Here is a 57671-nt window from a genome sequence, read left to right on the forward strand (position 1 = left end):
GCTGACGCCGCGTCCAGTCCGGTGAAGAGCATGTCGGGGCCCAGATGGAGGGGAAGGCCTGCGACGAGGCGCAGTCCCTGGATCGGATCGTGTCGTACCACGGATATGGCCGTTCCAATGGCGGGGTGGGCTGAGATGCTCGCGAGCAGGACCGCGGCCGCGGGCTTGATCACGGGCAGGGCGTGCTGGACGATGAGACCGCCGAGCGAATGTCCGATGAGGACGCCCTTCCCGTCCGCGATCGACGTCGCGGCGCGGACCGTGTCAGCGACATAATCGCGCAGCCGCGCCCCGGCGACGCTGCCTTCGCTACCACCGTGGCCTCGGAAGGAGAGCGCGTAGGCCTGGTGACCGGCGGCGGCTGCTGCTTCCAGCCAGTTGTGCCAGCACCATGCGCCGTGTCCGAGGCCATGCACGAAGAGCAGCGGTGAACGGTCGGCGACACCGGTCGCGGGGGCGTGCACGATTTCGAGCGCGGGTTCCATGCCGGTCGCGGGAAGCATCATCGTCTTCATGGGCTGGTCTCTATTCGATCCGGCACTGCGGTGGTGTGTCACACCGCGGGCGTGTGGGAGGCCGGGCGACGTGCGTCGGCCTCGATGTTGTCTGGCTCAGCCGCCGTCGAGTGCGGTCCGGGTGAGCGGGGAGCCGAACTGGCTGAGCTCAGTGTCCGGACATGCCACCGTGCACGGAGCGTGGTGCCGGTGCTGTAGGAGGAGGAGGCGGGGCTGGCAAGGAACACCACGGCGGCGTCGAGTTCATGTTGCATGCGCGAGGCGTCCCGATGGGCTGTGCCGGCTGATGAACGGCAGCAGTACTTTTCGCGGCGCGCTGCAGCTGCGCTCGTACGGCCTCCGAGTTCGCTACACCGCGGTGCTCGTCCTCGACGGCGAGCACTATGGCGCGGATGAATTCTGCGGTCCGGTTGGCGAGTTGAGCCGCGACCGGATCGGGGCTGAGTTCAATGGGCATTGGTTTCTTCCGTTGTGCGGGTCAGTCTCGAATGGAACCCGACGCGGACCACGAGCTGGTGTCGATCGGCGAGAAGTCGGTGTCCTTGTCATCGAGTCGCCTCATGCGCGCTTCTCGGCGGGCTTCAAGGATGTGGTCCTCGAGTGGCGTAGTGAACACGTTCTCGACCAGGGTGTACTCCGCCGCCAACCGTCCGACGGGGTTGAGGGCCGCCGTATCGATGCGCCCGCGGTCGAGGTACAGATCGTCACGGATGTGGAATCGTTCGACGACACCGAAGACGATGTGATCGTCGAGGTCGCCGATGGGAATGATCCGTTCGAGGGTGCACTCGAAGGAGATCGGGGCGCCCGCGACCCGGGGAGGCTTCACCAGTTGGGATGGCGCCTTCTCCAGTCCGACCGCGTCGAATTCATCTACGTTGCTGGGGAATTCCGCCGCGGTGCGATGCATCTGGTGTGCATTCGGCAAGGACACCAGGTTCGTGCAGAACTCGCCGGTGTCGCGAATGTTCACGAAGGTGTCCTTGAGATGGCCATCGGAGCGGGCCTGCATGGACAGCGATACCATCGGTGGCTTGCGGCCGACGGCGGTGAAGAACGAGATGGGTGCCAGATTCGCGACGCCATCGGTGGAAACCGTGCTCACCCAGCCGATCGCGCGGGGCAGGATGCTGCCGATCAAGAGCTTGTAGGCGGCTGTGGGGTCCAAAGTGGACCCGTCGATGATCATCAATAATTCCTATCGTCGGATTCGCTGTACCTAGGGCTGTGACCTGTCCAGGGGTCCGGGCATTTCCCGGCTCACCCTTTTGCTGAGCGTGCCGATCCCCACGCGGCTCCGGGGTTCACCCGGTCCGGATACTTCTCGAGCAAGAGTTGGTAGAGCTCCGGCGTGGTCGAGGCGATTGCGGCCAGTTCCTCGAAATCCCGGATGTATCGTTTCGTCTGCTCGATGATCTCCGGGCCGTCGCCGCGAGCGGGATTCTTGTGGCCGGCCACGACGGAGACGGGTTCCAAGGCGGCTAGGGCGTCCAGCGCGGAAATCCACGCTTTTCGCCCTTCGGCCGGCGACTCGGCGAGGTAGAGATGCACGTCGTTGTATGCGGCGTCGCCGGCCACCACCAATCCGATCGACGGCACGTACAACGCGGTCGTGTCGTCGGTGTCGGTGTGGCCGAGTTCGATGATTTGGATCTCGCCCTCGAGCTCGAAGGTGGTCCCGGCTACGGGCTCGGGCAAGACGAATCGATCCGGGATCTGCCCCGGGAACCGGGACCTCCAGAACGACTCGACGAACTCCGGCGCGCACTGTTGCCGAGCGTGCGCCACGACGGCGGGGGTGGCGATCGCGCGAGCTCGGGGGAAGCGCTCGAGGAGGGTGGACAGTCCGAACCAGTGGTCACCGTGGCCGTGGGTGACGTAGATCGTCGTGAGGTTCTTGCCGCTGGCCGCCACCCAGTCCGCCAGGTGGCGTGCCTGCTCGACGGTCATCAAGGGGTCGACGAGGACGGCGTCGGATTCGCCGCTGATGAGTGTCGAGGTGATCGGTGACCACCACCGGCGGTCGAGGCCGGGGGGAAGATCGGGGATCGCGGTCGGGATGGACGGGGCGACGTGGACGTCGTAGGACAGTGTCGGCATGGTGGAGTCCTCTCAGCGGCCCTGGAACGGCATCGCGGGGCGTGGCGCGCCGGATCGCAACGCGTTGATCGCGGCGGGAATCGCCACGCGGGTGTCGTCGGTTCGGAACAGGGGCAGTGCGATGTCGAACATGGTTTCGTCGGCCGCTGCGACGCCGCCGATCGCCCAGGTGCGCAGCAGCGCCTTGTGCGCCGCGTGTGCCTTCGTCGGTCCCTGCGCGAGCTTGCGTGCGAAAGAGGTTGCGGCGTGGTCGAGTTCGTCGTCCGGCACGATTTTGTTGACCACCCCGAAGCGCTCCATCTCCGCGGCCGGAACCTGTTCAGAGGTCATCGCCCACTCCATGGCACGGGATCGCCCTGCGCGCTCCGCGACCCGGTAGACGCCGCCCAGTAGGGTGACGATGGCGATGGATTGTTCCGAATGGCCGAACCGGGCACTCTCGCCCGCGAAGATGACGTCGCTGCGGAGGGCCAACTCGAAGCCGCCGCCGAAGCACAGGCCCTGTACCGCGGTCACGGTCGGCACCGGCAATCGCTCGAACTGGTTGAACGTCCACATGAAGGTCTCGAACCGGGTGCGCATTTCGCGCTCTGTCCACTCGGGCCACGGCTCGATGTCACCTCCGTAGCTGAAGTCGGGACCGTTCGCTCGGAGTAGGACTGCACGGGCGTCGCTGATTTCGATCGTGTGCAGCGCCTGCCGCATTTCGTCGATCATCTCGACACCGATGCGGTTCTGGGATGGGTTGTGCAGGCACATGATCGCGAGGTCGCCGTCGATCGTGCAGCTGAGGTGGGCCACTTCTGTATCCCTTTCTCGAGGGGTGGATGGTGGTTCGGTCACCACTGTCGGTCACCGGCAAGGTCTGTCGCGATGGCGAGAGGTGGCTCGGTCGCGGCGCGGACGTCATCGGCTGTCACCCCGGGGGCCAGTTCGACCAGGCGCAGGCCCTCTTCTTCGACGTCGATCACGGCGAGATCGGTGATGATCCGGTGCACGACGCGGCGACCGGTCAGGGGGAGCGTGCAGCGCCGAACGATCTTGCGTGAGCCATCCTTGGCGACGTGATCCATCAGCACGATGACCTGCCGCGCGCCATGCACCAGATCCATGGCCCCGCCCATTCCCTCGACCATCTTCCCGGGAACGATCCAGTTGGCGAGGTCACCCGACTCGGAGACCTGCATGCCGCCGAGGATGGCGGCGTCGATCTTCCCGCTGCGGATCATCCCGAAGCTCGTGGCGGAATCGCAGAAGGAGGCGCCAGGTCGCAGGGTGACGGTCTCCTTACTGGCATTGACCAAGTCGGGGTCAGCCTCCCCAGGCTCGGGGTAGTCACCGGTGCCGAGTACTCCGTTTTCCGATTGGAGTGCCACCTCGATATCCGCCGGGATATGCGCGGGAACACGGGCCGGTGCCCCGATGCCCAGATTGACGTAGTCGCCGTCCGAGAGTTCCCGTGCTGCCCGGGCCGCCATCTGATCTCGCGTCCAGCTCATTCGGGGGCCTTCCGTGTGACAAGTTTCTCGATGCGCTTGTCCGCTGCTTCCTCGGCGGACAAAGGCACGACGCGCTGGACGAAGGCGCCGGGCAGATGGACGTCGTCCGGGTCGATTTCGCCCGGCTCGCACAATTGCTCCACTTCGGCGATCGTGACCTGGCCCGCCATGGCGCACAGCGGGTTGAAGTTGCGGGCCGATGCCCGAAAGACCAGATTGCCGTGCCGATCTCCGCGCCAGGCGCGGACGAGCCCGAAGTCGCTGCGTATGCCGGTTTCGAGGACGAATTCGCCCTCGAAACCGTGCTCATCCGAGCCGAAATTCCTCGTTTCCTTGGCGGGGGAGGCAATCGCTACGCCGCCCGCCGAGTCATATCGCCACGCGAGCCCACCCTCGGCGACCGAGGTGCCGACACCGGTTCGGGTGTAGAACGCGGCGATGCCGGAACCCCCGGCACGCAACCGCTCGGCGAGAGTGCCCTGCGGCGTCAGCTCGACTTCGAGCTCGCCGGCGAGGTACTGGCGCGCGAACTCCTTGTTCTCCCCGACGTAGGACGAGGTCATCCGGCGGATGCGGTGTTCGCGCAGGAGAAGGCCGAGACCCCAGTCGTCCACGCCGCAGTTGTTGGAGACCACCTCGAGGTCGGTCACCCCTCGCCGCAACAGCGCCGCGATCAACACGCTCGGAATGCCGCACAGTCCGAAGCCGCCTACCGCGAGGGACGCTCCATCGCCGACATCGCGAACGGCCTCCTCGGCCGATTCGACAACTTTGTCCACAGCAGTTCAATCCTTCTTGTTTGGGCGGGGCACGACGGGAAGCACGATTCGGGAGGGGTGCCGGCTGTCGTGCAGGACGGTTTGCTCGGCGATGCGCAAGGTGGTGTCGGTGCCGATCGGGGCGCCGGTACCGGCATTGCGGTCCCACCGGGGGAAGTCGCTGGAGGTGATGTGGAGCCGGATGCGATGGCCGGCATGGAATACGTGGCTGATGTTCCAGAGCTGGATCGTGAACTCGTAGGGTGTGCCGGGCTCCAATGGCGTTGGATTGATGAAGGATTCGCGGAATTGGCCGCGCGCGATGCCTTCGGCGAGATTCTGGGCATAGCCGTCGGGACGGACATCGGAGAGCACCGCGACGAAGTCTGCGTCCTGGGCGGTCGTCATCGCGTGCAGGCAGACGGTGATGGGACCCGTGATTTCGAGCTCCTCGGTCAGTTCCGCTCCGGTGTAGACCAGCACGTCGGCGCGGGACTGGTTCTTCCGCTGGTCGGCCACTCCGCCACCGACGAACCGGCCGCCCGCCGTCGGAACGGGGTCGTCTGGGTCGTACCGGTAGCGATCCGCGGGCTCGTCCGCGGGTAGGTCGGTGGACACGATCCCATCGCCGTTCAGCGTGTTCGCCGAGCCGTCGCTGTGGAGGTAGTACGGCGTGTACGCGGTGCGCGCGAGCGGCCACTCCTGTTCGTCGCGCCATCGGTTCTCGCCCATGACGAAGATCCGGACGGGCGGGCTCGGCAGTTCGGTGGTGTCGTCCTTGAGGTAGCGGTCGAACCAACGGCGCTCGATGTCGACGAGGGAGATGGCGGCTTCGGGCCCGAAGTCGATGTCACCGGTGCCCCCGGAGGTCGGCTGGTTGAACGGCAGCTGGTGCGCCCACGGGCCCATGATCAGTGCATGACCGTTCCGCGCGTCCAGCGCGGACTCACGTAGGCCGGTGAAGAATTTCGGCGTGTCCCGGTTGGCGATGTCGTACCAGGAACCGACGTGCAGCATCGGCACGTCGATGTTGAACAACTGCCGGCTGAGGTCCGTCGCCCACCAGTACGGGCCGTCGGCCGGGTGCGCGAGGATATCGTTCAGGAACGGCGCACCCCGGCCGAGGCGGTCCGCCCAATCGCTCAGCGGCAGGTGTCGCAGCGTGTCCTCGGTCAGCGCGGAGAACCGCACTGCCGGATCGACCTTCAGCTTCGTCAGCTCGTCGATCGCCTCGTCGTCACCCCCAGCGGCGAGCACGGCCTCCGCCATGTTCACGAAATAGCTGAGCATCCAGCCGAGTTCGAGCGCGCCGCCGTTGTACCAGTAGTTCTCGAACGCGAGTTGATACGCCGAGACCGGGATGCAGGTCCGTAGGTGTGGTGGTCGCTGGGTAGCCGCGAGGTATTGGCTGATCGCGCCGTAGGACTGGCCGAAGGTCCCGGCAGCCCCCGTCGTACCGGGCAGGGCTGCGGCCCATTCGATCGTGTCGTAGCCGTCCTGTGCCTCGTAGATGAACGGGTACCAGGCACCTTCGGAGGCGAAGCGCCCACGGGTGTCCTGGACAACCACCACATAACCGTGTGATGCGAAGTAGTGGGCCTCGCTGAAGTCTGCGGCGAGGTCGTTCACGCGTTTCCCGTAGGGCGTGCGGCGCACCAGCACTGGATATCGGCCCGGCTTCTCGGGACGGTACACGTCGGCCCGAAGCACGACTCCGTCCCTGGTGGTCATCGCCAGGTCGTCCTCGCGTTCGACCCCGAACGGGCCTCGCTGTTGTTCCAATGAGGAGCCGTACACCACGATGTACCGTCCAATCGTTCGGTTGACCTCCGCCGCGGCATCAACGCTCGCGGAGGGGGCTGTGACATAAGCATCAGGAAGATGCACCTGACACCCATGACATAACCATAATCCGTACACCCTTGTCTAGTAGGTGGGCATCGATTCGTTTCCGGGTATCCGTAGACAGAACCGTAGTGACAACGGTTACAGCGAAGGAGGGCGTGAATCCGGGTAGGGTAGCGACTATGACATGGCCAGCAACAGAGCGTTACGAGCTGATGGGCGCTCCCGGCGGTCTCGGTTTCGTCCAAGACCTGCTCAACACGAGGCCGATCGGCCGCCCACGGCAGGCCGACCTGCTGGGTGATCTCGACAGCGCTCAGAGGTGGCTGGACGCAGCCCTGGAGTCATGGTCCGCGATGAACGACGCCGCGAAAGATCGGATCGTCATCCGGGAACGCGATCTCGAACCCCTGCGTGACCTGCGAGCCGACCTTCATGCCCTCCTCGCCACGCGCGCCGATCCGAGCCTCGCCGCGGCGCGGATGCACTCGGCCACGATGGGCGCCCGGGTGGATCCGGACGGCACGGTGAAATTGGAGCCGCGTGCAGAAGGGTGGCGGCGGGTTGCCGCGATCGTCCTGATCGAGGCGTTCGTTGCCCAGCAACAGGACATCTGGCGCAGGTTCAAAATCTGCCGCAACGAGCGGTGCGGTGGGGCGTTCTACGACCGTTCGCGCAACACCAGTGCCGTGTGGCATGACGCGCGCTTGTGCGGCAACGCGGTCAATTTGCGTGCCTCCCGCGCGCGCAGGCGCAAGCCCGAGTCGGTGCCGGCGCGCGGCGAGGACTGAACCGAGCTCGTCGCGCGCCGGTGGTAGAGCCGGTCAGTCGCCGTGGAAGTAGCTCGAATCGACCGTGCCGTCGAGTCGCTGACGTAGCTCACCGGAGAACTTCTGCAGGGCGCCGAGCGGCCGATGGTGAATCGCCGCGCGCGCGATCTTGCCGTCCTCGTTCTTGCTCAGAACCGTGATTCCGAACAGCTTCAGCCCGCCGAACGCAGTCGCTTCCCATTCGAGGTAGGTGCGCGAGCCGTGGCTGGCTTCGTGGGTGAACGTCAATGACTCGTAGATCCCGCTGGCTGTTGCCAGAATGACCTTCACCAGGTCGCGGCCCTCCGCCGGCCGTTGCAATGCGCTAGCCTCGAGCACGACGTCTTCGGTGAACTTCTCGGCGAAGCTGGACTCGGTCTTGTCCGCGAAGGCTTGCGTCCATCCCTGCTCCCGGGCTTCGGCCAGGAACTCGGCGGCGGTTCGTTCGAGGAATTCACTGGTCTGAGCGGCGACCGCGGAGGCTTGTTCCATGTGCGGCCAGTGCCCGGCGCCCTCGACCACGGCCGTGGTGGCCTGCGGCAACCGCGACGTCACGCCCGCCGATACGACGTCGGCGGTGACGAACGGGTCCGCGGCACCCGTCAGAACGAGCCCCGCGCCCGCGTAGCGAGACGGGCTGACACCGTCCGGGTGCCCACCGTTCCAGCAATCTGCCAACGCCGCAACGACATCGGGCCGTAGTTGCGCGCCGGCGGTGACAATCCGTTCGAGTTCCGGGCCAGGCATCCCGGCGGAGAGCTGCTTGCGCAAGGCGCATTGCCCCTCCTTGTCCCCGCCGAGCCCGCGGAACGACTCGATGGCCTCGGCGGGCATGCCGACTCCCGCCAGCGGCACCGGAGCCAGCAGGAGGAGACCCATGGCGCGGTTCGGGCGGGCGGCGGCGACCAGCTCTGCGATGGCCGATCCCATGCTGTGCCCGATCATGACGAAGGGCTTGCCGATGTGGTCCACGACCGCTCCGACGTCGGCCGCGAAGTGGTCGTAGTCGAACGGCCCCTCGGCATCGGCCCGTGCGCCGCTGCCGGCGAGATCGATTTGGACGAACTCGAATTGCGGTGCGTCCAGTTGCGAGACGACGTTATCCCAGACGTGCCGGTCGTCGAGGAAGCCGTGGACGAAGACCGCCATGAACTGACCGTCACCGCGCCTGGTAACCGCAGTGTCGATGACTTGCACAACCGCCGCGTCGGCCATGAAAACTCCCTATGGATATGTCTTGATGCGGCGGGTGGGACCGTTTCCGAGCACACGCCATCGTGCATCTGGATCGATTGACAACATAACCGTAATAAGTTTGGCTATGTACCACAAGGGGTGCTGGCCGTGCCGCTCCCTGCCGAGGAGACGGTGAAGGCGCCGATCAAGCAACATATATGTAAGATTAATGCATATGTCGATGCGAAGTGGCGAGTCGAGCTCGCGTACCTCATGACAGTCAAACAGACCGCCGTCCGAAGAGGAGAACAACGATGAGCCACCAGCCGCCCAGCGATGCCGAGGGCCTGAACTACGCCGTCCTCGTCAACCGCCGCCCCTCCCTGACTCGTGACCTCCCATACGGGCCGGCCGACCTCCAGTGGGTGACGAACACGTCAACCCTCGTCTATGGGCCCCGCGACGCGATCTTGATCGACACCTTCACGACGGCGGCGCAGAACGAGGAACTGGTCGAGTGGGTCGCCTCCTTCGATCGCAATCTGACTCAGATCTATTCCACCCACGGACATGGGGACCACTTCTTCGGCATCGGACAACTGCTCAACCGGTTCGAGGGCGCCACTGCCGTCGCAACCGCCGGCACCGTCGCACAAGCCGAGAAGCATGCCTCGCCTGAGATGGTGGACGCGTTCTGGAACAGGCTGTTCCCCGGTGAGATCCCGTCACCACTGCACGTGCCCGACGTCATCGAGTCGGTGGCGCTGGAGCTCGACGGTCATGAGCTCCAGATCCTCCCAACGGGCTTCACGGACACCGAGGGTACGACGGTCGTGTGGGTGCCTGACCTGAGCTTGATCGTCGGCGGCGACGTCGTCTACAACCACACGCATCCCTACCTCGCCGAGACCACTCCGCAATCGCGGGACAACTGGCGATCCGCCCTCGAGCGACTGTCACAGCTCGATGCCCGAGTTGCGGTGGCAGGACATAAGCACAGCGACTATCCCGACGACCCGTCTGACATTGTCGAGACGTTGTCCTACCTTGAAGACTTCGACGCGCTGCGCGAGGCGACGACAACTCCCGAGGAGCTCTACGCCGCGCTCCTCGACAAGCACCCGAACCGCGCCAATCCCGGATCCGCCTGGGCCGCAGCGAAGGCGGCTCACTGCGCTTGATGCCGGAGTCATGCCTGCACCAGGTCTGGCTCCGTCTTCGCCCGCACCTCGTCGGAAGGACGCCGGGTGCGAGATCGACCAGCGTGAGGTCCGTCGCAGTGATGTCGATGACGGCGAGGTTCGTGATGATCCGCTCGACCACCCGCCGGCCGGTTAGCGGCAAAGAGCACTCGTTGACGATCTTCAACGCCCCGTCCTTCGCGACGTGCTCCATGAGCACGATGACGCGCTTGGCCCCGTGGACAAGGTCCATGGCACCACCCATTCCCTTGACCATCTTGCCGGGGATCATTCAGTTGGCGATGTCCCCGACCAGGGACACCTGCATCGCGCCAAGGATGGCAGCGTCGATCTTGCCGCCGCGGAACCATCCCGAAGGATGTGGCGGAGTCGAAGAAGGACGCACCACGACGCACGGTCACGGATAGGGTCCGACGCCCAGGATCCACCCGACGGAGTGCCCACCTCGATCCGGTGGCCGTCGCCGGCGATGCCGCCGCCACCGGGTATCCGAGTTCGCGACAGACGTGGGCCCGGGCCCGTTGTGCGGCGACCGGTGCACAGCACCGCCAGGGGCGGTGGTGATCGCGGACACGACCGAGTTGAGCCGGATGGTGGCCTTCGCATTGCGGTGGTGCGCCCACGGCGGCGGCCCGGCCGAGGCCATCAGGGCCGATTTCGGGATGGACACCGCGGCGTTCTTCCGGACACCGGGTACCTCCGACGTTGCTGCGCCGGCACCGCTGCGGCCGGTGCTGATCGAGCGGGTGACCACGGTCGCTCGTCGACGGCTCTGGCTGGGCACCTGATCACCCAACAGCTGCACGGTGGTTCATGTTGGTGGCCAATCGAGTTCAGTACGATGGGCATGTACGCCTTGCGGAATCCTCACCTGCGATGAGGGGTACCGACGCGCCGCGCCGGTAGTAGGTGTGGTTGAGGTTGTTGCCCCGCCCGTGGCCCCCTACGACTTTGTGGTGAGACCAAAGCCGGAGGACTGACGGAAGATCTCCGGCGTGCAGGATTCGAAGACTCGGTGTTCACCTCCTTTGTCCATGCGGCCGGGAATTTCCGAGACCGGTCACCCTCGTGCACGGTGAGATGAATATGCAGACACGGGACTCTCGGATTTCCGATGTTGGCAAAACTTGTGTAGACATGAGACCCACATTCTCGAACCACGCTTCGCGCAAGGCTATTCCGTGTTCGACCGGCCCGATTTCGGGGAGGTAATGTCGACTCGACTGCGCGGTCGCCCGCCGACCGAGCACCTCCGTAGACCGAGCCTCACCTCACGGCCGAGGATGGCGGTCGGGGCAGGGGGACCTGGCCGGTGATCGTGCTGATCAGGGCGGTGGCCCGGCTGCCCCCAGGTGAGCCGGGCCACCGCGGCCTGATAACTCGGTCCGATGCCACCGTCGAAGGCGGCGCTCAGCCACTACCTCGAACGCGACGGGTGAATCGATTCCTACAAACCCATCAGAATCCACGCCTTTCCTGGTGTTGAATCCACGGGATCGTCGATCCTTGCGTGCGATGCCTATCGCGCTCGGGGACGAGGAGCGTTTCGCGAAAGCGAATTTCTCGCACTATGAAATTGCCAACCGCCCATGATGTTGCTGGGCAATCGATTTAGGAAATGGGGGTGACGTCAAAGTCGGCGCATGTGCTTCTCGTGTGTATTTGCGTGATCCACGACGTGAGAGGGTCGGGGTCGCGCGCGGCCGAGGTCGGGGTGGGCGAGCACTCGACCTCGGTCCGCTCGCGGCGGGGCGCCCCGCCGGCCGAAGGGGTTCGGCGGCCGGAGCGGGGCTGGCTGCCCGGTCCGTCTTCGCGGCGCGGGCAGCGTGTTCACTGGGTACCCACAGACAACTGCGTTACGTGGGTATTCCGAGGGCTGGCAGACCCCGCGGTCATTCGGTGCGGTCCTGTCTGATCGTGACGCATGACGAAACGAACTGCTCGCCGACTATGACGGCGAGTTCGCCTGCGCGAAGCCCTCCCGGAACTCGAGGGCTTCGCGCAGATTGAGCGTCGCCGACGCGGGGTAGTCGGCGGGAACGAAGGCACTTCGCTGCGGCCGTCCGGGGACGACGCCGCCGCGGCTAGGAGGAGTCGGAGGACGAGACCGCCGAGGACGAGGACGAACCCGAGCCGGAGGACGAGGACGAACCCGAGTGCGGGTGAGATCGGGAGTCACCTCGTGGAACGTCACGGTGTCGCGCTCGGCGCAGTTCCTCGGACATTCGTGCGCGGCGGCGCTGGCGGCGGTAGGCGCTCAGCTGGTCGGTGATGGAATCTGCGGACATAGACGTGTGGTTTCGGGTGGGTGTGTTGCGTTCGGGATTTTCCGAACGGCTGTTCAATTCCGGTTGTTTGGACATTATCGTTTCTTTTATCCTCACAGGACGGGCTGCTTCGTGATGATGATCGTGAGGCGCAGATTTGAGCTGAGCGTCCTAGTCGATCGTCTGCCAACGCTTGTTTCCGGCGGTGTGTCGCATTGGGGTTGTCGGCAGCGAGAATTGATGCTCGCTCTGCTTAATCGGGGATTGCTGGCCCTGAACGTCCCCGATACCGAACCGGGGGTCCGCGCGGTCGGGATCGCCCTCCACAACGAGCGGGGCGAGGCGGTCGGGGCGCTCTCGATCGCGGCACCGGTCACCCGGATGCCCGGCTCCGCGGTCGAAAGTCTGGGAGCGGACTTGATCGCCACCGCCCGGCGCGCAGCGCCCGACCTTGCCGGCTACCGGGAACGCTAGGCTCGGGCGGCGCACCCCGGTTTGATGCGATGTGCACCGGGCAGTGAGAACCAGAACAGTGCGCCACAGTTCTCACGGCACGGTGGGTACCGACGCGACGATCCGCCCCGTTCCCACCGTGCCTACCGTCGTCGCGATAGCTTCCGCGTCGCCACCGAGTCCGGGTGACCGACATGCGTGGGGCCGCGGCACCCGCACTCGCATGGCATGGGCGCCACCCCGACATGCTGATCAGATGTTCGAGCGATCCGGGATAGGACCTCGACATCGCTAATTCACCCCGCCGGTTCCGCGTCAGTCCGTGAGCCGACGACGACGACTGTCGCGCCGGATCGAACACCGACAGCGTCGTCGATGACGCGCAACCACGCAGTGGTCACCCGCCGGGATCTCGTCGACGAATCGACCGGTGCGCCCATCACAACACCGTGGCCCCCACGTCGATCAGGTGCTCGAACCACCACTCATGAGGATCTCCGCACCGATGAGTAAGAAGACCGTTCTCCGGCAAAGAATCCCGCCACCTCAGCGCCGTCGCAAGCCTGCCCATCGGTACGGTGTCGAGCAGACGCTTCTGGTAGGAATCGTCGTCAGCGCTGTCGGCGAGGACTACCGCGCCAACGATCGGTCCAGGGACCGGGGAATCGACGGTGACCTTACGATGGCCGATCTCCTGGGCGAGTACCCGAACGAGGTACTTCGTGCGGACTTGCCGGTCCCCCTCCAGCCCCGGCCCGGGCCGGGGCTGGAGGCCGCACTCGACGAGGGTATCGAGGATCCGCTCCCATCGGATTTGCGGCAGCCTGCCGCACAAAGTAGGGCTCTCTTGGAGAGCCTCAGCGAAGAGGGAGTCGATCTCCTGCGCGACGGACACTGCGGCTCGAACCCGTCGCTCGAGCCGCCGTGCCGACGCCACCTGCGGCGGCGGTGTCTCTGGAGTAATTGACGACAACGTTCCCGCCGTGGGGCGCGAAGCGAAGCACAATGGCCCGTCCTACTCTTGTGGGCGCCAACTCGCTGCCTACCTTCTGTTCGGCGCACCCGCTCATTCCCGGATCGTCATCCGCTGAATCTTGTTTCCACTGAGGAGGAACGAGAATGTGCTGGGCCCGTTGAATCCGTTGCCACCGACCTGCGCCACGACAATGGCTCCGGTCGGTGTGTTCTGAACCGACGTAACCTCGAGTGTGACCTGCTTGCCGAGGTATTCGTTGTCGCTCCAGTGCCGTATTTCTGGGCGCCCGAGGAAGGTGCGTCCCCAGTCGTCGACTACTCCGTCGCTGGTGAACGTGTCCAGGAATGTCTCCAGGTCAGGGGAATTGGTGGCAGCGATCAGTTGCGCGACCGGTTCTGGGACTGTGTCGGTCATCGTGTTCTCCGATGTTCGATCGGTCGGGTCAACGAGTGGTGTAACCGCCGTTGGCGAAGATGGTCTGGCCGGTGATCCACCAACCGTCCCCGGCAAGGAAGGACACGATCGGCGCGATGTCTTCGATCTTGGTGAGCTGGTTCTTCATGGCCTGCGACTTGTGGAACGCCACCCGCTCGTCGGTTTCCTGCCCATAAAAGAACGGCGTGTCCATCGGCCCGGGAGCGATGTTGTTCACCGAAATGCCCCGCGGTGCAGGTTCCTTCGCCGCCGCACGGGCGAAGTGCTCGACCGGGCTCTTGCCACCGGCGTAGGTGGAGTAGCCGTCGGTGAACGCAGCCAACAGCGACGTGACGATGGAGATGAGCTTGCCGTCGTCGTTGAGTCGCTTGCCCGCTTCCTTGATGAAGAAATACGCAGCCTTAGAATTGATGTCGAACATCGAGTCGTACTCGTCTTCGGAGGTCTCGATGATCGGCTTCCGCAAGACCTTGCCCACCGTATTGACGGCGATGTCAACACCGCCGAACGCATCGATCGCGGTGTCGAACAGGCGCTCGATGTTCTGCGGCTTCGTCAGATCGCCCTGGAACTTCACCGCCTTGACACCGGCGGCCTCCACCGCTGCCACCGTCTTGTCGGCATCCGACTCGGTGCCGTCGCTGTTGTAATGGACGGCGATGTTCACCTGTTCGGCGAGCGTGGTGCTGATCAGTCCGCCGAGATTCTTCGCGCCGGCGGCGACGACTGCAGACTTGCCCTGTAGCGATACGGTCATTGGTTGCTCCCTGAGTTTGGGGAATTGCTCTGTGCGCATTCGACGCTAGACCCGCCTTCTACAATTGGAAAACGCACATTGGTGGTGAATCTACAAGCGAACGTTGTACATGGAGGTGATGGCGATGGCGATGGCGAAGTCGGAACCGGGTGGGGCATCGTCCACGAGCGAACAGAGCGTGTCACCCCTCGACCTGCGGCGGCTGACACAGTTCATGGCGGTGGCCGAGCATCAGAACCTCACCCAAGCAGCGGCGCAGATGTTCTTGACCCAGCAAGCTCTCAGCAGCGCCATGCGCCAACTCGAACGAGATCTGGGAGTCGTGCTCTTCGACCGGCGTGGTCGCCATCTGGCGTTGGCCCCGGCCGGGAAGGCACTGAAGGACGGCGCCGGTCCCCTTCTCGCCGCAGCCCGGGCGTTGACTGCCGAAACACGTCGCGTCGCCGCGGGCGCGGCGGAGGAATTCGTAGTCGCGCATACCCCGGCGGTCACGTCCGAGGAGGTCTTCACCCTCGTCGGACCCGTGCGTGCGGCCCTGCCGCAGATGTCGATTACCGCCCGGCAGATGTATCCCGATGCCCTGCATCAAGCATTGATCGACGGAACAATCGATGTGGGACTTCGCCGCGGGGCCACCACCCCGGACGATCTGGCGGCGGCCACGATTTCCTACGATCCGTTACGGATCGCGGTTCGAACCGGCCATCCGCTCGCTGAACGCGTCCAGATCGACCTCGGCGACATCGCCGACCAAACGCTCGTGGTGTGGGCGCCCCCAGGAGTCTCGTTCTACACGGACTTTCTCGTGTCCGCTTGCCGCCGAGCAGGTTTCGAACCCACCCTGGCCGTCAACAAGACACAGGGGACACCCCCGGTGACCGCGGTGGTCGATAACGACTACGTCGCCTTCGTTACCGCCCCCCGGGGAACTGCGCTGGCGGGACAAGTGCAGGTGCTCGACCTCAAGGACCCCCGCTGGTACCGGTACAGGCTCTTTGGCTGCCCCACACCATTTCTGCGCCTCGCACCGTCATGCTCAGCGGGACAAGTGGAAACACCCCACCCGCGGTATCGGGGGCAGATCCCTAGCGGGGTCTGCACGCCTACCGCTGCGTCGAACTGGACGATATGTCGATTCAGGAGTTCGCCCGCCTGTAGCGCGCGGAAGGGCAGTTGTTGTGTTTTCTACGGCTCTCTGGTGAGCACGGTGCGGTGACGTCCCAGTGAGTGTCAGGGTGGGCGTGGCTCCGGCATGTCTGCCGACCCGGTGGCTTGGGTCGGGGAGGTGAGCGGTACCGAGCGCGTGGTGATTTCGACGTCGATGGTGGTTTGGCGGACCTGTCGGCATTCGCTCACCACTTGACCGTCGGTGACTCGGGTGGGAACCGCCGGCAGGCGTGGCAGCGATTCTTCGAGCATCTCGGGCAGGTGGCGGTCATCGAGCCGGGACGGGATGTGGTTGAGGCGGTGGCCGGTCTGGGGTTCGTTGTGGTGTATTTGGCGACCCGGCCGGTCTCGTGCGCGGGGCAGAGCCGGTTGGGGCTGGGGGAGAACGAGTTTCCGCCGGGGCGGGCGTTGCTGTGCCGTGCTCATGGCGATCATCGTGCGGCTGCCGAGGACAAGGCCGGGCATTGTCGGGCGGTCGGGCGGTGGTTGTCGGCGCTCGTCGACGATGAATCCGGGACATTGCAGGGTCTGCGGTCCGGCGGGGTGCGGGCGCATCTGTTCGACGAGATGTCCGGTCTCCGGGTGCGGGAGCTGCGAGCCATACTGACCGCGGAAACAGGCGCCACGCTGACCGATCGTGGGGTGCGCCGGCCACGGGGCCACGGTCGCCGTGGTGCGCCGCATTGCGGACGGGGCGTGGTGGCAGACTGAGGTGGTCCCAGCCGCAGGCAATTTCCTACAATTCTGCCGCTCCTGACATCCGCCGCGTAGCGCATCTCCCGCCGGACTCACTCGGCCTGTGGGTAATCGTCGAGGCCCAGTGCGTGCTGGTGCAACAGTCGGAGAGTGCGACGACATCTGGCGGCACCGCGCCATAGGGCGCTCGTTCCCCGTCGGCCGACAGGCCGTCGAAGAATGAGCGAGAGGCACCCGTGTCGAGTCGTTCCACACCCCTCTACCCTGACACGTATGGTACGCGGTACACTATCGGCACAAGCGGAGGTGATGGACATGCTCGTCGACCGAGATCGGGCACGCGACTCGATCCATGCCCTGTCGGACCCGGACCTCGTCGAGCTGCTGGTCGAGGAGTTCTCCCGCCGACCGGCCCTGCGTCCCGTCCGTGACGACGTGACGGCGCTGCTGTCGATGAGCCCCGCGCTGGCACGTCAACAGGAGCGTGCGGTCGCCAACCCGGCCGCCGCGGCGGTGGCCCGCACGCGGATCGTCGCGTCCGTGCTGAACTCGATCGTCGACCAGCACGAGATGCTCGACTCCACCGCCGTCAGCCGTGTCCTGGGGAGGGCGGCTACCAGCCGCAACACCGCCAGCCGGCTGTCGACGGCCGGCACGGTGATCGCACTGCCGGTATCGGGGCACAAGCTCTACCCCGCCTTCCAGTTCGACGCCGACCGCCGGCAGGTCCGCCCGATCGTCGCCGAGATCAACCGGGCCCTCGGCGCGAAGGACGACCCGTGGGGTGTGGCGTCCTGGTGGCTCAGCCCGACCGACTTCGCCGACGACCCACGATCCCCGGCGGCCCTGGCCGTCGACGGTGGGCACGAGCAGGATCTGCGGGACATGGCCGACGACCTGACGCAGGACTGAACCCGCGTGACCTACCCGGATCCACCCACACCGTTGCCCGCTGCCCTGATCACCACGATCCCCGCCGATACCTCGCTGTGGCGCATTCACAGCGCCACCCGCGGCGCCGCGGAGTTGAACCCCACCGCCCGGCCCCGCGTCAGGGTTGGGGGCCGGTTCGACAGTCTCGACGGCTCCTACGGATACCTGTACCTCGGTGACAGTCCGGCCGCGGCGGTCGCCGAGACGCTCTGCCGCAACCTTCCTGTCGACCAGTCCCCGCGGCTGATCCCGCGGGCGAATATCGCCGGCCGGGTCCTGAGTGAAGTGCGGACCACCCGCACGGTAAAGGTCGTGGATCTGACCGGGACCGGGGCGTCCCGGATCAACGCCGGCGCCTGGTTGTCCAAGTGCGACCCCTCCGGGTATCTGCACACCCGCCGATGGGTCGCCGCGATCCTCGCCGCGAACCCCGATGTCGATGGCGTGCAATACCGGCCGCGGCACGACGAGAACACTCTCGCCTGGATGCTGGCCGATGACCCGGCCGCGCACACTCACCCCGCCGTCACCGCCGTCGGAGGCGTGATCGCGCTCGACTCCGCCGACGGGCACTACCTGTTGGGTGCGATCCTCACCCCGCACAACGCGGCGCTCGGACCCTGAGCCAGCCGCGTTAGCCGCGGCGGGCGCATGTCCTCGGGGTGCTGTTCGGCGGGCGTGCTGCGAGTCTGAGCGCAAGGGTTTCGGTTCGTCGCCGTCGCGGACTCACTTCTGCTGGTTTGCAGTGTCATTCACGTAGAGGACACCGGTCGGCTCGGGAGAATCGACCCTACGACGCCGTGCGGTTCACGGTGACACGATGTTTGCCGGGTGATGCAGCATCCTCGATCGTCGACGCAATCTCGGCGCAGACGGAACGGTCATGCTTGATGCTCAGCCAGCGCAGCAGCATCATTGAGGAGAGGATCGTCGCGATCGGGTTCGCAATACCGAGCCCGGCGGTATCGGGTGCGGCGCCATGCGCGGCTTGGGCCATGGCCCGCGTTTCCGAGGAGTTCAGTGAGGGAGCGATCCCGATCGAGCCGGCCAGTTCCCCGGTCAGGTCGGACAGGAGGTCGCCAAACATGTTCTCGGCAACGATCACATCGAAACTGTCTCCGCGCCGGACGAGGTGGGCGGCGAGCGCGTCGATGTGCTGATGGTCGACGGAAACCTCGGGGTACTGTTCTGCGACCTCGAGGCAGACGTCGCGGAACAGTCCCGTGGTCATGGTCAGCACGTTGGCCTTGTGCGCGATCGTCACCGAACGCCGGCGGCTGCGGGCGATGCGGAACGCCTCGTGGGCGATCCGCTCGCACGCACGGCGAGTGACGACACCGACCGCCATCGCGACATCTGGGGTGGGCATGAACTCACCGGACCCGACGTGCATGTTCCGGTCGGCGTAAAGACCCTCGGTGTTCTCGCGCACCACGACCAGGTCCATCGTCGGTGACACCGCGGTGGTTCCGGTCAGGGCCCGAGCCGGGCGGATGTTGGCGAACATGTCGAACCGTTTGCGGATGGTGCCACCGGGGGTGAGCTGGCTGCGCCACGGCTGCGGGTAGGAGGCGCTGTCGTGTGGACCGAGGATCCATGCATCGAGGTCGTCGAGGGCGGCCAGTGTCGTCGGGGGTATCGGTTCCCCATATGTGGCGATGGCCTCGTGGCCGATCGGCAACCGCTGCCAGGTAATCGCCACCTCGGGGTGCACCGCCACCGCCGCATCGATGACGCTCGCAGCCGCGGGCACGACCTCGGGCCCGATCCCATCGCCGAGCAGAACACCGATGCTCAGCAAAACGGGCTCGCTCATGCAGCGGTGTCCTCGGCCCCGCCGACACCGGTGCTCCGGACCAGCAGCTTCAGCTCGGCGCTGGCGGTGCAGGCGCGGGAGACGTCCACCACGCCGTCGCGTCGGAGTTCGGCGGTCATTCGGGAGAAGCGGCTGATGGCGTCGGCCGCCCGGGCCTGCCACACGCGGATCTGGTCCTCGCCGCCCGTGTCGAGGTCGAGGATTGCCCCGACCAGCTCGTGGTGCCGCTCGGCCAGGTCGTCGCGCACGGTGGCGGCGGCCATCGCATCCCACCAGTTTGTGGTGACGTGATCGTCGAGCCGGCCGGTCAACCAGGTCAGTCCGAGTTCGGAATCCGACCGGGTGTGAATGGCCGCAGCCGTCTCGACAGGGCAGCCGCGATGCTGGGCAGTCTCGATCAGGTCGAAGACCTCGCCGAGGAACCGCAGCCGCTCGGTGGTCTCGGCGATCGTGGTCGGGCGGGGACGACCGGCCAACAACTCGCGAACGCTGGGACGGTACCGGGCGATCTCCGACTCGACATCCAACGGTGCGGGCCGGCGGCGCAGAATCCACGAGGCGGTGTGCTCGATGAAGTGCTGAAGGGTGTGCAGAAGATTCCAACGCTCGACGGCGGTGACGTCGGTGCGCTGTTCGGCGTCCGTCCAGAGCTCGTCGACGTCGAACACGGCACGGACCACAGCGTAGGCCCGTGCGACGGCCGGGGTCTTGACGCCCAGGCGTTCGTCGAGCTGGTAGATCAGGCCGGGGCCGACGTGGTTGATCAGGTCGTCGGCGATCTTCGTCGCCACGATCTCCCGGGCCAACCGATGGTCACGGATTTCCTGGGAGAGCTGCTCCCGGATCTGGGGTGGGAAATAAGCCGACAAGGCCGATGCGAAGACCGGTTCGTCGGGAACCGAGGAATTGAGCAGGTCCTGTTGCACGACGTTCTTCGACTGGGCGAGCAGGACCGCGATCTCGGGGCGGGTGAGCCCGAGCCCGGCCTGCGTCCGCGATACCAACTCTTTCTTCGTCGGTAGTACCTCGGTGGCACGGTTGATGCCGTTGTTGTGTTCGAGATTGTCGATGAGCCGCTCGTGACGGTTCAACAGTTGCGGTGCCTGCGAGGCGGCGAGACTGATGGCCAACGTCTGGCTTTCGCTGTTGCAGAGCACCGCATCGGCGACATCCGGGCGGGAGGCGGACAGGACGGCGTTGCGTTCGGAGTGGTTGATTCGTCCGCTGTGTACGGCGACATCGAGTGCGATCTTGAGGTTGACCTCGAGGTCTGAAGTGGCGACACCGGCAGCGTTATCGATGAAGTCGGCATTGATGCGGCCGCCTCCGAGCGCGTACTCGATGCGTGCCCGCTGGGTGAGACCGAGGTTGCCGCCCTCCCCGATTACCGAGGCGTGCAGCTGCGCGGCATCCACACGCACCGAATCGTTGACCGGATCGGCGGCGTCGGAGTGGGTTTCGGTGGACCCTTTGACGTATGTGCCGATTCCGCCGTTCCACAACAGGTCGACACGGGCGGTCAGGATTGCCTTGATCAGGTCGTTCGGCGAGATCATATTCTGCTGCACACCGAGTAATTCCTGGGCTTGGGGCGAGAGCGAGATCCGCTTGGCGGTGCGCGGCCAGATGCCGGCGCCGGGAGACAGGGCGCCGCGGTCGTAGTGATCCCACGTGGTTCCGGGAAGGGCGAACAGGCGTTGGCGCTCGGCGAACGAGCGTGCCGGATCCGGGTCAGGGTCGATGAAAATGTGCCGATGGTCGAACGCTGCAACCAGCTTGAGAGAGCCCGACAACAGCATCCCGTTGCCGAACACATCACCGGACATGTCGCCGATCCCGACGACAGAGATGGGATCGGCGTCCACATCCACGCCGATCTCGTCGAAGTGCCGGCGCACCGAGACCCAGGCTCCGCGCGCGGTGATGCCCATCGCCTTGTGGTCGTACCCACTCGAGCCGCCGGAGGCGAACGCGTCACCGAGCCAGTACCCGGCGTCGAGGGCAATGTTGTTGGCTAGGTCCGAAAACGACGCGGTTCCCTTATCGGCGGCCACCACGAGGTAGGTGTCGGGGCCGTCGTAGGTGACAGTGCGCTGCGGTGCGACGGTGCGACCATCGACGATGTTGTCGGTGACATCCAACAGGCCGCGGATGAACGTCGTATACGCCTCTGCGGGGCTGATATCCGGGTTCTTGCGAACGAAGGCCCCCTTGGCCCCGACCGGGACGATCGGGGAGTTCTTCACCGTCTGGGTCTTCATCAATCCCAGCACTTCGGTGCGGTAGTCCTCGGGGCGGTCGGAGAACCGCAGCCCACCGCGCGCGACGGCCCCGCTGCGCAGATGGATGCCCTCGACATCGTTGGCGTAGACGTAGATCTCCCGGTAGGGAACGACCGGTCCGGTCAGCGCGAGTTTGCTCGAGTCCAGCTTGAACGAGGAATACGGCTTCGGGGTGCCGGCACCGTCGAGTTGGTACCAGTTGGTGCGCAGGCATGCGGTGACAAACGACTCCAGCGACCGCATGATCCGGTCTTCGTCCAAGGTCGTTGCCGCATCGAGGTGTTCGTGCACGTCGGCAGCGGCATCGGCGATCACCGCATCCCGGTCGTCCAGCTCGGGATCGAACCGTGCCCCGAAATAGCGCACGAGGGACTCGACGAACTCGGTGTGCCGCAGCAGGGTGTCGGTGACATAGTGCTCGGACAACCCCAGCCCGGCCTGGCGGACGAACCGGCTGGCCGCCCGGACGAGCACGATGTCGCGCCAGGACAACCCGGCCGTGAGGATCAGCTTCGCGTAGTCGTCGATCTCGAACCCGTGCAGCGCATGCGCTTCGAATGCCTCCGACACCAGGCTCAGTGACCGGCTCTGCCACACCTGCGGCGCCCGAAAAGTGAACTTGTGCAACGCCGCACTGCCGGACAGATCCGCAGGAAGCGGCAATGTCTCCCGGTCGGCGACACGGAGCCCGAAGTGCTCGAACATCGTGGCGACGTCGGCCAGCAGCGGCGTCGTCCCGGGCCAGAGGATCACCGCTTCGACGGTGCCATCGCGAGCGAGGTCGCACAGGAAGACCATTCGCGGTGTGTCGGAGCGGTCGCTGCTGGTGAGCAACAGCCGTCCGATCGCTTCGTTGACGTCCACAGCCAGTGGTGAGGTCAGTTGATCTGCCGTTGAGGCGCCATTGCCCATTGCAGCTTCCTTCCAACTCGGTCGATGCTGCAAGTGTGCGGCGAGCGGCGCCGAAACCGAGTTAGCCCACTGGGACAATCGCTCGCTCCGATTTGTACAACTCGGCCATGTTCGTCGGTGTGGTGTCGCTCATACAGTCCTCGGTAACCCGACTGAAGGACACGACATGACTGCTGTGCACACACCCGTCGGCGGACCGCAGCTCGAGCAGGTACGCCGCATCGTCACCGAGGTACCCGGACCCCGCTCCGAGGAACTCGCTGCCCGCCGATCCGCCGCCCTTCCGGCGGGGTTGACCAGCGGCGCGGGCATCTACACCGAGGCCGCCGGCGGGGGAGTGCTCGTCGACGTCGACGGCAACTCGTTCATCGACTTCGGCAGCGGTATCGCCGTGACCACCGTCGGCAACGCCGCCCCGCGGGTGGTCGAGCGGGCTTCCCGGCAGCTGGCGAAGTACACGCACACCTGTTTCCTCGCCATCCCGTACGAGCCGTACATCGCGGTGGCCGAGGCGCTCAACCGGCTCACCCCCGGTGATCACGAGAAGCGCACCGCGTTGTTCAACACCGGCAGCGAGGCGGTGGAGAACGCCGTCAAGTACGCGCGGGCGGCCACCGGCCGGCCCGCGGTGGTCACCTTCGATCACGCGTTCCACGGCCGCACCCTGATGACGATGACGATGACGGCGAAGAACCAGCCGTACAAGAGCACCTTCGGCCCGTTCGCGCCCGAGGTGTACCGCGCACCGATGGCCTACCCGTACCGGTGGCCGAGCGGCGCCGAGAACGCGGCCGACGAGGCGTTCACCCAGTTCGAGATGCTCGTCGATTCGCAGATCGGCGCCGACGCGGTGGCCTGCGTCGTGGTCGAACCGATCCAGGGCGAGGGCGGATTCATCGTCCCCGCCGAGGGCTTCCTGCGGCGGATCGCGGACTTCTGCCGGGACCGCGGGATCCTGTTCGTCGCGGACGAGGTGCAGGCCGGCATCGCCCGCACCGGTACCTGGTTCGCCTCCGAGCACGAGGGCGTCGTGCCCGACCTGGTCGTGACCGCGAAGGGCCTGGCCGGCGGGATGCCGCTCGCCGCGGTCACCGGTCGCGCCGACATCATGGACACCGCGCACGCCGGCGGGATCGGCGGCACCTACAGCGGCAACCCCGCCGCCTGCGAAGCCGCGCTCGGCGTCTTCGAGACCATCGAGGAAGACCACCTGCTCGAGCGGGCGCAGACCATCGGCGACCTCATGTTCCGCGAACTGCGCGACATCGCCGCCACCACCGACATCATCGGAGACATCCGCGGCCGCGGCGCCATGGTGGCGATCGAGCTCGTCCAGCCCGGCACCAAGACCCCCAACCGTGAGGCCGTCGCCGCGATCAACCGGTACTGCCTCGCCCACGGCCTGCTCACCCTGACCGCGGGCACCTTCGGCAACGTCCTGCGCTTCCTTCCCCCGCTGTCGATCTCGGACGAACTCCTCCTCGAAGGCTTCTCGGTTCTCCGCGACGCGTTCGCCGCTTTGTAGTACCCCGCACCCGAAGAAGGAACACCATCCCATGACCACCTTGACCGCGCCCCGGAAGACCGGCCCGCTGCGCCCCCTCGAGCTGTTCGGCACCGACCACCTCCTCGACAAGGAGGAACGCGACATCGCCGCCACAGTGCGCAAGTTCGTCGACACCCGTCTGAAGCCGAATGTCGAAGACTGGTTCGAATCCGCCACGCTTCCGAAGGAACTGGCCAAGGAGTTCGGGCAGCTCGGTGTGCTGGGTATGCACCTGGACGGATACGGCTGCGCCGGAACCAATGCCGTCAGCTACGGCCTCGCCTGCCTCGAGCTCGAAGCCGGGGACAGCGGCTTCCGCAGCTTCGTCTCGGTACAGGGCTCGCTATCGATGTTCTCGATCTACCGCTACGGCTCGGAAGAGCAGAAGCAGGAGTGGCTGCCGCGACTGGCCGCCGGCGAGGCGATCGGCTGCTTCGGTCTGACCGAGCCCGACTTCGGCTCCAACCCCGCCGGCATGCGCACCCGGGCCCGCCGCGACGGCAGCGACTGGGTGCTCAACGGCACCAAGATGTGGATCACCAACGGCGGCCTCGCGGACGTCGCCACGATCTGGGCGCAGACCGATGAGGGTGTCCGCGGATTCCTGGTGCCGACCGACACGAAGGGATTCACCGCCAACAACATCCACAAGAAGCTGTCGCTGCGCGCCTCGGTGACCTCCGAGCTCGTGCTCGACAACGTGCGGCTCCCCGAGTCCGCACAGCTGCCCGAGGCCCGCGGCCTGAGCGCACCGCTGTCGTGCCTGAACGAGGCCCGCTTCGGCATCGTGTTCGGGGCCCTGGGCGCAGCCCGGGACAGCCTCGAAGCCGCGATCGACTACGCCGGCTCCCGCGAGGTGTTCGACAAGCCGCTCTCGAGCTTCCAGCTCACCCAGGAGAAGTTCGCCAACATGACCCTCGAGCTCGGTAAGGGCCTGTTGCTGGCACTGCACCTGGGCCGGATGAAGGACAACGGCGGAGTACTGCCGGAGCAGATCAGCCTCGGCAAGCTCAACAACGTCCGCGAGTCCATCGCCATCGCCCGCGAGTGCCGCACGGTGCTCGGCGGCAGCGGCATCACCCTCGAATACCCGCCGCTGCGGCACGCCAACAACCTCGAGTCTGTCCTCACCTACGAGGGCACCAGCGAGATGCACATGCTCTCGATCGGCAAGGCACTGACCGGGCAAGCAGCCTTCCGCTGACCGACCGCGCCCACTCTCGCAAACCAATCCCGCACCAGAGGTGAATCCGACATGACCACACCCGCGCAACTGCGCCATCTCGTCGACGGACAGTGGCTCGACGGCGGCGGCGACACCGTCGCCAGCACCAACCCGGCCGAGCCGAACGTCGTCGTCGCCCAGGGACGACTGGCCGAGACCACGGAACTCGACGGCGCCGTGGCGGCAGCCCAACGGGTCAAGCGAGAGTGGGCGCGCACCCCCGCGCACGAGCGGGGCGCGATCCTCGTCCGTGCCGCGGCCATCGTGGAGAACGCCGCCCAGGACTGGGGCACCGAACTCGCCCGCGAAGAAGGCAAGACCAAACCCGAAGGCATCGGCGAGGTACTGCGCGCGGCCCAGATCCTGCGCTACTACGGCAACGACGCCGACCGCGACGCCGGCGAGGTCTTCTCCTCGCCGCGACGGGGCGAGCGCATCCTGGTCACCCGCAAACCCATCGGCGTGGTCGGTGTCATCACCCCCTTCAACTTCCCGATCGCCATCCCGACCTGGAAGATCGCCCCGGCCCTGACCTACGGCAACACCGTGGTCTGGAAACCGGCCAGCACCGTGCCGCTGCTGGCGATGCGCCTGGCCCAGGCCCTCACCGACGCCGGCCTGCCCGGCGGTGTGTTGAACCTGGTGATCGGGAACGGCGCCGTCGGCAACGGCATCGTCGAACACCCCGGCATCGACGCGATCACCTTCACCGGCTCCACCGGGGTCGGCCGCAAGATCGCCGCCGCCGGCGCCGCCCGCGGGGCCCCGGTGCAGGCGGAGATGGGCGGCAAGAACGCCGCCGTCGTCCTCGGCGACGCCGATCTCGAACTGGCCGCCGAACAGGTGATGTTCGGGGCCTTCCGCTCGACCGGACAGAAATGCACCGCCACCTCCCGGCTGATCGTCACCGACGACATCGCCGAGGACTTCCTCGCCGAACTCGGCAAACGCGCCGACGCGATGAACGTCGGCAACCCCGTTCAGGACGGCACCGAGATGGGACCGGTGGTGAACGCCGCCGCCCGCACCTCGATCCAAGCGGGCATCGATCGCGCCTTCGAACAGGGCGCGCGGCGCATCGCCGGCGGCCACGCATACGCCGAGGGCACCTTGGCAACAGGGTATTTCGTTCCCCCGACCATCCTCGAGCTGCCTTCGCAGTCGCCCGACGTCTGGCGGGAGGAACTGTTCGGCCCCGTACTGGCGGTCCGGCGAGTACGCACCGACGACGAGGCCTTCGCCCTGGCGAACGACAGCGAATTCGGTCTCTCCGCGGCCATCTTCACCCAGGACCTCACCCGCACACTGGACGCCATCGACGACATCGATGTCGGCATCTTGCACATCAACTCCGAATCCGCCGGCGCGGACCCCCACGTCCCGTTCGGCGGCGCGAAGAAGAGCGGATACGGTCCGAAGGAGCAGGGCCGCTCGGCCCGGGAATTCTTCACCCACACCACTACGGTGTACCTGCGCGGCGGGCAGGCGACGATATGAGCCCGGGCGCACTCGACGGCATCGTCGTCGCCGACTTCAGCCGGGTCCTCGCCGGCCCCTACGCCACGATGCTCCTCGGTGACCTCGGTGCCGAGATCATCAAGATCGAACGCCCGGGTACCGGCGATGACACCCGAGCGTGGGGCCCGCCCTTCGACCACGAAGGCAACGCCACCTACTTCAACTCGGTCAACCGCAACAAGACCTCGCTGGTGCTGGATCTGGGCAACGATGACGACCGCGCCCGCGCCCGCGATGTGGTCCGCCGCGCCGATGTCGTGGTCGAAAACTTCCGGGCCGGGACCATGGAGCGGCTCGGCCTCGGCTATGACGACCTGCGAGAGGTCAAGCCGGACCTGATCTATTGCTCGATCACCGGGTTCGGCAATCAGGGCGGCGCCGCGCTGTCCGGCTACGACCTGCTCGTCCAGGCGGTCGGCGGCCTGATGAGCATGACCGGCCCAGAACCGGGCGCCCCGACCAAGGTCGGTGTCGCTCTGGTCGACGTGCTCACCGGGCTGCATGCCTCAACCGGCATTCTCGCTGCCCTGCATCACCGCACCGCGACCGGTGAAGGCCAGCGCGTCGACACCAACCTGCTCTCAGTGCTGCTGTCGTCGCTGGTCAACCAGGCGTCCGGCTACCTCGGTGCCGACAAGATCCCCACGATTCTGGGCAATCGGCATCCCAGCATCGCCCCGTACGAGGTCTTCCCGACCGCCGACCGCCCGATCGCGCTCGCCGTCGGCAACGACAAACAATTCACCCAGCTCTGCGCCGCCCTCGGTGTCCCGGAACTGGCGACCGACGAGAGATTCGAGACCAACACCGCACGGGTGGCCCACCGAGCGCAACTGTTCGACGTCGTCAGCGCCCGCTTCGCGGCCCATGGCGCCGACCATTGGTTCCACACCCTGAGCACCCTGGGAGTGCCCGCCGGGCCGATCAACGACATCGCCGAAGCATTCGACTTCGCCAAGCACCTCGGCCTCGACACCGGCGTCGACGTCCCCGGCAGCAGCACCCCCCAGGTTGCCAACCCGATCTCCCTGTCCCGCACGCCGGTGCAATACCGCAGTGCACCAACACGTCTCGGAAGCGGTCAGGAGGTTCGCGCATGAACATCGATCCGGTCACGCTCACCGATGTGCTCCCCGACGGGGCCCAGCAGGGGATGGGCCCACTGATCACCGTTGTGGTGCCCCTGAACTTTCCCGGCCTGACGACCGAGACCCGTGACCTGATCGTGCGTTTCACCAGCTCTGCGCTGACCACGCTGGTGGAGCTGGGAGCTCGGGTCACCGTCATCGACATCTCCCGCGACGCACCCTTCTCCATCGACGAGGAGACCGCCGGGGTGATGCTGCTCGGTGGGGGAGATGTCGATCCCACCCTCTACGGGCACACCGAGTACGTCGACAACCTCTACGGCGTCGACCGCGGAACCGATGAACGCACCCTGTCCGCGATCGACCTCGGATTCAAGCTCGAGGCACCGATGCTCGGCATCTGCCGCGGCTCCCAGATGATCAACCTCGCCTGCGGTGGAACACTGATCCCGGATCTGGGGGAGGACAATCCGCACCGGGGCGGGGAGGGGGAGCCGATGTTCCTCGACGACACGGTGATCGTCGCCGAAGGCTCTCGGCTCGAACAGATCCTGTCCCGATCCCAGGTGATCGTCCGCAACGGACACCACCAGGCGGTCGGCGCCGTCGGCGAGGGCCTGCGAGTGACCGCCCGGGGCCTCGACGGTGTCGTCGAGGCCGTCGAACACGAGAGCAAATGGATCGTGGGTGTGCAATGGCACCCCGAGGACACCGACGGATCGGCCGAGGACCGCACAGCCCTGTTCCGCGCGTTCGTCCAGCGTTCAACGGCGCACGTTGAGACCAAAAGGCGAAACCGAGCCGAATCCGCGGTGTAAGGAAGTCCAGCACAACTGGATCCCTGGTTGAGGCCGGGCGACGCTCGATCAGCGCGCCCGGCCTCACTCGTGCGCACCTGGACCGAAGAATCTGCGGGGTTGACGGTTTCGCCGCGCCTGGCTGTCCGCCATCGCAGTGGGGGACTGCTGTCGCTACCTGGCGGGATCACCACGGTCGGTGTCCGATGCCCCGGGGCGCCCACCCCGCATTGCGATTGGCGTGTCGGGTCTAGTCCGCCCGGTGAAGCGGTACCAGCGCCCAGGGAGTGGCCCGCACCGGCACTGCCACGCCCGACCGGGCACGGGAGGGGACTTTGGATCCGGTGATGTATTCCGGGTCGTTTCCCACGATGACCCGGCCGTCGGCATTGACCAGGACCAGACCGGACCCCGCGCGGCGCAGCTGCGGCCACAGGGTCGATTCGATACTCGACACCGGAACGTCGGCGCCGGCAATACCGAGGAAGGTTCCATCGCGGAGCCTGACCGGCACCGCGAAGGTGCACACGTACAGGTCGACACCGGTGTAATCGAGATATGGTCCGTACACCCACTTCTCGTTCCGATCCCGCGGTATCACGAACCACTCCATATCGGAATAGTCGTAGTAGTACTCGCTGCGCGGATTGAGGTCGAGTACCAGCCGCTGCGAGGTAGGTCCGTCGCCGCGGTCGGCGCGCCACCATTCGAGGTAGCGCTGCCGATCGGCGAGGCTCCCGTCGGCCATGACCACTCCCGCACCGTTGAACAGCGGGCCGCGGGCAGCGAGTTCGCCGACGACGCTGCTCTTGAGTGATTCGAGGTCCGTCGATCGCGGTGCCGTTCCGTCGGTCTGCAGCCTGGTCCACAGCTCGATGAGGGCATCACCGATCGAGACGAGGGAACCGTAGATCACCTCGACAAGGTCTGTCGCCGCCTCCCCGACCGAGTCGGCCGTTGCCGGCAGCCGCGAGTCATCGACTGGACTCATTCGTTCCTCAGCTCCATACGTAATTTGATCAGGCGGCGAATGTGGGCAGCGCTGTGAGATTCTGCCAATTCCCGCGCGAGATCCGGGTTTTCGGCCTCGATCGCATCCACCAGAACGTGGTGGGTGTCGGCTTCCTCGGCTGGATCGACCGCTACCTGCGGAAGCCAGATCAATGCCGACAACTCAGCTTGCAATCCGACCTCGGTTCGGGTCAACCGTGAGGACTGTGAACTCACGGCGACCTCGATGTGGAAGCGGCTGTCGGCGCGGCGGCACTGAAAGGGCTCGGCGGTCTCCCGCATCCTGGTCACCAGCCCCCGCAGGCGGGTCACATCGGTGCTCAGGCTTCTGCGGGCCGCCAGGGCGGCTGCTGCGCCGGAGACCGCGAAGTGCTCGTCGCCGATGTCGCGCAGCTCTTCCACACTCAGCTGCTGCAGGCGGCTCAGGGAATTGCTCTGGACGATGTCGGCGGACGCTTTGACGAAGCTGCCGCCGCCGCGTCCGCGCTTGGTGTGCACCAGTCCCTGGTTGCGCAACACCGCCAAGGCCTCACGCAGAGTCACCGTGGACACCCCGAGCTGACCGGCGAGGTCCAATTCGGGGGGCAACTGCTCACCGTCGACCATCACACCGAGCCCGATAGCTGCGGAAATGCGCTGCACAACGGCATCCGTGCGAGGGCCACCGCCGTCGAGTGGGGCAAGAACAGCACCGAGGGCAGTCAAGCCTCCAAGCTGGTCGATCGCCACCGCTTACCCCCTGAGGTCGTAGAGCTAACACGATCGTAACCCTGACGCCTTGAACTATGAACTATCACTCTATATGTTTAAGGGGCGGATGTGACCGGCCCCACAAAACCGGACATTCACCCCTCACGGCCCCGCGGTATCCCCGACCGAAAGAACGAGTCCCGTGCCCCAGAAACTTCCCCAGCGTCCTGACGACGCCATTTCCGACGACGACGCCCAACTCGCCGCCCTCGGCTTCGAGTCCGAGTTCAAACGAGACATGAGCCTGTGGGCCAACTTCTCCCTCGGCTTCACCTACCTTTCCCCGGTCGTCGGCATCTACACCGTCTTCGCGATCGCGCTGGTCGCTGCCGGACCGCCGATGATCTGGAGCCTGCTGATCGCCGGTGTCGGCCAGTTCCTGGTGGCCCTGGTCTTCAGCGAGGTCGTCGCACAGTTCCCCGTCGCCGGCGGTGTGTACCCCTGGGCCCGCCGCTTGTGGGGCCGAAAGTGGGCATGGATGACCGGCTGGGTGTACCTATTCGCCCTGCTCGCCACGATCGCCGGCGTCGCCTACGGTGCGGGACCGTTCGTGGCCACCGTGGTCGGGTTCACCCCCTCGGTGACGACCACCATCGTCTGCGCCCTCGCTGTGCTGGTCCTTGCCACGGTCATCAACTTCGGTGGCACCAAGATCCTGGGTTACGCCGCGATCTTCGGCTTTGCCGCCGAACTGGTGGGCGCCCTCGTCGTCGGCATCTGGCTGCTGGTCGCCGAGCGCCACCACGGCCTGGGAGTTCTCTTCGACAGCTTCGGGGCGCAGGGCTCACACAGCTTCCTCTATGCGTTCCTCGCCGCCAGCCTGATCGGCGTCTTCCAGTACTACGGTTTCGAGGCCTGCGGCGACGTCGCCGAGGAAGTCAAGAATCCTGGCATTCAGATCCCGAAGTCCATGCGCCGCACCATCTACATCGGCGGCGCCGCGGCAACCTTCGTGTGTCTGAGCCTGATCCTGTCCGTGGTCGACTTCGGCGCCGTCATCAGCGGTGAGGACCCGGATCCGGTCGCGACCATCCTCAGCGACGCGTTCGGACCGATCGGCGCGAAGATCGTGATCGTCGTCGTGCTGATCTCGTTCGTTTCCTGCGCGCTGAGTCTGCAGGCGGCGGCGAGCCGGTTGATCTACTCCTACGCCCGCGACGGGATGATCGTCGGCAGCCGGCTCTGGTCGAAGTTCGACCACCACCGCGCCGTCCCGCCCTACGCGCTGCTGTTCGTCGCCGTCGTCCCCGGCATCTTGATCGTCGGGTCGGCAGTGTCGACCGACGCCCTGACCAAGCTGATCAGCTTCGGCGCCATCGGCATCTACATCGCCTTCCAAATGGTGGTCTTCGCCGCACTGCGGGCCCGCGTCAAGGGCTGGATCCCGAACGGGAAATACCAGCTGGGCAAGTGGGCCATGCCGGTCAACATCGGCGCCCTCGTCTACGGCGTCGCCGCCATCATCAACATCAGCTGGCCGCGCACTCCCGACGCCGCCTGGTACGACAACTACATCGTCGCCCTGCTGTGCGCCGCGGTCATCGGAAGCGGCCTGCTCTACATGGTCCTCGCCCGTTCCCACAACAACGGAACCGCGCCCTTCGGTGACGCGATCCGCAAGCGTCCCAGTCCCACTCACGCGACTTCTCCCGAACCGCAGCCCGAACCCGCAGGAGCCACCGATGTCCACTGATCAACTGACCGACGCGCCGTTTCTGAACCTGGCCGACCCCACCTTCTCGGTGCAGTCCGATGCCGTCCGTCAGGCACGCGAGGCCAGCTGGTTCGCCCACACCAGCTATGGACTCGCCGTCCTGCGCTACGACGAGGTCAGCAAGCTGATGAAAGACCGGCGCCTGCGGCAGGGAAGCTGGGCGTGGCCGGCGCACAACGGAGTCAACGAAGGCCCGTTCGCGCACTGGTGGTCGAGTGCACTGCTCAACCTCGAGGGCGACGACCACCATCGTCTGCGTCGACTGATGAACCCCGCGTTCTCCCCGAAACTGATCGGCGGCCTGGTTCCTAGGTTCCAGGCGCTTGCGAACGAGCTGATCGACGACTTCCACGAGCGCGGCCGCTGCGACTTCGCCTCCGAGTTCGCCGAGCCCTACGCGGCCCGCGTCATCGCGATCATGCTCGGTATCCCCGAGGGTGAATGGAAGAAGATCGCCGCCTGGTCCAACGACATCGGGCTGGCCCTGGGCGTCACACTCAAGCAGGACCTCGCCAAGGTCGAGGCCGCACTCGAAGGGCTCTACGAGTACGCCGACGAACTGATCGCCGACCGGCGCACGAACCCGGGCGACGACTTCGTCAGCCGACTCGTCCTCGCCGAACGCGACGGTGAACACCTCAGCCACGACGAGCTGCGCGTGTCGCTGGTCCTGCTGATCTTCGGCGGGATGGACACCACCCGCAACCAGCTGGGCCTGGCCCTGCAAACGTTCATGAAGTACCCGGACCAGTGGAAGCTGCTCGCCGAACGCCCCGAGCTGGGCAAGGCGGCGGTGGAAGAGGTCATGCGCGTCAGCCCGACCGTCACCTGGGTGACCCGCGAAGCGCTCGAAGACTTCGAGTACCAGGGCCTCGAGATCAAGGCCGGCACTACCATCCACCTGCTGTCCGAATCCGCCGGTACCGACCCGCGAGTGATCGAGGGCGAGCCCTTCGACCTGACCGCGGAGCGGGTGCCGCACTTCGGTTTCGGTGGCGGCGCGCATCACTGCCTCGGCCACTTCGTCGCCCGCAGCGACATGAGCGAGGCACTGCCCCTGCTGGCCCAGCGGCTGAAGAACCCGACCATCGACGGTATCGCCACCTGGCTGCCGCTCAGCGGCAACACCGGCCCGATCTTCCTGCCGATCGCGTTCGAGCGCGGTTGACACGCACCACCATCACTTCGTTTTCGGTAAGAGAGGTAAAAGAAATGGACGTTCGCGTCGACTACGGAATGTGCCAGGACCACGGGCAGTGCGCCATCGCCGCGCCCAAGGTCTTCCAGATGGATGACGACGGGAAGCTCGTCTACGACAAGCACCCCGACGACTCCCAGCGCGGCGAGGTGGAAGAGGCCGCCGACGTCTGCCCCGTGCAAGCGATCTTCCTCGACGAGAGCTGAACCGATGCCCTCGCACGTGGTCATCGTCGGTGGATCGATGGGCGGTCTCCGCGCAGCCGAACAGCTGATCGCGAACAAGTTCGACGGAATCGTCACCATCGTCGGCGACGAAAAGCACATGCCGTACAACCGCCCGCCCCTGTCGAAGGACGTGCTCGCCGCCGAACGCGACGAACAGAACTCCACCCTCGACCACTGGCATTCCTCGGTTGCCTTCCGACAGCGCAAGAGCATCGCCGACGTTCGCTGGCGACTCGGATCCCCCGCCGTCTCCAGCGACCTGACGGCCAAGACCCTCACCCTCGCCGACGGTGAGGTACTGCACTACGACGGATTGGTCGTCGCCACGGGCCTGCGCCCCCGGCGTCTGGACCTGCTCGGCCCACAGTCCGGGCGACACGTCATCCGCACCCTCGACGACGCCATCGGACTGCGCGCCGAGCTGCAACCGGGAACCCGGGTGATCGTCGTCGGCGGCGGATTCATCGGCTGCGAGACCGCAGCAACCGCCCGCAAACTCGGGTGTGAGGTGCACATCGTCGAGCCGATGGCCGCCCCGATGATCCGCCCCCTCGGGGAGGAATTCGGCAATGCACTGCGCAGAGTCCACGAAGCTTCAGGCGTGCACGTCCACACCGGGGTGTCGGTCGAAGAAACGGTGGGCGGCGCCGATGATCCCAGCCGATTGTCCGCGGTGATCCTGACCGACGGCACCCGGCTCGGCGCCGACGTGCTGATCGAATCGGTCGGCTCGCACCCGAACGTCGAATGGCTCGACGGCAACGACCTCGATCTGAGCAACGGTGTCCTGTGCGACAACCACATGCGCGTCGAATCCCGCCCCGACGTCGTCGCCGTCGGCGACATCGCCCGGTTCCCCGACCCCGCCACCGGGAACATCCCGCGGCGCATCGAACACTGGTGCATCCCCACCGACACCGCCAAACGCGCCGCCGCCACCCTCATCGCACATCTGAGCGACGAACCGGGCCCGGACGCCCCCTTCTCCCCGCTGCCTTCATTCTGGAGCGACCAGTTCGGGCTCCGGCTGCAGGGCTACGGCTCACCCGGCGACGCCGACCACATCTCGGTGCTCGAGGGGGACCTGGCGGCGCCGGTCGATCAGGATCCGTCCGCCTTGGACGGCACTGTGGTCGGCTACTACCAGGGCAGCCGGCTGGTCGGAGTGGTCATGCTCTCGCCCTCGCCGGTCACCGCCCGCAAGTATCGCGAGGCCGTCGAAACCTCCCGCACCACCGTCCTCACAGCTTGACCCCGCGACCTACTTACACCACGAGGAGACATCCGATGACGTCATTGGATCAGCACCGAGAACTCAATTCGTCGGATGCCCGCATCGCAGACATCGCAAAGCAGATGACCTCTGCCGGTGTCGAATACATCTACTACCAGGTCGTGACCCTCACCGGCCGCACCGTCGCCAAGGTGGTCCCCGCCCGGCACCTGCGCCGCAACCTGGTCAAGGGCGTGCAGTTCCACCGCACCGCCATGGTCGACCTGCACACTGACCGCACCGGACAGCTGCTCGGTGGCGGTGTCGACGCGGCCGAGTTCACCGCAATCCCAGATCTGGACACTTTCGCGGTACTGCCCTGGGACACCACCGTCGCCCGGTTCTTCTGCACCACCTACGAACCCGACCACATCCCCGAGGTCGGTGGCGACTACCTCGCCACCGACACCCGCAGCACCCTCATCCGGGCACACAACCAGTTCACCGCCGACACCGGTCTGGTCCTCAAGAGCGGCTGCGAACCGGAAATGACCTGGCTCGGGGAAAGTGTCGAGGTCAAGGTCCGGCCGGGCGGCAGCGCCGCCTACCAGACCGCGAACCTCGAACTGATGCGCCCGATCTACCAGAGCATCATGACCTACGCCCACGCCCTCGGGTTCGACATGATCGAGGGAGACTACGAAGATCCCGGGCAGCTCGAGCTGAACTGGCAATTCGACCGGTGCACCGACACCGCCGATCGCCTGATCACCTACCGGCAGATCTGCCACCAGGTCGCCAAAGAACACGGGGTGATCGCCAGCTTCATGCCCAAGCCCGCGACCGGCTCCATGGGCAACGGCTGCCACCACAACGTCAGCCTGTGGAACGGCGACGAGAACGTCCTCGAAGAGCCGGGTCGCCGCGAACTGCACCTGAGCAAGATCGGCCAGCACGCCCTCGGAGGCATGCTCGCCCACGCCTCCGGATCGATCGCGATCATGGCCTCGACGGTCAACTCCTACAAGCGATTCTGGGACGGCGGCCAGTTCGCCCCGACCGCCGTGAACTGGGGCATGGACAACAAGACCTGCACCGTCCGGCTCTCCGCCGTCGGCCGGCTCGAGTACAAGATCCCCGACGCCAGCGTCAACCCCTACCTCTCCCACACCGTGCTGCTCGCCGCCATCAAGGACGGCATCGACAACGCCACTGACCCGGGTGACCCCCAGGTCGGTAGCAGCTACGGCGACGACACCTACGAAACGTTGCCACTCACACTCGGAGACGCGGTGAAGGCCTTCAACGACAACGACGTCATCCGAGGCAGCCTCGCCCCCGAACTGGCCGACCAGTACTCGGCCGTGAAATTCGACGAATGGGCCCGCGCCTGCGGCGCCGTGACCGACTTCGACCGCGACATGTACCTGGAGTTCCTGTGACCAACGAACTGAGACTGATCTGCGTCGACCTGCCCGCACCCCCGCTGTTCGACAAGGCGGCCTCCGACGGCACCCGCACCGGTTACGAACCCTCAGCCGCCGAACTGGTCGCCGGCGTGCTCGGTAAGACGGTGCGCTGGGTCGTCACCTCCTGGAGCGACATGGTTCCCGCCCTGCAGGAAGGCCGGGGCGACGGCATCTGGTGCGGCCAGGGCATCACCCCCAGTCGGGCGGAGTTGGTCGACTTCACCCGCCCCTACGCCATCTTTGACGAATCGGTACTCGTTCTCGCGGACAGCGGCATCGGCTCCGAACGCGACCTGGCCGGAAAGCGAGTCGGGGCGATTGCCGGCAGCACGAACCTCGCCCTCGCCGAAACCTTCCCCGACGTCACCACCGTGCCCTTCGGCGGCGCCACCGACGATGTGCTCGGGGACATGGTCCAGGCCCTGCGCAACGGCGAGGTCGACGCCGTCGTCGACGACGATGTCGCCCTCGTACCGCTCGGGGAGCAGGCCGATCTGTCGGTCGCGTTTACCGTCGCCACCCGCAACCGGTGGGGTGTCTCGGTCGCCAAGGGCAACGACGCGCTCCGGACCGACCTCGACGCCGCCCTGAACAAGGTCATCGCCGACGGCTCGCTCGCGGCGCAGTGGGCACGGTGGATGCCCACGCTGCCCTTCCCGCTCGCCGCCGATGAGTGAGACCGACGGCCACGCCCGGCCGCTGATCGCCGTCCCCGGCATTCGCTCCGCCTCCATTGCCGGTCTGCGACGCTCCGGAACGGTCGCCGCCGACAAGATCCTCGAGGCGATCTTCCGGGCCGGGGGCGACCCGGTCATCGTGCCCCCGGGGCCCGGAATCACCCACCGTCTGGCACCCTTCGACGGTGTGGTCCTGCCCGGCGGCGCCGACCTCGACCCTGCCACCTACGGCGCCGAACGTGACCCCCGCACGGAGGCATCGGATCCGGTGCAGGATGAATTCGATCTGACCACGGCGCGGGCAGTGATCGAGCTTGAACTGCCCTTCCTCGCGATCTGCCGCGGCATGCAAGTGGTCAACGTGGCGCTCGGCGGCACCCTGGACCAGCACCTACCCGACAGCCACATCTGGCATCGCGAATGCATGCACCAGGTCTGGATGGAATCGGGCTCGGCGGTCGCACAAGCGATGGGCGGGAACGTCGTCGAGGTCTCTTCCTATCACCACCAGGCTGTCGACAGGCTCGGAGCCGGGCTGCAGGTCGTGGGACGCGCCGAGGACGGCTGCATCGAGGTACTCGAGCACGAAAGTGCCCCGATGCTCGGCGTGCAGTGGCACCCCGAAGACAACGCCGACACCGCACCGCACCAGCAAGCACTGTTCGACGCCACGGTCGAGCGCGCGCGACTCGCCCAGGCACGACGCGACGAACTCGGCCACGCCCTCGTCCGAACGAAGGAGAACTGACCATGACCGCCACCGTGCCCACCGAGGTGGACCGCCTGCTCGAGACGGCCCGGAGCCTGACTCTGCGAACCGATGCCTTCATCGACGGCACATTCGTGCCCGCCCTCGCCGGCAGACGCTTCGACTGCATCTCACCCCGCGACGGCCGGGTCCTGACCACCATCGCCGAAGGCGACCGCGAGGACATCGACCGTGCCGTCCGGTCCGCGCGTCGCGCCTTCGAAGACGGCCGCTGGGCCAAGCAACATCCCCGCGACCGCCGCCGAGTGCTGCAGGCCCTCGCGCGGCTGATCGAGCAGCACGCCGACGAACTCGCCCTGCTCGAGTCGCTGGACATGGGCAAGCCGGTCGCCGACGCCCGCGCCGTCGACATCCGGGTCACGGTGCAGTGCTTCGACTTCTACGCCGAAGCGATCGACAAGCGCTACGACGAGGTCGCCCCGACCGACAGCACCACCTTCGCGACCATCACCCGCGAGCCCTACGGTGTGGTCGCCGCGATCGTGCCGTGGAACTTCCCGCTCATGCTCGCGGCCTGGAAACTCGCCCCCGCCCTCGCGGTCGGCAACAGCGTTGTCCTCAAACCGGCCGAAGCGTCGTCGCTGACCGCGATCAGGCTCGCCGAGCTCGCCGCCGAGGCCGGCCTGCCCGACGGCGTCCTCAACGTAGTCCCCGGTTTCGGTGCCACCGCCGGGGCCGCGCTCGGTCTTCATCCCGACATCGATGCGATCACCTTCACCGGCTCCGGTCCGGTCGGGCGGACCCTGCTGCGCGCGTCCGCCGATTCGAACCTGAAAGAGGTCTCCCTCGAACTCGGCGGGAAGAGCGCCCAATTGGTTCTCGAGGACGCCACCGAACTCGACAACATCGCAGCATCCGTTGCGAGTGGGATCTTCTTCAACCAAGGGGAAGTCTGCTCGGCCGGGTCCCGGCTCGTCGTTCATCGCTCCCGCAAGGACGAACTCATCGAGCACCTGCTCCGGGCCTCCGCCAAGATGACAGTCGGTGATCCCCTGGACCCGCGGACGTCCGTCGGCGCACTGGTGGAGGAAAAGCACCTGCACCGCGTCCTCGGATACATTGCAACAGCCACCGACGAGGGCGCGACCACCCTCACCGGCGGCGCGCAGGCACGCATCGATTCCGGTGGGTACTACGTCGAACCGACGATCTTCGACAACGTCACCCCGGAGATGACGATTGCAAACGAGGAAGTGTTCGGCCCGGTGCTCTCCGTCCTGACCTTCGACGACATCGACGAGGGTGTGCGGATCGCGAACAGTACGCAATACGGCCTCGCCGCGGCGGTCTGGACCACCAGCCTGTCGAACGCGCACCTCGTCTCTCGCGCGCTGTGCGCGGGAACGGTGTGGGTCAACAACTACGACGGCAGCGACATCACCGTCCCGTTCGGGGGATACAAGCAGTCGGGGTTCGGTGCCCACGACAAATCGCTCCACGCGCTCGACAAGTACACCACGCTCAAGAGCACCTGGATGAAGTTGTAGAACCGAGTTCCGGCCGGGGATGCACGCCGCCACCGTCGTCGGCGTGCATCCCCTACCAAACCTTCCCCACCGACACCGCCCCCAGCACCATGCCGCCCACACCAAGCCAGTTTATGAAATGGTGAAATGCACGGAAACCGCTCCAACCGAACGGAATTCGCGTGACCAACATCATGGCGATCGGCGCGAGATCCGAATTCCTTCGATACCTGCACCAGGCACTGGGTCACCATGGCCACAATCTGGCGACCTCCGTACCGGGAGACCACGCTGTCCGGGCCGTGACCTCCCTGCATCCCGATGTCATCCTGCTGGACTGGAGTTCCACCGACCGAATCGCATTGGGCCAGCTCGAACAACTGCGAGCCTGGACCCGGGCGCCGGTCGTTGTTCTCTCCGACAACGACGAGGTCGGCGCCATGGTCGACGCGTTCGATCACGGCGCCTACGACTACATGACCAAGCCGTGCGCAATCAGCGAACTTGCTGCCCGCCTGCACGCTGCGTACCGCCGTCGCCCACCCCGCCCACCGGTAGACCCCGTCATCGACGCCGCCTCGTTCTCGGTCGACATCGGCGCACAGACCGTGACCAGAGACGGACAGCGCGTTGCACTGACCGCCACGGAATGGAAACTCCTCGAAGTTCTGCTCAGGCACCGGGGGGCGACCGTGAGCTCCCGCACCCTGCTCTGCGCCGTATGGGGGCCTGCGTATACCCACGAAGCGCACTACGTGCGCATATATTTGCACCGCCTCCGGCAGAAGCTCGAGCGCGACCCGAACCACCCGCGGCACCTCGTGACCCAGGCCCGCAAGGGTTACCGGTTCGTCCCCTGACACACGACCGAGCGACGTCAGCGTCCTTCCTCCCCCATGGTTCGGAGGAGTTCGCGCGCCTGGACGGCAACCCACAGTTCGGCTCGGACGTACGCTGAGTCGAGCTCCCGCCCAGTCAGTTCGGCGATCTTGACGAGCCGATTACGCAAGGTGTGGCGATGAACGCCGAGCGCCGCCGCGGCCGTCTCGGTGTGGCCGTTGTGCTCGAGGAACGCGGTGAGGGTGGACACCAAACTGCTCGACGCCGGGTGTGCGGCATCGTAGGTGTCCACAGCGGCGAGCATGGACTGTTCCAACGCGCGCAGTTCGGCGGGGCTCTGGCTGCCGAGGAGCAAGGAGAAGGTGCCGAGTTCGGCGAAGTCGGTGATCCGATCGGTCTGCAGACGCCCGGCACGGGCCGCGGCGGTCGCCTGCCGCACGCTCAACGCGGCGGTGAAGATCGGCGTGGGCAGACCCCGCCCACCGCCCAGTGGGCGTTCCAGCTGTGCACCTACCTGCTGCTGTAGGTGCAGCCCCACCTCGTGGGAGCGTTCTTCCGGGACGATCACGATCAGATCGTTCTCGGTCGGCACCATCAGGTACGGCGTGGACTGCCCGGTCAGTGCCGCGGCTATTTGCCGTTCGGCAGCGAGCAGCGGGCCGACGTTGGTCAGTATGAGCGCGACCACCTGTGAGTCTGTGTCGAACCCGAAGTATCGGAGCAAGCTGACATCGAGGTCGCCGCCGAGATCGAGCAGAGCTCGGGTCACAGCCGCCCGGAGTCGCTGTTCGGCATCGACGACCTTGGCGGGCTTGCCCAATTCGATCGATACCAAGGACACCGCATGGGCGACGAGCAGTCGGTCGGACGCAGACAGGAGGTCATCGGAGCTGACAGCGAGGTAGCCGTGGAGATCCTGTGCGGCCGAGACGGTCTGCACCGTGCAGTATCCGTGATCGTCGGCGACGACCTTGCTCGTCGGACGCCTCCGGCCCGGCGCCGACCGCGCCGTACTGGCCACCTCCCGGGCGTGACGGATTACCCGCACCGAATCCGCACCGTGCACGGCCAGAACCTGACTGTCGGAGTCGATGACGGCAACGGTCGAGGAGAGGACCCGACCGAGCATCGAGATGACCGCGGGTATGCCACCGCGCAGCGTCGCGCGGGCGAGCTTCTCCTGGTGGTCGACCACCCGTTGAACGCCGCGAAGTTGATCGGCGGTCAACTCGTCAATCACCGCCCGGGTGATGGCGATGAACGGTGTCGAGGCCGGTACCGCGAGGATCGGCAGGCCGAAGGCGTCGCCGGCGGTCAGGACGCCATCGGGTACCCGCTCGAAGGTCGTGCCGGTGTCGAATGCCAGGGCGACGGTACCGGCTTGCACCAGTCGGGCCACGTAGTTAAATTGCTCCTCTGCTGTGGGGCCGATCTTCAGGCCGGTCGTCATGACCAGCTCCCCACCGGAGATCCACGGCGTCGGATCGGCGAGTTCGATGGGATGTGCCCAATCGATCACACGATCGGCACCCTCTCGGCCTGCCACGAGTGACAACCCCAGGTCGCTGTGTTGGGTCAGTCGACGCACTGTGAGCGTCACGGTGTCACTCGTTCCTTCGGTACCCGTCGAGCACGGTCAGGCAACTACTCGCCCCGGCGATTCTAGGGCTGATCTGCTACCGAACGCCCTCCGGGCGATGGCGACCCGGCGCCGTCAACCGGACGGGTAGATACCGCTCCATACATTAAAACATTGATAGCATAGTTTAACGATATGACACTGTCCTCAGACGACGGAGCGTGATCCACGCGGACAGCCGGTTCGTCCCCGCTGGTCCCCACAGGCAACCTATGCGATGAAGCCACCCTGATAATGTCGAACAGAGGGAGAACCATGCCAGCCAACCGAATCAGTCGGTCATTGTCGGCGGAGCACGGACGCCGGTCGGCCGGTTCATGAGCTCGCTCCAAAATTTCAGCGGCGCCGACCTCCGAGCTCTGGCCATCAAGGCGGTGCTCGAGCGCACCGGAGTAGCCGCTGCGGACATTGATTACGTCGTCATGCGGCAAGTTCTCACCGCCGGGACCCGGTCAGATACCAGCTCGCCGGGCCGCGACCGCAGCCGGCCTTCCGATGTCGGTGTCCGCCGTCAACGTCAACAAGGTGTGTCTGTCCAGAATCGACTCGATCGTGATGGCAGACATGCTCATTCGCGCGGGCATCTTCCACGTCGTCGTGGCCGGGGGACAGGAATCGATGACCAACGCGCCGCATCTGCTCCCGAAGAGCCGGACCGGTCACAAGTACGGCGCCGCAAAGCTGCTCGACCATCTCGAGTGGGATGACCTCTGGGACAGCCTCACCGACCAGCCCATGGGAGCCCTGACCGAAGCGCACAATCAAGCACTCGACAAGATCTCCAGGCAAGAGCAGGACAGCTTCGCCGTCGATTCGCACACCAAAGCCGCCCGCGCGACCAAGGACGGTGTTTTCTCGATGACGAAATTGTGCCGGTCACCCTCACCCGGAAAGGCCAGACGTACGAAGTGACGCAGGACGAAGGTGTGCGGGCCGAGGCCAGTGTCGACTCGCTTGGCGCGCTCCGGCCGGCCTTCCATCACTCCGGCACGGTCACCGCCGGAAGCGCCTCGCAACTGTCCGACGGTGCCTGTGCAGTAGTGGTGATGAACAAGGCCGTCGCCGAACGCCGGGGGCTGCGCTGGCTCGCCGAAATCACCGGCCACGGTTTCGTCGCGAGACCCGACTCGACCTTGCAGTCCCACCCGGCGGAAGCCATCAAGGCCGCCCGCTCGGCCGCGGGTCTCACGCCGGCCGAACTGGACCTGGTCGAAATCAACGAGGCGTTCGCCGCCGTCGGTATCGCCGCCACCCGGGAATTGGGGCTCGCTCCCGCGGTGGTCAACGTCAACAGTGGCGCGATCGCCATCGGCCACCCGCTGGGGATGTCCGACGCCCGCGTCGTCTTGCATCTCGCGCTCGAGCTCTCGCGCCGCGGCGTGGCGTGGCGTGGCGTGGCAGCACTGTGTCGTGGCGGCGGCCAAGGGCAGGCAATCGTGCTGCGCTCTCCCCAAGGGTTGCGAAGGAGCAATTGAGATGGAGGTCGACACCAGAGTCGACGACGCCGCGATGATCGATTTCGTCCGGTCGTGGCATCTGTACGGAGGCGGTAGTGATGAGGAGATCTTCACGCGTTCGACCTCAAGGCCCATGCTTTCTTCCAGCGTGTCCTCATGCTCCTGACGGTCGGGGAAACGGGGGAGCTGTCTCCTGCCACGGTCGACGCCATGCGGAAAGTGTGCCGTGCCCGGCTGTGACTCGACCGCGAAGGTGCACGCCAAGTCTGATCTAGTTCATCGACACGGTTCGGAAGAAACACAATCCGAGTGTGGCAGCTCCGTTGACAGTGCGCGCCGCAGGATGTCGAGCATCCAGTCCGGCTCGCTCTAGTCGTGTTCCGCCCCGGCCGCGGCAGTCCTGGGGGAGCCGCCGCCTACAGGGGAGCCGGTGGGCGCGCGTGCAGTATTCGCTTCATGCCAGCGGCGGCCACAGGACATCGCTCTGTTTGAGGATTGCAGGATCAGGGCGGTTTCGACGGACGTCGCCTTCGCGAGGATCGCCGACGTGGAGAACCATTCGTACAGGGCGGCCTTGTTTGCCACCCGTAGCTCGATGAAGATCTGGTTCTCACCGACGACGGCGGCCGCCGGCCGCAATTCGGTTCGGTTTCAGCGCCCGATCGACGTGACATCTGAGGCCTCATAGCAGTTGACCCCACCGTGCCCGTCCGAATGCCCTTTGCAGTCAAGTGCGCAGTGGACGGGTCCTCGGTCCACATCGACGCCGCCGACCCGAACGGAATTCCATTGGTAATGGTGACGGCCTCTTCCACGGTGTCGAACGGAAGGAACACCAGGACAGGACCGAAGATCTCCGGCTGCGCCGCACCGCGTCCGGGGACACCCCCGTCGAGAACGGCGGGGTCCCATGCAGTCGCCGCCAATCTCGACCAATGCGCGCGAGCAGCAGCGACCGCAACCGCGCCCTGGGCGACCGCGGCGTCAACGTATCCGAGTACCCGCTGCAGGGCATTCTCCTCAACCATCGCCCCCAATGTCGTTGCAGAATCGAGCGGATCGGCGTGCGTGAGGGCTTTCGCTCGGCGCACAACCGCTTCCAAGTTCGTCTCGGCGGGAGCGGTGCACTATCAGGCGTGAGCGGCCGGAGCAGATCTGTCCCTGGTTGAAGAAAAGCCCGGATGCGATCGCATCCACATCTGCTCAACATCGAGCGCATCGCTCATCACGATCTGGGGACTCTCACCCCGAGCCCAAGTGAGACCCGATTGATGTTGCTGTCGGCGGCATAACGCAGAAGTGCCGTCCCGCCGGTCCCGAGCCCGTGTGAAGGACACGGCGTCGATATCCCCATGTAGACCGAGTGCGGCACCGGCTGCCGCCGAATCCGGCCACGATGTTCAGCACTCCATTGGGAAGACCGGCCTCACTGGCGAGCTCGGTGAACTGGAGTGCAGTCAGAGAGGACTGCTCGACAGGTTTGACGACGAACTGTCTTCAACCGCCAGTGCCGAATTGAGCTTCCATGCGGTTCAGTGGGAAGTTTCACGGCACGACGGCACCGACCACACCGAGTGGGTCCCGGGTAGTCGTTGCCAGCGTGCGGTGGTCGCTCGGAGCGACTTCGTCATAGCGCTTATCGATTGCCTCAACATAGAAACCGAAAGCCTGGACGACCACGCGCATATTCACGTCGATCGCGTCAGTCACGGGTTTGCCCAAGTCCCTCGAGCCCCAGCGACCTCCTCTCGGTCTTCCTTCACGAGCCGAGCCAGACACCGCAGATTGCGTACCGAATGCCACGAGGAGGTAGTCGAGTCGACGATAAGCTGCACGCGACCGCCTACGGTCTCGACGGCGTCGTTGAGGCGATCAAACACGGAAAGGTCGACCGACGTGCTGATTACCCGGGCGGATGTCACGTCCCGTGCCGAGGCCACTGGAGTGAGCCGGGCACACGAAGCTGTGTGACCGGCTCCGCTGTATCACCCGCAAGCGCAAGTCGTCGCCTCCACCGCACCACGACATGAACACGCCCAGCGTCCGAGAAGACCTTGGATACTATCCGAAACCGAACCAGGGCTCTTCAGACGCCGCACTCGGCGACAGGGTGATCGCCTACTCCGCCGATAGTGGTGGTCCATCGCCTACCACCGAGCAGCCCAATCGCATTGGTCAGTTCGGAACAGGTGCTCCCGTCGGTGCGGTCACGACACGCGGATTCGGCAGCGCGGACCGGTCTACAGCGAGACCTTCTTTGTAGATCGCCGCGATATCGCTTAGATTCTCGCTGTCGACAAGTGGATCCGCATTCAGAAGCACGAGGTCGGCGACCTTGCCCACCTCGACTGTACCGATCGTGTCGAGCTTGTTGTAGGCGTCGGCGACGTTGTGGGTGAGAGCCTGAATGGCACCCATGGCGCTCAGCCCCCTTGTACGCAAGGCTTTGACCCAGGTGAAGTGGTCGGCCCCCAGCGTCCAAGGCCTGTCCTCGTGTAGCTCTTCACCCAGATCCTGCATCACGTCGTGAGATGTACAGCCGGCGTCGGTAGCAACCATTACGTTGGCTCCTGCGTCGATGAAGTTTCGCTCGTTCTTCTGATGTTCGGGACTGTTCATCGCTCCAAAGAAGTTGCCGTGAGCTAGAAGCCGGCCGGAGTAGTCATCGGTGAGGGGCTGGATTCCCACACCGATCCTCTTTTCCGCGATTCGCCGCACCAATTCGTCCGGTATCACCTGGTTGTACGTCCAGGTTGGATGGATCATGACGTCGACATCGACATCGGTCGCCAACTCAAGGGCGGGGACAGCTAGGGTATGCGAAAGGAAGGGCAGACCGGCAGCACGGGTGTCCTCCGCCATCATCCGGACCCACTTCTCGGGGAAGGTGTGGTAGGTTCTCAACGCCACGGGGTTGAGGTGCGCGGTGAGGTGGTCGCTGATGGCGACCTTGACCATGTCGACACCGGATTGAACGTAGTCCCGGAACCGTGCGCGGAACTCGCGTTCTTGCAGCAGTGTCAGGTCGGCACCGACACCGGCGGCGAAGAGCTCGTCAATTCGATTTGCGAATGTCGGCGAGATTGACTGCCGTGCAGCGAAATTGAAATCAGGACTGAAGGGCCCACCCATGCCTACGATGTTCCCGGCCGCGAAGATCCGGGAACCGATCGTTGCACCTGCGTTGATCCGATCCCGGGCTTCGAGCACCGGATTACGAGCGTCCCAGGTGTCGAACACAGTCGTCACACCGTTGCGGAGGGTCAGTTGAGCCCCCTCCTCGATGACCTTCACGAACGACCCCTCATATCGGGAAAGGTACTCCACACCGCCTATGCCCATCATCATGATGCCGTCGAGGAGGTGGATGTTTCCGTTAATGTAGCCAGGGAGCAACCATTTGCCGGCGGCATCAATGACTTGCGGTCCCGCGCTGGTGTCGTACTGCGACGATGGGACGATGCGGGTAATCGAGCCGTCCTCGACGACAACGGTCGTGTTCTCGGCCGGAGTACCTCCACGTCCATCGATCAGCGTGACTCCGGACAGTGCAAAGTTGGACATACTGTGACTTCCTCTCTCATCTGTGCGACAGAGATCCTGGCGCACAACTCAATGTGGCGACGCCGGTGTGAACACCTCAATCTGCCCCGGTGCCGACGCGTTCCCTACCGACTGCTTCGATATGCGGTTCTGTAAATCCTCCCCGGTGACTGAAGTCAGGCACCCAACTCGACCGGTTCAACAACGTTGGTACATAACAGGCATCCAGCCATCGTCCGCCTCGACTCCGTTCGCTGTGCTCGGGCGATCGCGAATCGATGGATCAGCTCCAAACACGCTTGCACGGCAGGCACCCGGCGAAGACTGTCCCCCAACGTCACGATGTCCTCGTCGGCCGCACTGCGTCCGCACCCACGTTGTACCTCAGATCTGAGAGTCGCTATCGCAATCCATTTGTTCGACCGCGGAAAGCTTCGGCGGATGGAACCGATGTTGTATCGGTCGAAACTCGCCGGGGATGTCGATACCGCAGTTGTGGAAGTGCCTCCAGAGTCACGTAACCCGGAGGCGCGGAAAGTACATCGGGAATACGATTGACGAGCGTGGCGCATGTAGTCCAACTCGTCGGCACTTTCTCGTTGCGCAGGTTCAGCTCGGGTTCACCGAAAATCGTCCAGTCGTTATAATCCGCATTATCAGGGCCATAAACCATCCCAGTCATCTCGATCGTGAGCACGACACCCTCGTCGGTGGTCAGGGTGTCAATATCGGTGAAGCCAAGAACCGAGCCCTTGCGAACTACAGTATTCAAAGCCCTGCACTCGGTGTCGGCATCTGCGATGACAGGTTTCGTTTCGCCGCTGGCGTCGCGCGGACTTAGTCCAGCCACAACCGCAAGTTGCTCAAGGGCATTGCGCCCGAATGTTGGTGGACGGGAGGCGCCGGCCAACCACTGCTCGAACTCTGTCATGCTGGACCCAACCTGTTGGTCTCGGGCGAGCTCAGCTCCGAAATCGTCTACGTTCCAACTTGCTTTACCGACGACGCGCTGGATCCGGTGCGCGGTTCCCATGAGTACCGACACCAGATTGACCCAGTACCCGTCCTGGTGGCCAGTGCCGGTGATCGTCACGCCGGCTTCACGTGCTGCCTTATCCAATAGTTCGGTTTCATCAGGCGACGTCCGTCGCGAGAACATCAGCTCCTCAGAGAGCGTGATCACATTCGCTCCAGCAACAAGACATGCCATCGCCGGCTCGAACATGTCTTCCATGTACGAGGCAATTGTCATGACCACGAGATCCGGTCGCGTATCCGCGAGTACTAATTCGATGTCCTTTGCGACTGTGACGCCGAGCTGCTTTCCAAGGCATGCGACATCGCCGATGTCTCGGCCGATCTTTTGCGGACTACGAGCAACTGCTCCAACCAGTTCTGCCCCGTGTTCGTCGAGCATCCGCGCAACGAGCGATCCCATCGAACCCAAGCCGTACATGACGACCCGAGTCTGGGTTTGGGCCAGAATGGGTGCGGTGGATTCCGAAGAAGCCTGACCAATCATCGATTTCTACTTTCCGTTTACGGGCTTATGTCAAGTGAACCGGCTGTGTGACCGGGAAATGCGCAACGGCCTCACTGGCGACCAGCGCGATCAGAAACTGCCCCACGCCGGCGATCAGCGGACTCCAGATCATCCGCGAACCAGTAGTTGCCAGCGCGTAGGTGAACAGCGCACATCTTCCGACCGGCGGGAACTAGGTGAGTCCGGGGACAAGTTTGCCGACAAGCTCATCTCACGTTTGAATTCGGTCTCCAACCTGAGCGCAGCAACCTGAGCATTGTCGTTCAAGGAGTTGCTTTCGCTCGACTGGCTGTCACCGGACGGCGAAGTAGGTAGTGAGGTCACTGACGTCTTCCTTTGGAAGTGGAGATACGGGTCAACGGACCCCTGGCCTAGTAACGTGGGGCTCGTCACACCCGTCAAACATATAGGTTAATAGTTCATAGTTCAATGGCTGCGGGTTACGATTGTGTTATTGGCGCCGGTGGCCAAGAGGAGACAGTGCAGTCGCGCGACCGGGAGTGAACTCTGAGTCGCGCCGGGGACATTGGGATGACCTCACAGATTGACCTGTGTTCTCGCTGCCGAACGCCGAAATCTCCACGGCGGATCGCCTACCACCTGCACATGTCCCGATCCGCTATCGAAAGGTCCTGCGCCGCGATCGGATCCGAGTTTGGCCCACCTCGACCAGTCCACAGGCCTTCCCGTTCGCCGACCACCAACCCGCCGCTGCATGACACACCGGGTGAGCAGGTCCAAGTGGATATCAGAAATTCGGCCGCATCCCCGACGGTGGCGGACAACGCAGGTTTGGGCGGATCATCGGCAACCGTCACAACAAGAGGAAGGGCCGCGGTTACGCCTTCCTGCACCATGCGGTCGACGACCGTTCCGGCTCGCCTATTCCGAGGCGCACTCCGACGAACGCAAGGAGGTAGCCGCCCCGATCTGGGGAGGGGCTCGCAGCTTCTTCGCCGAACACGGTATCGAGGTGCGGACCGACAACGGTTCCTGCTATCGCTCACACTGCTTCGGGGCGGCGCTCGGTCCGAACGTCAAGCACCGCTACACCCGCCCATATCGTCCGCAGACCAATGGAAAGGTAGAGCGATTGAACCGGACGTTGGCCGCCGAAGAGGGCATACGCCCAGATGTATCTGTCCGACGAGGCCCGCTCGACGAAATACCGTGAGGCTGCCCCTCGGAGTGGACACCCCTGACGCTGGTTCCAGTGGAGAGCCAGTAGGCATGTCGACGTGGGACGTCAGCCGCTGTATCCGGAGGATTTCCGGAAAGACGCTGTCGCGCTGTACCGCGCGGCCGATGGCAAACGCACGTACGCAGTTTCCCGTACGTCGTTGAGGTGTATCAATACGACGAGACTCGCAACGAGTACCGAGTGGAGTTCTGAGACGAGACCCTCCGACAGTACATCCGGAAGCGGAACAACCAGTTACCGTTCCCCACACGGAAGCGGATCGCGCTGCAGTTCCTCTACGGCATCAACTACCTTCACAGCGAAAGGTTGCTCCACCGGGACATCAGTCTCCAGAACGTACTGGTGGAAGTCTTCGACCGCGGGGCGGTACTGGTGAAGCTCTCCGATTTCGGTCTGGTCAAGGACACGTCCTCCGAATTCACCCGGACGAAGACGGAGATGCGAGGAACCATCCGTGACCCAATACTCCACAACTTCAAGGACTACAACGTTCTGAACGAGGTGTACTCGATTGGCTGGGTACTCTCCTACATTTTCACCGGCAAAGAGTCACTGAAAACGGGTACCGACGAGGTGAGCCGGATCATTCAAAAGTGTGCCACGCTCGAGACCGCGCAGCGTTACCAGACAGCGCTCGACCTCATCGCGGATGTCGAGCGCCTCGAAGCGAGTCCCACGTCCGCTGACGCTCCTGCTTGATGGTCACCGGTCGAAGTGCCTAGCAGTTCCGGGCCCGGCGCGGCACGTTCCACATGCCCATCCCCGGCCAGAATGTGGTGCTGTAGGGGATGCCCAGGGTGATGGTGGCGACGAGGACACCGGACCCGGTCGCGGCGGCGACGGGTGGCGGTGATGGCGGGGAGTTGGATGCTCGCACCTCGGCATCCCCGGTCGCGCCGGTGGTGAGGTTGCGCCAATGCGCGGTCCCGGTGCATCCGGTCTCCATGCGGAAGTACGTGAGACCCGGTGTCGCGGTATGGGTTCGCGCGATGGCGCGGTCCTGGCAGATGCCCATCCACGTCGCATACTGAAACGACAGCGTGTTGCCTGCCACCGGCACTGGCAGAACCGTATCGACCGGTGCCGCGGACGCGGAAGGTGCACCGACGATCGCAGCCGTCAGCGTCGCCAGGGTTGTGATTCCGGCCGCGCGAAGGCGCGGCAGACGGGGCGCGATGAATCCTTCATGACCGGTCCTCTCGGGCGATGTAAGGCCATCACGGGACACCCTGGTCGTCACCTCGTTGGATCGACTGGCCCGCTCGGTCGCCGATCTCAGCGCGATACCACCGATCTCCAGGCCCGCGATGTGCTGTTGATGTTCGACGGCACCTTCCACGACCCGCGGGATCCGATCGGGCGAACGGTGTTCGCGATGTTGTCGACCACCTTCGCCGAGTTCGAGTCCGGCCTTATTCGTCTGCGCACGATGGAGGGCAATGCCCGCCGCAAGGCTGCAGGCGGTTTCGCCGGCCGCAAACCACTCCTCAACCCTGCACAACAGTCGAACCCTACGACCTGCAGACCACGGGGCACTCCGTCGCAGAGCTGACAAAGCGCTTCAATCTCAGCCAGCCAGGCCTGTACAAGTACCTCACCCGCGAGAAGGCCCGACGGAACGACGCACCCACCTCCGCCGCGGACCACTGAGCGCGACGCCACCAGCTGGCATAGGGGGCAAGTCAGCGCGGAGCGGTGTCGCGGCAGCACACGTACTTTTTCCATGAACGCGTGCATGCATTAATGCACTCACGCATTCAGTGGGCGCCGAGGCCGATACGGAGCACTCAACAGTGATGACGAGGGAAGCAACGTGTGCAACACGGGCCCGTGCGACTGCAACAGGCGAAATCTCTGCCCTTCGGTGTGCAACGGTCAGTGCAACGATTGTGTGCGCCTAAGTTCTGCACCCCTTTCCGGGGGCCGGTGACTCTGCACGCCACAACACAGGCTGAGCAACGACCTCGTTCGAGCACGCACTGCCGTCGCAGCGGAACGTCTCCACCGTTAACGCATGCATGAATGCATGAATTAACTCACTCATGCGTTCTGACTCGCCCCCCGGCGAGTCGTATCCCGGACTGCCAAATCTCGACCCGACGGGATACGGCCCGCATCTCCACGCTAAACCACCCCCGGACTGACCTCAATGGCCAGTTCAGGGCCGATTTTTCGTCGTGCCGGACCATCGCCGCGCCCGGCTACGGCCATGTCGTGGGACCTCGTTGCAGTGGGCCTCGTGTTCGTTGCGCTGGGCTGCACGGAAGGATCAGCGCGCCTAAGCGGGTGGGCCCGCCGGGGAACAACGGTGTGCAACACCGCCCACTGCGACTGCAACATGCAGCGTCCGCATGTGCATCCTCGTCGTATATCCCGCTGACCAGGTTCCCGCCATCTGGGATCGTCCGTCCTTGCATATGACCAGATCGCGCCTCCTTGCTCTGGTGGTAGGCAGGCACCTGGTTTCGGATCGGCTCGAAATCGACCCGCGAGCGCCCCTAGTTGTTGATCACAACCCTGTGCATTCCAGACAGGATGTGGAAGTTCTCAGGGCGGCGCATCGTCTGTCAGCGCACCGGTTCCTCGACAGGAACGTCGGCGGCCCGCCCCTCTCGTTGCCGGCGCCGGATGTGCCGTCTGCGGTCGTTCTCGGACATCCCGCCCCACGTTCCGTACGGTTCGGCAACGGCCAGGGCGTACTCGCGGCATTCGGTGAGCACCGGGCAGTCCTGGCAGACGCGCTTGGCGTGCGCTTCGCGCCGCGCCCGGTCCCGACCACGCTCCCCCTCTGGAGAGAAGAACAACGACGACTCGACGTTCCGGCACGACCCCAGGAGGCGCCAATCTCCACGATCACGATCACGATCACGATCACCGTCGACGGGCAGTCGGGTCCGTGGCGTACCTTCACGGCGGGAAGCCGGCACAGTGCTCGGCGCACGAGCGGATATACAAGTCATCGGATCGGTCTCACTCATCTCACTCACGGGTATTTGCGGACCTGTCACCGCGGTAACCCTTTCGCAAACAACATCTTTCACAATCAGTCCGGACGGTCTCTTCAAGTTCAGGTGCCCAGCCAGAACCTTCGACGAGCGACGGTGATCATTCGCTCGACCAAGCGGCCGCAGCGGTGCCGGCGCGGCGACGTCGAGATACGCGACCAGTGCCCGACAGAACGCTGCGGTGTCCATCCCGAAATCGGTTCTGATCACCTCGGGAGGGCCGCCGCCGTGGGCGCACCAACGTGGGGCCTCACACCACCGGGAGGGGCGACCCCTCGACGCCCCACCGGTAAATTCCAGCCGTCTGTTGATCACTCCGAATCAAACTAGAACCGCAGGGCGTCGGCATGTCCGATTGTGAAACACACGCCTGTGACACCGGGGGCGCGTGTGCGTTCGATCGACGGCTTGATGCCAGCATCAGTTAACGCATGCATGCATGAACTAACTCATGCATGCCGGTGTGGTCCGATGAGACTGTCGAGGTAGGCGACCTGGGCTTCGAGAGCTGAACGGATGTCGTCGATGTCGTCGCGTAGCGCGGAGACTATCACTAACCGCCAGAGGGGAGCCGACGCTCCATCCGACCACAGAATCGACAAAGGAACACCGATAATGACTACAGACCTGAGCCCAATTCACCCCGGCGAGATCCTCCGCGAGGACTTCCTCGAGCCGTTCGGCATCACGCAGAACCGCCTAGCCACGATCATCGGTGTTCCGCCCCGACGGATCAACGAGATCGTGCTCGGCAAGCGGTCGATCACCGCAGACACCGCGTTGCGGCTGGCCAAGGCGTTCGGCAACAGTGCGCAGTTCTGGCTCAATATCCAGGACCGCTACGAGCTCGATCTTGCGGCCGACAAGATAGGCGACGCCCTCGCCAAGATCACGCGTCTCTCGGCGTAGAGAGGCAGAAGGGGACCGTCGGTGTGATTGCCCGCCGCACCGGACGGAACGATCACCGGGATGAATCGTTCGAAGGCTGAGCCACGCCGGGCCTGGAAGGCCGGCCAATGCACCAACGGCATCAGCTCCGGGCAGCGGTCCTGGCCTGGCCTTGCCGATGATGTTTGACCGTGGAGTCGCAAGCACTGCGCCGCCGGCGTTGTGCGTTCGAGAGATGGGAATCAGCGATGTACATCGGGTATGCACGAGTGAACACCGACACCCTCGTGGTGACCAAGTTGGATCGCCTGGCCCGTTCGTTGCCCGATGCCCGGGACATCGTCGACGAGCTGACGGCTCGGCATGCGTGCGTGCAGATCGGTGCCTCGTTGCATGATCCGACTGACCCGGTCGGTCGCCTGCTATTCAACGTCCTGGCGATGGTCGCCGAGTTCTCTGTTATCTGGACACGCCGGGACGCTCACCTCCCTGATCTGGGAGTTGCAGCCTGATGCACTGAGTACCGGCACAGGGAGGCCGGTATGCGGGTGGTCAAGGATGTGGATGGCGGCATTGTCCGACGGGTGATCCTGCTGGACGACTCCGGGCGCGAGATTGTCCCGGTGACCCGGTTTCTGGCGCATCTGCAGGATTCCGGTTACAGCCCGAACACCCTGTCTTCGTATGGCTACGACCTGCGACGGCTGTTCATGTTCCTCGACCAGCACAGCATGGGCTGGACCGAGTTCCGCCCGTCGACGGCGCTGGAGTTCCTGGGGTACCTTCGCAGGATTCCCAGCCGCGGCCCGGCTCAGCGGCTCGGGTTGGCGGTCGCGACCGCCGAGGGACGGCTGCTGTCTCCGGCAACGGTGTCCCGGATTCTGGCCGCGACGTCGAGTTTCTTCGAGTGGGCGATCGCCGCCGAGTTGTACACGACCTCAGATAATCCGATGCAGAAGCGCGAGGACGCCGCTCTCGCACGGGTCCCGGATCGGCACCAGCCGTTCGTGGGTGCGGCGAGTCGGCAACGACCGGTGCGCCGGGCGGTCCGGGTTCGGCTGCCGATCCGGCTGCCGCGACCGCTGAGCGGTGATGACATCGAGGCGTTGTTGGCGAGCATGTCCTCGTTGCGGGATCTGGCGATCTTCCTGTTGATGCTCGACGGCGGCCTACGCCCGGGTGAGGTGCTGTGCCTGCAGCTCGACGACATTGCTTACGGTCGGCGGAGGGTCGCGATCCGCAAGCGCGACGACCATCCGCGTGGTGCTCGCGCAAAGGCGCGACGGGAGCGGGTGGTCGACCTGCACGAGTCGCGCACGCTGGAGGCGGTGAGTCGGTATGTGCTGCACGAGCGGCCCCTTGACGCCACCAGCCCGTTCGTGTTCCTGATCGGCGGCACCGGCACGAACCGCGGGGAACCGCTCAGTTATCAGGCGATGGCGCGAGGATTCGCCCGTCGCCTGGACCGGTTGGGGATCCGGAGCCCGGACAAGACACCCCACGCGTTGCGGCACACACACGCGACGGCGATGTGGGAGTCGGGAATGAGAGAGCTTGCCTTGCAACGCCGTTTGGGTCATGCGTCGCCGGAATCGATCCGGATTTACACCCGGGTGTCCGACGATCAGGTGGTCCGCGAATATGACGCGGCGCTCGGACGGCGATCGTGACATTACCGCTGAGGCTCACAGGTGACGGATCGGTCGAGAGCCCGGTACCGAGCGAACACGTCGGCCGCGCCACCTACCGCGAGTGGTTGTGGCGACACGTGCCCACCAACCAGAAGTATTCGCGACTGTATGCCTATGACGATTTCGTCGAGCTGTGGCCCTCGCTGGCCGATTGGTTCGCCGCCCCTCTGTCGAAGCGCATGTTCGACACCGAGAATCCGGTGCCAGGGCGGAATCCACACGGAGGGGCGAGCGTGATCATGCCCTACCTGTCGTACCTGTCGCTCGTGCACGGCATCCGGCTCTACTACGACCTACTATTCGCCCGAACGTTCGCGAGCCCGTTCACCGCCTCCGCACGCACCGCCGGATTGGGAATCGACCCGGACACTTTCGAGCGGTACGTGAGCCGGCTCGTTCAGCTCGGGTACTCGACGCAGGGCGCGCTGACGGCCCTGAAATGGTCGTTCGGCAGGATGCTGCTGCATCGCGGTAACCCCGACATGACTGCGCTTACGATGGCCGATGTCTGTGAGTTGCGCTGCGCAGCCGACTCGTTCGCGGATCGTCTCTGGGTCGAACCGGTGCGAGAGTTCTATAGTCGTTCCCGAGGAAAGCGGCCTTCTACAGATCCAGCCGAGACATTCCGACGATCGGCAACGGCCCGGATCAACGGGGCGCATCTACTGCTGTTCACGATCGGGCAGGTCGATGCCGCGCCCCCGGGCAGGGTCGACGCCGGGTCGTGGACCTCACGCCTCGCTCCGGCCGGCACACCCCCGAAGATGACGGCGGTCATCGAGCGTTACCTACGGCTGCATTTGGACGCCAACCTCGGCCGGGAGCAGTCGGTCCGGCACTTCCGGGATGCGTTGCGGCGCCTGGTGCTGTGGCTGCGTGAAGCGCATCCAGAGATCACCAGCTTCGACCAACTGGACCGCAAGCACGCCGAGGAGTTCCTGCGCTGGCTCGGCGAGCAGACGAGTGAACACACCGGGATGCCGCTGGCGCTGACGACCCGGCGCTCGATCGTCACCCTGCTCGCCCGATTCGTCAACGAGACCGCCGCCTGGGGCTGGGACGACGTGCCAGGACGGGTGTTGTTCACCCGCGGCGACATCCCCAAGATTGCTCGGACGGTGCCGCGGTTCATCCCCGATCACGAGCTCACCGCGTTGATGTCCGCAATCGACCAGTTGCCCGACCAGTATCAACGGGCCGCGTTGATCATCGCCCGTTGGTCCGGGGCCCGCCGCGACGAGATACGCCGCCTGGCGATCGACTGCCTCGACGCCTACCCGGACGGGCATCCGCGGCTGCGGATCCCGGTTGGCAAGGGCTACACCGAACGCATGATTCCGCTGCACCCAGACGCCGCGGCCGCGTTGCGGCCGCTGATCGAACTGGCCCGAACCAGGAGAGCCCGCGGCCGGTTCGACCCTAGCGTCGGCCGGTCCGTCGAGCACGTGTTCACCGTGCGCGGCAAGCTGCTGTCCAAGGGTTTCCTGTTCGACCTCGCCCTCAAGACAGCCTGCACCACCGCAGGACTGCTCGACTCCCAGGGGCGCCCCACGATCAGCGCGCACCGATTCCGGCACACCATCGGCACCCAGCTCGCCGAGGGCGGCGCACGGCTCCAAACGATCATGGCGGTCCTTGGCCACCGCACGCCGCACATGTCACTGATCTACGCGTCCCTGTCGGACCCGACCGTCAAACAGCAGTATCAGGCGGCCCTGGATCGGCACCTTGACGGTGTCACGCTCGCCGGGCCGGCCGCACAGGCGTTGCGCGAGCACCGCCTCGACCCGCAGGCGGTGTCCTGGCTGCAGACGAACTTCCTCAAGACCGAACTCGAACTCGGCCACTGCCTGCGCCTGCCGCAGGAAGGACCGTGCGAATGCGATCTCGTGTTGACTTGCTCAAAATTCCTGACAACCAGCGACTACGCGCCCCGGCTTCGCCAGCGGCTGACCACCGAACAAACCCCTAATCGGCGACGCCGTCGAACGGGGATGGGACCACGAGGTCGAACGGCACCAACGCACCGCCGACCGCATCAAGGCACTCCTGTCCGACCTCGGCGAGGAACGGCAGCACTGAAAACGCATCGGTGAGGATCCTCCACTGAACGGGTACTGGCATTCCTTCGAGGCGCTTGACTTCCGGAAGTTGTCCACATAATCGAGGGCGACCTGATTCGGGCACGAACGCGGGAGGGGATGCGGATCGCGAAGGCGAAGGGACACCTGAAGGGCAAGAAGCCGAAGCTCAATCCACGCCAGGAACGGCACCTGGTCGAGCTTCACGCGTGAGGCGAATACTCGACTGCCGAACTGGCTGAGGTTGGCCGGTCGACGGTGTACCGGGCGATCGAACGCAGCGCCCACCGTGACGGCGCTCTCTCAGATTCCAGCACCTAGCGACCAGCAAAAACGCCAGCCGCACCGGCGGACGTTCAGCTAACGGGACTGCTAAGTCCAAGGCCTAAATGGATTTCTGGACGCGTCGTACGTCGTCTTCGTCCAACGCTGAAATTGTCATCAATCGCCACGCCCACCGATCGTCCGACCATTCGGTTGAGTGTGGGTATCGCTGCGTGAGTTGACGATCGAGCAG

At 65.2% G+C, this 57671-nt stretch carries 47 protein-coding genes and 8 pseudogenes (2 of these 55 cut by a window edge); 32 read left to right on the forward strand and 23 right to left on the reverse strand.

All coding sequences use genetic code 11. The features are described 5' to 3' along the window. The 7 genes from QM841_RS24785 to QM841_RS24815 form a co-directional block, all read right to left on the reverse strand. Nucleotides 1-515 carry the 5' portion of an alpha/beta hydrolase gene (locus QM841_RS24785; protein ID WP_283334100.1) on the reverse strand. It extends 289 nt beyond the left edge of the window, so the window shows 515 of its 804 coding nt (coding positions 1-515); its start codon is at nt 513-515; its stop codon lies beyond the left edge, outside the window. Nucleotides 516-993: 478 nt separating this feature from the next. Beyond that, nucleotides 994-1704 carry a flavin reductase family protein gene (locus QM841_RS24790; RefSeq protein ID WP_283334101.1) on the reverse strand — a complete coding sequence of 237 codons (711 nt, stop codon included), beginning with the start codon at nt 1702-1704 and terminating at the stop codon, nt 994-996. 71 nt (nt 1705-1775) lie between these two features. Further along, nucleotides 1776-2615, reverse strand: coding sequence for an MBL fold metallo-hydrolase (locus QM841_RS24795; protein WP_283334103.1), 840 nt, complete (start codon nt 2613-2615; stop codon nt 1776-1778). 12 nt (nt 2616-2627) lie between these two features. After that, nucleotides 2628-3416: an enoyl-CoA hydratase/isomerase family protein gene (locus QM841_RS24800; RefSeq protein WP_283334105.1), complete on the reverse strand. Its 789-nt coding sequence runs from the start codon at nt 3414-3416 to the stop codon at nt 2628-2630. 38 nt (nt 3417-3454) lie between these two features. Next, on the reverse strand, nt 3455-4114 hold the full coding sequence (locus tag QM841_RS24805; protein ID WP_283334107.1) for a CoA transferase subunit B: 660 nt from the start codon (nt 4112-4114) through the stop codon (nt 3455-3457). Beyond that, nucleotides 4111-4893, reverse strand: a complete 783-nt coding sequence (locus QM841_RS24810; protein WP_141475457.1) for a CoA transferase subunit A — start codon at nt 4891-4893, stop codon at nt 4111-4113. The genes QM841_RS24805 and QM841_RS24810 overlap by 4 nt, the downstream gene beginning before the upstream one ends. Before the next feature lie 6 nt (nt 4894-4899). Beyond that, nucleotides 4900-6792, reverse strand: coding sequence for a CocE/NonD family hydrolase (locus QM841_RS24815; RefSeq protein ID WP_283334110.1), 1893 nt, complete (start codon nt 6790-6792; stop codon nt 4900-4902). 107 nt (nt 6793-6899) lie between these two features. Here QM841_RS24815 and QM841_RS24820 point away from each other — a divergent pair, with 107 nt between their 5' ends. Next, nucleotides 6900-7508 carry a CGNR zinc finger domain-containing protein gene (locus tag QM841_RS24820; protein WP_283334112.1) on the forward strand — a complete coding sequence of 203 codons (609 nt, stop codon included), beginning with the start codon at nt 6900-6902 and terminating at the stop codon, nt 7506-7508. Nucleotides 7509-7541: 33 nt separating this feature from the next. Here the strand turns inward: QM841_RS24820 and QM841_RS24825 are convergent, their stop codons facing one another. Further along, on the reverse strand, nt 7542-8741 hold the full coding sequence (locus QM841_RS24825; protein WP_283334114.1) for an alpha/beta fold hydrolase: 1200 nt from the start codon (nt 8739-8741) through the stop codon (nt 7542-7544). A gap of 275 nt (nt 8742-9016) precedes the next feature. Between QM841_RS24825 and QM841_RS24830 the strand changes: the two genes are divergently transcribed. After that, nucleotides 9017-9883: an MBL fold metallo-hydrolase gene (locus tag QM841_RS24830; protein ID WP_283334116.1), complete on the forward strand. Its 867-nt coding sequence runs from the start codon at nt 9017-9019 to the stop codon at nt 9881-9883. A gap of 8 nt (nt 9884-9891) precedes the next feature. Here the strand turns inward: QM841_RS24830 and QM841_RS24835 are convergent. After that, nucleotides 9892-10332: pseudogene (locus tag QM841_RS24835) on the reverse strand (CoA-transferase); the annotation flags it as partial. 132 nt (nt 10333-10464) lie between these two features. On the opposite strand from QM841_RS24835, the gene QM841_RS24840 reads away from it, so the two are divergent. Continuing rightward, nucleotides 10465-10692 (forward strand): hypothetical protein, encoded by a 228-nt coding sequence (locus tag QM841_RS24840; RefSeq protein WP_280784199.1) that lies wholly within the window; start codon nt 10465-10467, stop codon nt 10690-10692. Nucleotides 10693-12411: 1719 nt separating this feature from the next. Next, nucleotides 12412-12645: an IclR family transcriptional regulator domain-containing protein gene (locus QM841_RS24845; RefSeq protein WP_283334119.1), complete on the forward strand. Its 234-nt coding sequence runs from the start codon at nt 12412-12414 to the stop codon at nt 12643-12645. A gap of 418 nt (nt 12646-13063) precedes the next feature. Here the strand turns inward: QM841_RS24845 and QM841_RS24850 are convergent, their stop codons facing one another. The 3 genes from QM841_RS24850 to QM841_RS24860 all read right to left on the reverse strand — a co-directional run bounded on the left by QM841_RS24850 (nt 13064) and on the right by QM841_RS24860 (nt 14792). After that, on the reverse strand, nt 13064-13519 hold the full coding sequence (locus QM841_RS24850; protein ID WP_283334121.1) for a hypothetical protein: 456 nt from the start codon (nt 13517-13519) through the stop codon (nt 13064-13066). 171 nt (nt 13520-13690) lie between these two features. Continuing rightward, the gene (locus QM841_RS24855; protein ID WP_283334123.1) at nt 13691-14014 is read right to left on the reverse strand and encodes a Cif family virulence factor; all 324 of its coding nucleotides are present in this window, start codon (nt 14012-14014) and stop codon (nt 13691-13693) included. A 28-nt stretch (nt 14015-14042) separates the two neighbouring features. After that, entirely contained in the window at nt 14043-14792 is a 750-nt protein-coding gene (locus QM841_RS24860) for an SDR family oxidoreductase (protein ID WP_283334124.1), read from the reverse strand. A 130-nt stretch (nt 14793-14922) separates the two neighbouring features. On the opposite strand from QM841_RS24860, the pseudogene QM841_RS24865 reads away from it, so the two are divergent. The 4 genes and pseudogenes from QM841_RS24865 (at nt 14923) to QM841_RS24880 (ending at nt 18212) form a co-directional block, all read left to right on the forward strand. After that, nucleotides 14923-15881, forward strand: a pseudogene (locus QM841_RS24865) (LysR family transcriptional regulator). A 270-nt stretch (nt 15882-16151) separates the two neighbouring features. Further along, nucleotides 16152-16670: a hypothetical protein gene (locus tag QM841_RS24870; RefSeq protein ID WP_283334127.1), complete on the forward strand. Its 519-nt coding sequence runs from the start codon at nt 16152-16154 to the stop codon at nt 16668-16670. 300 nt (nt 16671-16970) lie between these two features. Further along, entirely contained in the window at nt 16971-17567 is a 597-nt protein-coding gene (locus QM841_RS24875) for a hypothetical protein (protein WP_283334129.1), read from the forward strand. A 6-nt stretch (nt 17568-17573) separates the two neighbouring features. Further along, the gene (locus tag QM841_RS24880) at nt 17574-18212 is read left to right on the forward strand and encodes an RES family NAD+ phosphorylase (protein ID WP_283334131.1); all 639 of its coding nucleotides are present in this window, start codon (nt 17574-17576) and stop codon (nt 18210-18212) included. A gap of 166 nt (nt 18213-18378) precedes the next feature. Here the strand turns inward: QM841_RS24880 and QM841_RS24885 are convergent, their stop codons facing one another. Further along, entirely contained in the window at nt 18379-19404 is a 1026-nt protein-coding gene (locus QM841_RS24885) for an isocitrate/isopropylmalate dehydrogenase family protein (RefSeq protein WP_283334133.1), read from the reverse strand. Then, nucleotides 19401-22598, reverse strand: coding sequence for an NAD-glutamate dehydrogenase domain-containing protein (locus tag QM841_RS24890; RefSeq protein WP_283334135.1), 3198 nt, complete (start codon nt 22596-22598; stop codon nt 19401-19403). The genes QM841_RS24885 and QM841_RS24890 overlap by 4 nt, the downstream gene beginning before the upstream one ends. Nucleotides 22599-22764: 166 nt before the next feature. Between QM841_RS24890 and gabT the strand changes: the two genes are divergently transcribed. Genes gabT through QM841_RS24915 form a run of 5 tightly spaced genes read left to right on the forward strand, consistent with a single transcriptional unit; the run spans nt 22765 to nt 28793 of the window. Beyond that, a complete protein-coding gene (gene gabT / locus QM841_RS24895; RefSeq protein WP_280784202.1) occupies nt 22765-24123 on the forward strand; it encodes a 4-aminobutyrate--2-oxoglutarate transaminase in 1359 nt (452 codons plus the stop codon). A 31-nt stretch (nt 24124-24154) separates the two neighbouring features. After that, entirely contained in the window at nt 24155-25348 is a 1194-nt protein-coding gene (locus tag QM841_RS24900; RefSeq protein ID WP_283334137.1) for an acyl-CoA dehydrogenase family protein, read from the forward strand. Between the two features lie 51 nt (nt 25349-25399). Further along, a complete protein-coding gene (locus QM841_RS24905; protein ID WP_283334139.1) occupies nt 25400-26866 on the forward strand; it encodes an aldehyde dehydrogenase family protein in 1467 nt (488 codons plus the stop codon). Then, nucleotides 26863-27987, forward strand: coding sequence for a CaiB/BaiF CoA transferase family protein (locus QM841_RS24910; RefSeq protein WP_283334140.1), 1125 nt, complete (start codon nt 26863-26865; stop codon nt 27985-27987). The genes QM841_RS24905 and QM841_RS24910 overlap by 4 nt, the downstream gene beginning before the upstream one ends. Beyond that, nucleotides 27984-28793: a gamma-glutamyl-gamma-aminobutyrate hydrolase family protein gene (locus QM841_RS24915; RefSeq protein WP_283334141.1), complete on the forward strand. Its 810-nt coding sequence runs from the start codon at nt 27984-27986 to the stop codon at nt 28791-28793. The genes QM841_RS24910 and QM841_RS24915 overlap by 4 nt, the downstream gene beginning before the upstream one ends. Before the next feature lie 229 nt (nt 28794-29022). On the opposite strand, the gene QM841_RS24920 is transcribed toward QM841_RS24915, so the two are convergent. Both QM841_RS24920 and QM841_RS24925 read right to left on the reverse strand, forming a co-directional pair. Beyond that, on the reverse strand, nt 29023-29763 hold the full coding sequence (locus QM841_RS24920; RefSeq protein ID WP_283334142.1) for a cache domain-containing protein: 741 nt from the start codon (nt 29761-29763) through the stop codon (nt 29023-29025). Continuing rightward, nucleotides 29760-30512: a FadR/GntR family transcriptional regulator gene (locus QM841_RS24925; RefSeq protein ID WP_280784208.1), complete on the reverse strand. Its 753-nt coding sequence runs from the start codon at nt 30510-30512 to the stop codon at nt 29760-29762. The genes QM841_RS24920 and QM841_RS24925 overlap by 4 nt, the downstream gene beginning before the upstream one ends. A gap of 163 nt (nt 30513-30675) precedes the next feature. On the opposite strand from QM841_RS24925, the gene QM841_RS24930 reads away from it, so the two are divergent. From QM841_RS24930 to QM841_RS24970, 9 genes are all read left to right on the forward strand, one after another. Further along, nucleotides 30676-32226 carry an APC family permease gene (locus tag QM841_RS24930; RefSeq protein WP_283334143.1) on the forward strand — a complete coding sequence of 517 codons (1551 nt, stop codon included), beginning with the start codon at nt 30676-30678 and terminating at the stop codon, nt 32224-32226. Next, entirely contained in the window at nt 32216-33415 is a 1200-nt protein-coding gene (locus QM841_RS24935; protein WP_283334144.1) for a cytochrome P450, read from the forward strand. Before QM841_RS24930 ends, QM841_RS24935 begins: the two co-directional genes overlap by 11 nt. A gap of 44 nt (nt 33416-33459) precedes the next feature. Then, a complete protein-coding gene (locus tag QM841_RS24940) occupies nt 33460-33651 on the forward strand; it encodes a ferredoxin (protein ID WP_280784211.1) in 192 nt (63 codons plus the stop codon). Between the two features lie 4 nt (nt 33652-33655). Beyond that, the gene (locus tag QM841_RS24945) at nt 33656-34924 is read left to right on the forward strand and encodes an NAD(P)/FAD-dependent oxidoreductase (protein WP_283334145.1); all 1269 of its coding nucleotides are present in this window, start codon (nt 33656-33658) and stop codon (nt 34922-34924) included. 35 nt (nt 34925-34959) lie between these two features. Next, the gene (locus tag QM841_RS24950; protein ID WP_283334146.1) at nt 34960-36327 is read left to right on the forward strand and encodes a glutamine synthetase family protein; all 1368 of its coding nucleotides are present in this window, start codon (nt 34960-34962) and stop codon (nt 36325-36327) included. Further along, nucleotides 36324-37031: an ABC transporter substrate-binding protein gene (locus QM841_RS24955; protein WP_283334147.1), complete on the forward strand. Its 708-nt coding sequence runs from the start codon at nt 36324-36326 to the stop codon at nt 37029-37031. The genes QM841_RS24950 and QM841_RS24955 overlap by 4 nt, the downstream gene beginning before the upstream one ends. After that, a complete protein-coding gene (locus QM841_RS24960) occupies nt 37024-37779 on the forward strand; it encodes a gamma-glutamyl-gamma-aminobutyrate hydrolase family protein (RefSeq protein ID WP_283334148.1) in 756 nt (251 codons plus the stop codon). The genes QM841_RS24955 and QM841_RS24960 overlap by 8 nt, the downstream gene beginning before the upstream one ends. A gap of 2 nt (nt 37780-37781) precedes the next feature. Beyond that, nucleotides 37782-39287 (forward strand): aldehyde dehydrogenase, encoded by a 1506-nt coding sequence (locus QM841_RS24965; RefSeq protein WP_283334149.1) that lies wholly within the window; start codon nt 37782-37784, stop codon nt 39285-39287. A gap of 161 nt (nt 39288-39448) precedes the next feature. Next, nucleotides 39449-40126: a winged helix-turn-helix domain-containing protein gene (locus QM841_RS24970; RefSeq protein WP_283334150.1), complete on the forward strand. Its 678-nt coding sequence runs from the start codon at nt 39449-39451 to the stop codon at nt 40124-40126. Between the two features lie 17 nt (nt 40127-40143). On the opposite strand, the gene QM841_RS24975 is transcribed toward QM841_RS24970, so the two are convergent. Beyond that, nucleotides 40144-41706 carry a PucR family transcriptional regulator gene (locus QM841_RS24975; protein WP_280784217.1) on the reverse strand — a complete coding sequence of 521 codons (1563 nt, stop codon included), beginning with the start codon at nt 41704-41706 and terminating at the stop codon, nt 40144-40146. A 320-nt stretch (nt 41707-42026) separates the two neighbouring features. Here QM841_RS24975 and QM841_RS24980 point away from each other — a divergent pair. After that, nucleotides 42027-43220 (forward strand): annotated as a pseudogene (locus QM841_RS24980) (acetyl-CoA C-acetyltransferase). A 485-nt stretch (nt 43221-43705) separates the two neighbouring features. Here the strand turns inward: QM841_RS24980 and QM841_RS43460 are convergent. The 3 genes and pseudogenes from QM841_RS43460 to QM841_RS24995 form a co-directional block, all read right to left on the reverse strand. Then, nucleotides 43706-44888: pseudogene (locus tag QM841_RS43460) on the reverse strand (aldehyde dehydrogenase family protein). Nucleotides 44889-45377: 489 nt separating this feature from the next. Next, a complete protein-coding gene (locus tag QM841_RS24990) occupies nt 45378-46766 on the reverse strand; it encodes an amidohydrolase family protein (RefSeq protein WP_280784221.1) in 1389 nt (462 codons plus the stop codon). A gap of 379 nt (nt 46767-47145) precedes the next feature. Beyond that, complete coding sequence (locus tag QM841_RS24995) at nt 47146-48267, reverse strand: NAD(P)H-dependent amine dehydrogenase family protein (protein ID WP_283334152.1); 1122 nt, start codon at nt 48265-48267, stop codon at nt 47146-47148. 600 nt (nt 48268-48867) lie between these two features. Between QM841_RS24995 and QM841_RS25000 the strand changes: the two are divergent. Together QM841_RS25000 and QM841_RS25005 are read left to right on the forward strand one after the other, a co-directional pair. Then, nucleotides 48868-49457 (forward strand): annotated as a pseudogene (locus QM841_RS25000) (integrase core domain-containing protein); the annotation flags it as partial. 242 nt (nt 49458-49699) lie between these two features. Then, a pseudogene (locus QM841_RS25005) lies at nt 49700-50188 on the forward strand (protein kinase domain-containing protein); the annotation flags it as partial. A 19-nt stretch (nt 50189-50207) separates the two neighbouring features. Here QM841_RS25005 and QM841_RS25010 read toward each other — a convergent pair. Further along, nucleotides 50208-50549: a hypothetical protein gene (locus tag QM841_RS25010; protein WP_283334154.1), complete on the reverse strand. Its 342-nt coding sequence runs from the start codon at nt 50547-50549 to the stop codon at nt 50208-50210. A gap of 169 nt (nt 50550-50718) precedes the next feature. On the opposite strand from QM841_RS25010, the gene QM841_RS43200 reads away from it, so the two are divergent. Both QM841_RS43200 and QM841_RS25015 read left to right on the forward strand, forming a co-directional pair. Next, nucleotides 50719-50808 carry a hypothetical protein gene (locus QM841_RS43200; protein ID WP_349307418.1) on the forward strand — a complete coding sequence of 30 codons (90 nt, stop codon included), beginning with the start codon at nt 50719-50721 and terminating at the stop codon, nt 50806-50808. Beyond that, nucleotides 50808-51041 (forward strand): hypothetical protein, encoded by a 234-nt coding sequence (locus QM841_RS25015; protein ID WP_283334156.1) that lies wholly within the window; start codon nt 50808-50810, stop codon nt 51039-51041. The genes QM841_RS43200 and QM841_RS25015 overlap by 1 nt, the downstream gene beginning before the upstream one ends. Nucleotides 51042-52056: 1015 nt before the next feature. On the opposite strand, the gene QM841_RS25020 is transcribed toward QM841_RS25015, so the two are convergent. Then, a complete protein-coding gene (locus tag QM841_RS25020) occupies nt 52057-52293 on the reverse strand; it encodes a WhiB family transcriptional regulator (RefSeq protein WP_283334157.1) in 237 nt (78 codons plus the stop codon). Nucleotides 52294-53109: 816 nt separating this feature from the next. Here QM841_RS25020 and QM841_RS25025 point away from each other — a divergent pair. The 5 genes and pseudogenes from QM841_RS25025 to QM841_RS25045 all read left to right on the forward strand — a co-directional run. Next, entirely contained in the window at nt 53110-53403 is a 294-nt protein-coding gene (locus tag QM841_RS25025; RefSeq protein WP_007297375.1) for a HigA family addiction module antitoxin, read from the forward strand. A 251-nt stretch (nt 53404-53654) separates the two neighbouring features. Beyond that, nucleotides 53655-53837, forward strand: a pseudogene (locus QM841_RS25030) (recombinase family protein); the annotation flags it as partial. 87 nt (nt 53838-53924) lie between these two features. Next, entirely contained in the window at nt 53925-55052 is a 1128-nt protein-coding gene (locus QM841_RS25035; RefSeq protein WP_283334160.1) for a tyrosine-type recombinase/integrase, read from the forward strand. Beyond that, nucleotides 55049-57169 (forward strand): tyrosine-type recombinase/integrase, encoded by a 2121-nt coding sequence (locus QM841_RS25040; RefSeq protein ID WP_283334162.1) that lies wholly within the window; start codon nt 55049-55051, stop codon nt 57167-57169. Before QM841_RS25035 ends, QM841_RS25040 begins: the two co-directional genes overlap by 4 nt. Before the next feature lie 69 nt (nt 57170-57238). Next, nucleotides 57239-57475: pseudogene (locus tag QM841_RS25045) on the forward strand (recombinase family protein); the annotation flags it as partial. 64 nt (nt 57476-57539) lie between these two features. Here QM841_RS25045 and QM841_RS25050 read toward each other — a convergent pair. Further along, a protein-coding gene (locus tag QM841_RS25050) for a hypothetical protein (RefSeq protein ID WP_283334163.1) crosses the window boundary here: on the reverse strand, nt 57540-57671 show its final stretch. 777 nt of this gene lie beyond the right edge of the window; 132 of the gene's 909 nt are visible here — the last part of the coding sequence; the start codon falls outside the window, past its right edge; the stop codon is at nt 57540-57542.

Source organism: Rhodococcus sp. IEGM 1307 (assembly GCF_030056915.1).
Lineage (GTDB): Bacteria > Actinomycetota > Actinomycetes > Mycobacteriales > Mycobacteriaceae > Rhodococcus_F > Rhodococcus_F opacus_D.

Coding starts and splice junctions, on each gene's coding strand:
- QM841_RS24790 (WP_283334101.1), bottom strand. CDS start 1,704: ATGATCATCGACGGGTCCACTTTGGACCCCACAGCCGCCTACAAGCTC.
- QM841_RS24795 (WP_283334103.1), bottom strand. CDS start 2,615: ATGCCGACACTGTCCTACGACGTCCACGTCGCCCCGTCCATCCCGACC.
- QM841_RS24805 (WP_283334107.1), bottom strand. CDS start 4,114: ATGAGCTGGACGCGAGATCAGATGGCGGCCCGGGCAGCACGGGAACTC.
- QM841_RS24820 (WP_283334112.1), top strand. CDS start 6,900: ATGACATGGCCAGCAACAGAGCGTTACGAGCTGATGGGCGCTCCCGGC.
- QM841_RS24825 (WP_283334114.1), bottom strand. CDS start 8,741: ATGGCCGACGCGGCGGTTGTGCAAGTCATCGACACTGCGGTTACCAGG.
- QM841_RS24830 (WP_283334116.1), top strand. CDS start 9,017: ATGAGCCACCAGCCGCCCAGCGATGCCGAGGGCCTGAACTACGCCGTC.
- QM841_RS24845 (WP_283334119.1), top strand. CDS start 12,412: ATGCTCGCTCTGCTTAATCGGGGATTGCTGGCCCTGAACGTCCCCGAT.
- QM841_RS24855 (WP_283334123.1), bottom strand. CDS start 14,014: ATGACCGACACAGTCCCAGAACCGGTCGCGCAACTGATCGCTGCCACC.
- QM841_RS24860 (WP_283334124.1), bottom strand. CDS start 14,792: ATGACCGTATCGCTACAGGGCAAGTCTGCAGTCGTCGCCGCCGGCGCG.
- QM841_RS24875 (WP_283334129.1), top strand. CDS start 16,971: ATGCTCGTCGACCGAGATCGGGCACGCGACTCGATCCATGCCCTGTCG.
- QM841_RS24885 (WP_283334133.1), bottom strand. CDS start 19,404: ATGAGCGAGCCCGTTTTGCTGAGCATCGGTGTTCTGCTCGGCGATGGG.
- QM841_RS24890 (WP_283334135.1), bottom strand. CDS start 22,598: ATGGGCAATGGCGCCTCAACGGCAGATCAACTGACCTCACCACTGGCT.
- gabT (WP_280784202.1), top strand. CDS start 22,765: ATGACTGCTGTGCACACACCCGTCGGCGGACCGCAGCTCGAGCAGGTA.
- QM841_RS24900 (WP_283334137.1), top strand. CDS start 24,155: ATGACCACCTTGACCGCGCCCCGGAAGACCGGCCCGCTGCGCCCCCTC.
- QM841_RS24905 (WP_283334139.1), top strand. CDS start 25,400: ATGACCACACCCGCGCAACTGCGCCATCTCGTCGACGGACAGTGGCTC.
- QM841_RS24910 (WP_283334140.1), top strand. CDS start 26,863: ATGAGCCCGGGCGCACTCGACGGCATCGTCGTCGCCGACTTCAGCCGG.
- QM841_RS24915 (WP_283334141.1), top strand. CDS start 27,984: ATGAACATCGATCCGGTCACGCTCACCGATGTGCTCCCCGACGGGGCC.
- QM841_RS24920 (WP_283334142.1), bottom strand. CDS start 29,763: ATGAGTCCAGTCGATGACTCGCGGCTGCCGGCAACGGCCGACTCGGTC.
- QM841_RS24935 (WP_283334144.1), top strand. CDS start 32,216: ATGTCCACTGATCAACTGACCGACGCGCCGTTTCTGAACCTGGCCGAC.
- QM841_RS24940 (WP_280784211.1), top strand. CDS start 33,460: ATGGACGTTCGCGTCGACTACGGAATGTGCCAGGACCACGGGCAGTGC.
- QM841_RS24945 (WP_283334145.1), top strand. CDS start 33,656: ATGCCCTCGCACGTGGTCATCGTCGGTGGATCGATGGGCGGTCTCCGC.
- QM841_RS24950 (WP_283334146.1), top strand. CDS start 34,960: ATGACGTCATTGGATCAGCACCGAGAACTCAATTCGTCGGATGCCCGC.
- QM841_RS24960 (WP_283334148.1), top strand. CDS start 37,024: ATGAGTGAGACCGACGGCCACGCCCGGCCGCTGATCGCCGTCCCCGGC.
- QM841_RS24965 (WP_283334149.1), top strand. CDS start 37,782: ATGACCGCCACCGTGCCCACCGAGGTGGACCGCCTGCTCGAGACGGCC.
- QM841_RS24990 (WP_280784221.1), bottom strand. CDS start 46,766: ATGTCCAACTTTGCACTGTCCGGAGTCACGCTGATCGATGGACGTGGA.
- QM841_RS24995 (WP_283334152.1), bottom strand. CDS start 48,267: ATGATTGGTCAGGCTTCTTCGGAATCCACCGCACCCATTCTGGCCCAA.
- QM841_RS25015 (WP_283334156.1), top strand. CDS start 50,808: ATGTTCGACGGCACCTTCCACGACCCGCGGGATCCGATCGGGCGAACG.
- QM841_RS25025 (WP_007297375.1), top strand. CDS start 53,110: ATGACTACAGACCTGAGCCCAATTCACCCCGGCGAGATCCTCCGCGAG.
- QM841_RS25035 (WP_283334160.1), top strand. CDS start 53,925: ATGCGGGTGGTCAAGGATGTGGATGGCGGCATTGTCCGACGGGTGATC.